A 57,671-nucleotide genomic window follows, 5' to 3' on the forward strand; every position below is an offset into this window, starting at 1 on the left:
TATCCGACTAAAACAGAAGCTTTAGTCAGAGAAAATTTTATCAAAAAACAAAAAAGCAAAATCTTCATCGAAAAGCTGATAAACGGTTCAGATGGATAGAATACCTGTCCCGATTCTCGGGAGGGTCGCGGCGGTGCGACGTTTCGTTTCGAGTCCCAACCAGGCGTTCCCAACCAGGCGTTCCCAACCAGGCGTCCCCAACTAGGCGTTCCCGTCCGGACCGCGAAAATCCTCAGAGAAATCCGGGGATTTGAGATCTCCAACGTCTTAAGGATGTAAAGGAGGGCGGAATGAGGGCTCTGACCTCAGGAAAACTTCTCAGCCTGATAAAATAATTAATAACATTTTTCAAGCCAACGGTCGGAGACCGCTTGTCGCCGTCCGGTACGCCTAAGACGTTGGACAGCGGGTATGCTTTCGTGAAATGATAAAACGCTGAAGACGAACCGTTCCTCAGCGTTTTATTTATTGAAATATTTTCTGGCAAGAATGCCCCTTACTTATCCATAACAATGTATGCAGGATATGACTCCTTATTAGGTAAATCAAATTCTTCGTCGTAGGGTTGTGTGCCTCCACCATTGTTGTATGACGCCACACGCTTCACCCCGGTTGCTGTGCTGCCCCCGATACCATTGATCACGTTTTGGATTTGTCCCGGACCGGCAAAACGGGTGGTGCACATTTTTTCGAGTTTCACATTCGGACTGTTAGGTATTTCAAAGCCGTTACTTTTATTCACCTTTCCGTCTGTTCCTGTCAAAACGGCGTAAGAGCCCATTCCTATACTATGGTGCTCTTTTACGGTATTAGCTACCTTGGATGCTGCATAACCTTCAACCCGGCCTCCCTGACTGCTCCAGCTTGCCTGATCCGGGGCGTCGTAGGGCGGTTCGTTTTGCAGGAAATAGGTTCTGCCGCGTTCTCCCAGCCACAGCACTTCATATTCCTGGTAGTGCTCGGCAAACAAGCCATAGAGCGTCACATCATCACCGGTAACGATAAGTCCGTTTTTACACCTGTCTCTTACCCAGCGTAAGCTTCCGCCACGTTGCGAACCATGGTCGGCACGCCACAACCAGAAGTGGTCGCCCACCACATGGTTGCTGTTTATCTGCATAGAAGCATGTATCTGAATGTTTTTGGACTTAACCCCGCCTACCCTGCAGGTGATGTCTGTGAGCAGGACAGGATTGGCAGCATGGTCTGCCTCCGCTCCTTCGTTGCCAACTCTCACCTGATAAGTGGTACTGTTAAATGAATCCATAAGAAGTCCGGCTATGATAATCCCTTCCTTGTCGTCAACATAGATACATCCCCAGGTGTTTTTTTCAGTAGGTTCCAGGGTTACTGAGGCGATACCTGCACCCAGAAGTATGGCATCTTTTCTGTTCACTTGTATAGGGGCATTCAATGCGTAGTGCCCCGGCGTGAAAAATACATTTTTGCCGGCTTTCAGGGCATTGTTGACTTCCACATCGGTGTCGCCTTCCCTGGCCACATACCAGCCGGTGAGCAAATCCTGAACCTGGCCTTCGCCCATTTCGGTTGACGACCAGGAAACCCCTACCCTTTCCTTTTGCCATGCAGGAACAAAGACTTTGTACTCGCCATCCTTATCTATAAAAAGGAAAGGTTTTTCCCTGATAACAGGGGTGGTAGCAACAGGAGAATTGACATCATTCGCCTGCGGGGGATTGACACAACCCTGCCAGACCATATTATAAGAACCGCCCATAGCTCCGGAGCCTGAAGGGAAAACAGTATTCCTGGTATACCATTGTTGTTGCCCTCCCCAGTTTGGTCTGGACGAAGTGTAACGCGAGTCGGCAATAAAACCGCCGCTACCCCAGAAGTTGGTATTTCCGACATCTGAGATATATTTTGAAGTGCTTTCAATCAGCATTCTCCGGGCACTGGTGGATTGAGAAACCGTCCAGGCAAAATCCCGCATCACCGACACATTTTCCATGGAACGCCAGAACGTACACGTGGCATTGGCTCCCCCGGAAAGGTGGGGTCTGGTGAATACAGAACCCAATTTAACATCTCCCGGCGTCTTGCCTAAGCCTCCTATGTGCGAGTAAAATCCTAATTCGATGGCGTTGGCCTCTGCCGATGAGGCGGAACCCGACCCGCCCGGGTCGTAAGACTGACCATCAACATTGGCCTTGAAATAATAGGCCTGACGTTTTACAGTCCACTCACCATTAGCCCCGCTGAGACCGGTAGTGGAAAAATGCGAATTAATTTCATTACGTGCAGTTTCTGCTTTTTCATGTTTCCTGTCGTAGAAATACATATTGTTACCAAAAATCTGGTTCTCCAGTGAAAGTGTTATGGTGATTGAGTTACGGCTAATTTTGTAATAGTTCTCGTACTTATCTGCATTGGGCTTTTTATCCGTAAATGTCAGCTTGGAAGTCGAGCCCGCCGGTACAAAATCCGATGCCAGACGGCTGCCGCCTCTTGTGATGACATAAGGCCCTGAAGAGCCAAATGCCGGCCATGATAAGGTCATGCTGTGTTTCTTCTTGTTGTAAACTACCTTCCCCTCTATCTTATTCCCCTGTTTTCTTTCATCAGATGAATAGGAGGTCACAAAACCGGACAGGGTCAGCGTCAACGCCAATACTGTAAACACAGAGATTACTTTTGTACTCATAAGAATATTCTTTTTTTAATGATTTCTATTGCTTGTTATACTACTAAATGTGGATTAAATACAAGGATTCCGGGGGAAATATTATAAAAAACAGCAGAGAGCACCATAATACAAAGCACTTATATTTAAGCATTTAACTAAATCTGCTATGATTTCAGACATTAAGATAGTTCAAATTTCCAGTTCCGCAGACGATTTCACAAAAGTTTTTAGAGCTGAATTTGAAAAATGAATCAACGGCTCCCTGGCCACCCTGAAAACTCACAGCTTATAGCCTGCAGCTCCTTCCGGGGACATTTTACCTTGCCCTTTGTTTGGAATCAATCTAAATATGAATTACCTTTGTCAAACCGGTAGTATTACGCAAACGCTCAAAATTCCGCTTTAAAACTGTCCCTGGCTTATAAAATCGATTTTAAAGCAACAGGAAACCAGCTCAGAGGACATGTTTTATACAAGACCCAAACTATCTGAGAAAATGCCCTGACAGTACCGGAATTTAAATAAATAAGGACTAAGTGTAAGTAAAACAACTAATCTGAGTAAAATGAAAAGACTAATTATCGCTGTTTTTACCATAATCGCCTGTTCAGCACAAGCACAGGACAACACCCTTCTCGATTCGAAGTTCTGGCAGACAAAGCCATCTGTAGAGATAGTTAAAGCCGAAATAGCCAAAGGCAACAACCCTTCGCAGTTTACCCCATCCAACCACGACCCTGTGGTGATGGCCATCAATAATGACGTACCTATCGAAACCATCAAATATTTAATGTCCCAGCCTGGCAATGACGTGGCGAAACTTACCCATGACGGCAGGATTTACATCCACTGGGCGGCTATGAGAGGCAATACAGACCTGATGGAATACCTCCTTAGCAAAGGGTCAAAAGCCACTCCGGTAGATAATCACGGGTATACCCCGCTAAATTTTGCGGCCAACGGCAGTCAGCAGAACACCAAAGTCTATGACCTGTGTCTTGCCAACGGTGCTGATCTGAAAAAAGACCTGAACCACGACGGAGCAAATGCCCTTCTGATGGCGGTTGCCAATGATAAGGATTTTGCGGTGACCAATTATTTCGTTTCTAAAGGACTAAGCCTGAACTCTACCGATGCCCAGGGCAACACAGCGTTTAACTACGCAGCCAGAAGTGGCAAAATCGACGTTATGAAAGCTTTACTGGCCAAAGGGGTGAAGTTTAACGACAACGCGATGATCATGGCAAGCCAGGGCGGCCGTGGCGGTGCCAACACCCTTGAATTGTACCAATACCTGGAAAGCCTGGGCATCAAACCGGCAGCTGTGGCAGCTAACGGACAAAATGCACTCCATAACATTGTACGCAGACCTAACCAGGATGAAATCATCAGATACTTCCTGTCTAAAGGTGTGGACGTAAACAAGGCTGATGCGGATGGAAATACGCCATTTATGAATGCCGCCGCCAGCAACAGGAGCATTGAAACACTCGGCCTGCTTTTGCCTAAAGTAAAAAACATTAACCAGGCCAATAAAAAAGGAGTTTCTGCCCTGGCATTCGCTATTCAGAGCAATTCTCCGGAAGTAGTTTCTTATCTTATCAAAAACGGGGCTGATGTAAAAATCAGCGATGCCGACGGCAACAACCTGGCTTATTACCTGATCCAGTCTTACAGACGAGGACCACAACAGGGTGAATTCGCCACCAAACTTCAGATTCTCCGTGACAACGGGTTGGATCTGGTTGCACCGCAGAAAGACGGCAGCACACTTTACCACCTGGCTGTTGCTAAAAACAGTATTGACCTGCTTAAACTTATCGAAAGCCTGAACATTGACATCAACAGCAAAAACAAGGAGGGCTTTACGCCTTTGCACAAAGCGGTGATGATCTCCAAAGACGATGTACTGATCAAGTACCTTTTGTCTGCCGGAGCCAGGAAAGATGTCAAGACCGGTTTTGATGAAAGTGCCTATGATCTGGCCAGCGAAAATGAGTCTTTCTCAAAAAATAAAGTATCCATTGATTTTCTTAAATAAGAATGAAATCTACTATAAATAAGCTGTTTTTTTTACTGTTATTCCTTGCATCAGGAAGTGAAGCATTTTCTCAAAAAACAGGTACGACAAAGTACAAATGCATGGTCCAGATGACCAATTACACGGGTGAGGGGGCTTATGTCGTCATTTCTATCATCAACAGCAAAGGTGAATATGACAAGACCCTGTATGTGATGGGCGATGAGAAGAAATGGCATCCTGATATGAAAGAATGGCATAAGTCTTACAAGAAGAAGCCTACCAACATCAGTGCGATAACCGGGGCTTCAGTTTCCGGCGGGGACCGCAGTGTCGCATTGGTGGAGATCGAGAATTCGAAGATCGATGCAGGCTATAAATTAAGGTTTGAAACCGCAGTGGAAGATAAAGAATACTACGTAAAAGACCTTGAAATTCCATTGACGAGTGAAGGCCTCAAGGCCCGCAGTGAAGGTACCGGCTATATCCGCTACGTTCGCTTTATGCCCAACTAGAACAGATTTTTATGACAGTATCTATATGGAGATACAGCCACCTGGCTTTGGCTGTATCTTCTTTTCTTTTTCTCACCTTAGCATCCGTTACAGGGGTCATCCTGGCGTTCCAGCCCGTCATTGAAAAATCGCAGCCGTACAGGGTCGATAATTTTAACGAAATAAAGCTGTCTGAAAGCCTTCCGGTGATCAGGGAGACGTACCCTGGTATCAGCGAACTTACGGTGGATGCCAACAGCTTTGTGTCCGTAAAAGGCAGCGACAATGAAGGCAATGAGCTTTCGGCATACATAGATCCGCATACCGGAAAAATATTGGGGAAGGTTGAAAAGCCGAATGAGTTCTTCCAATGGGTGACGGCCCTGCACCGCTCACTTTTTCTGCACCTTACCGGAAGGTTCTTTATCGGGCTTACGGCCTTTTTACTGATCCTGATTGCTTTATCCGGGATTATCCTGGTCATTCAGCGTCAGAGAGGGGTCCGCCGCTTTTTTACGCGTATTGTAAAGGAAAATTTTGCTCAATACTATCACGTAGTGCTGGGCAGGCTCATGCTTGTCCCTATCCTTATTATTGCTCTTACGGGCACGTACATTTCGCTGAACAGCTTCGAAATCGTGCCGGCCACGGTAACTCCTCCGGAAGTGGATTTCGACAACATAAAATCCGGCCCGGTAAAAGACCCGAAAACCTTTGAAATCTTTACCAATACCTTATTATCTGAGGTCAAGACCATTGAATTCCCTTTCTCTGAAGACCCTGAAGACTATTATACCCTCAAGCTTAATGACAGGGTGGTAACCGTAAACCAGGTAACAGGAGATATCCTCAGTGAGAAACAGTACCCGGTAACCGTGATCCTGTCGAAACTGAGCCTTGACCTCCACACCGGGAAAACCAACGCTTTCTGGGCCATTGTACTGGCTATTGCCTCCTGCAATATCCTCTTCTTTATTTACTCAGGTTTCCTGATGACTTTCAGACGGCGGGCCAATCTCATTAAAAATAAATTCGCGGCCAAAGATTCAAGGTTCATCATCCTGGTGGGCTCAGAAAACGGTTCTTCTTTTCTTTTTGCCAATGCCATCCACCATCAGCTGATTAAGCAGGGCGAAAAAAGTTTTATCGGCGAATTAAACAGTTACATGGTCTATCCTGAGGCAGAATACCTGCTGATATTTGCTTCCACCTATGGCCTGGGAGAAGCCCCGACCAACGCCTCTCGTTTTGTCAGCTTACTGGAGAAGCACCCTCAACCCCGCCCTGTTCATTATTCCGTGCTGGGATTCGGCTCACGGGCCTATAAAGATTTTTGCAAGTTCGCCTTTGACGTTGACCATTTACTTTCCGGTCATGAATGGGCTGTTCCATTGCTGGGGGTACATACCGTCGACGACAAGTCACCCGGAGAATTCAATCTCTGGGCAGAGGCCTGGTCTCAGAAAATCAACATGCCCGTGGTGACCATTCAGCCCGGATCACTCGCCAAAGACCCCAGCCGGCTTGAAACCTTTACGGTAACAGACAATGTGGAAGTCAATGATTCGGGTGGTACTTTCCTGATCCGTTTAAAGTTAAATAAACGCAAAAAAGTAACTTCAGGAGATCTTCTGGCCATTTATCCGGCCGGCGATCATCGCGAAAGATTATATTCCATAGGAAAAATCCGGGAGCATATCCAGTTAAGTGTGAGAATCCACACCGACGGCCTGGGCTCAGGCTATCTGCACCGGCTAAAACCGGGTGAAAAAATCCGTGCAAGGGTGGTTCGCAATCCCCACTTCTATTTCCCTGAGAAAAAAAAGGAAGTGATCATGATTTCGAACGGTACCGGCATAGCCCCTTTCCTGGGGATGATCGATCAGAATAAAACCAAAATAACCTGCCATCTCTATTGCGGTTTCCGAAACACCATATCTTTTGAAATGTACAAGGAATTCCTTGTTTCAAATCAGAATGAAGGTCAATTAGGACAGCTCCATGTGGCGTTTTCGCGGGAAGATGAAAAGCAATATGTCAGTGACCTGATCACGAGGGATGCCGACCTGGTATCGCGTGTACTTGAGAATCAGGGAATATTGATGATTTGCGGCTCTCTTGCCATGCAAAAAGACGTGCTTAACCTGATCGACACGATCTGCCGGGAGAAATCAGGTAAGGGTGTCAGCCATTATCAGTCGCATGACCAGATTCTGACGGATTGTTATTGATATAAGGAAAATGGAGGATGGAAAAGGGATGTCTTGTCCTGAGATAGCTTTATTCAAATCAAAGAGCTGTATCAGAGCGTTTTCCTTTTTCTCAAATAAGACTACAATTTGAATTTATCCGGGTCCAGGTTCGGGCTTAAGAAAACAGTGCCGTCATCAGCGATGATCACGCATTGATAAGCAGGATAATGTTTTATCAACTCCAGGCCTTTGTCTTTGCCCATCACCATAATGGAGGTGCTGAAACCGTTAGCAAGCTCTGCATCGGGGCCAAATACGGTCACACTGCATACCCCTGTAGCAGGATAGCCCGTAACCGGGTTAATGATGTGGGCATACCTGACGCCGTTAAACATCACATATTTTTCGTAACTGCCTGAGGTGACCACCGCACTTTGTGACAACGGTATCACAGCAAAAACGGTGTCATCTTTCATCGGGTTGGTGATTCCAACCATCCAATCGCTGCCGTCGGGTTGTTTTCCCCAGGTGCTGATGTCGCCGGAAGCATTGACGATCCCCGCCGGAACACCTTTGGACATCATCAGGTCACGGCAATAATCTGCCGCATAACCCTTGCCTATAGAGCCAAACCCTATTTTCATGCCTTTGTGTTTCAGAAAAATGGTGGTGTTTTCCTTATCCAGCACAACATTTTTATAGCCCACATTCCGCACTGAATTTTTAATCGCTTCGGGCGAAGGCATTTCTTTCATGCTGCCGTCAAACTTCCAGATCCTGTCCATGGCCGCGAAACTGATATCGAAAGCTCCGTTGGTCATTTCAGAGAGGTGAAGGCCACGCTTTGTCAGTTCGAATACTTCCGAAGCCACTTTAACCGGGCGGACCCCGGCGTTGTTATTGACTTCCGTTACCTGTGAATCTGATTTCCAGTCTGATATTAAGTTTTCTATTCTTGCCACTTCAGCAATGACGGTGTCAATATATTTTTCGGCAGAAAGGGAATCTTTGGCCACAATGGTAATGTCAAAACGGCTGCCCATCAGTCTTACGGTTCTTGTACCCAGCACCTGTGCCCGGGCAGTGAGTGCGGAGAAAAACAGGACGGCCAATGCGATTTTCTTCATTTAAAGTATTTTTACGGTCAAACCGATTTTTTAAGCATCGAAGTTAGCACAAGTTCGGCGTTAAAGGGTCAGGCATAAAGGTATTTTTGTAAATAAATCACAGGTTTATATGAAAGATACTATCTTTCACAGGCTTATTACAACCCCACCGGAATCATCCGTTTAAACAAAACTGGTCATCAGAAAACCGGGAATAAAACCATTACCCCCTCTTCAAAATTCAGGGATCATCCCGGAAAATAAATGGCCGGACCCGCAGAATCTCCCGCTTAAAATCTTCAAAAAAATGTGACTTTTTTGCCATTTGCGGCCTCAAAACCCTGTCTCAGATTTTAACTACCCATTAATCCCCTTTTCACAGCAATCCCATGTATTTTATTTACATTCTGCAGAGTCAGAAAGACCAGTCATATTACATCGGCTTCTCTGCCGACCCACAGGAAAGATTAAACCAGCATAACAAAGCCAGCACAGGATACACCTCCAAAAAGAAACCCTGGACGATTGTTTACCAGGAAGAATACCCAAGCAAGAAAGAGGCACTGGACAGGGAAAAGTTTATCAAACTGAAGAAAAGCAAGGTGTTTATTCAGAAACTGATCAATACCCGGTCCGCTGATTTTTCGCATTCAAATTGAAATCAAAGTTCTGTTACATCTGAATATTTTAATTAGATTTGAACACTGTGTTTTCAGGCAGAAACTTATAATGTGTCAAGAAACGGCCGGGCAGCTTTTCCGACGATGAAATTTACCATTAAACATTGGGCTGTAGTCATTATTTTCCTGATCAATGCCTGTCATTCGGCAAAGGACCAGGAAAGCACTTCGTCCGGGTCTGAAGAAGTGGCAGATCTGGGGAGAATTGATGCCTTACCTCTTCATTACCAATCACCGGAGGACAACCCTGCCACTCCTGAAAAAATTGAGCTGGGCAGGTTGCTTTTTTACGATCCTGTTTTATCCGGGCCAAAAGACGTGGCCTGTGCCACCTGCCACCACCCGGAATTTGGCTACGCTGAGAGCATCGACCTGTCCATTGGTGTGAATGGACAGGGACTGGGAGAAAAAAGGGCCTTTAACGAACCGAATGAGGTCCCGTTTGTAAAACGCAATTCACAATCCCTGCTCAATACGGCTTTCAATGGTATAGACATGAATGGCAACTATTCGCCTGAAAAAGCCCCGATGTTCTGGGATTTACGGGCTGACAACCTGGAGCACCAGGCCATGATGCCCGTCAAAACCATGGAAGAAATGAGAGGGGTGGTGTATCCGGAAGAACATATCTCAGCTGAAATTGTCAGCAGACTCAACAGAATTCCTGAATACAGAAAACTGTTTAAAAATGCATTCAAAGATGCTGACGCCATCACCGAAGCCAACATCAGCAAGTCGCTGGCGGCTTTTCAACGCTCGCTGATAGCCAATAACTTGCGTTTCGATCAATACATGCGGGGAGACAAATCAGCCCTGACAGACGGGGAAGTAAGGGGTATGGAGATATTCATTGAAACCGGCTGTGCCAGGTGTCATAACGGCCCGATGCTGTCCGACTTTAAAACGCATGTGCTGGGGGTAGCGGATAATGAAAAACGCTCCGAATCAGACTCAGGATATGAGAAAACCTATGCTTTCAGGACGCCCTCACTTCGTAACCTCCGCTTTACCCGGCCTTACATGCACAGCGGCAAAATAGCTAACCTGGAAAGCGTCATGTTCTTTTATGAAGACCTGCAGGGAAAGGAGCTTCCCAATAGCCACGTCAGCAAAGACCGCCTGGACCCTCATGCCAAAGCCTTAAAAGTGGAGTTCAAAAACATCAGCAGCATCATTGAATTTCTGAACACACTGAATGACGGCAAATACGACAAAAAGATGCCCAAATCTGTACCGAGCGGTTTGCCGGTTGGGGGGAGGATACAATAATGAAAGGCTGCTCAGATATTCTTCCGGGCAGCCCTTCTTTTCATCAGATAAATACAGACAGATCACGCATTCAAGCCACCATCAATCGTAATGGCGGTTCCTGTAATGAACTTACCCTCTTCGCTGGCCAGGTAGCTTACCAGCCCCGCGATGTCTTCGGTGGTGCCGTATTCACCGAGGGCCATACGTCCTCTCATAAAATCAGCCAGTTCAGAGTCTGAAGGGTTCATATCGGTGTTGACGGGGCCGGGCTGGATCAGGTTTACGGTGATTCCTTTTGCTCCCAGGTCCCTGGACAAACCTCTTGTGAAACCCTGCAAAGCCGACTTGCTCATGGTGTACAGAGTGGTCTGCGGACCAACGGCGTTGTCAGCCATGTTACTGCCTATCGTAATCACCCTGCCGCCTGCCGGGAAATGCGGGGCTGCAGCATGCGAAGCCAGGTACACGGCCCGGACGTTCACGTTCATGATCTCCTCATATTCCTCCAGCGTGTGCGATTCAAAGGGCTTGCCGTTGTATATGCCCGCATTATTCACCAGGATATCGATGTGCCCGTGTTCGGCAACCAGTTCATTAACGGCCTTTGTGAGATCATGGGCATCGTCGCTGTCTGCTTTGACGGCTTTTGCCAATCCCCCGGCCTCTGTTACTTCCTTAGCCAACAGCTCTGCTTTCTCTCCCGATTTGCTGTAGGTAAATACCACATGGGCTCCTTCTGAAGCCAGTCTTTTTACGATGGCAGCCCCCATTCCGCGGGATCCGCCGGTAACAAAGGCTATTTTGTTTTCGAAACGTTTCATACTTTTTTGTTTAATTTTTGTCAAAAGTAAAGTGCTTATTGTTAAATTTGCAGGTATACAATTAATTGTGAGGTACTAACAAAAAAGTAAGTAATGAGAAAAGACACTTCTACGAACACCCTGAATGAAAAGATGCTCAATGAAAGCTGCGGCATGGCCTATTCACTGAAAATCATCGGGGGAAGATGGAAGCCTGCCATCCTGTGCAGGCTGTCGCACCAGAAGATGCGTTACAGCGATCTGAAAAACTCTATCGAAGGGATATCGGAACGGATGCTGGTAGCACAGCTCAGGGAACTGGAGCTTGACCTGATCATCAAGCGGACGGTGTATGCGGTAGTACCGCCCAAAGTGGAGTACGAGCTGACGGAACTGGGTGAAACCATGCGGCCCATGCTTCAGTCCATTTCTGAATGGGGCAATATGCACAGAAGCACGGTTAACCCGGAAACTGACCTGATAAAATCTGATTTTATGGTCTGAAAATATGGTTTCAGGCTTTGAGGACCTGTTATAATTTCCCCGTAAACTCCATCCCTTTTTTAGGCCGGATGGTGGTAGAAAGGTAGCCATTTTCATGATTTCTCACATAATCGAGGTAATTCCGCATGGCGGGCTGGAAACCTTCGACTACATCTACCAGGATCACCAGGCCTTTACAATGAAATGCCTCTGAAAAAAAACCTGAAAAAATTTAGGGTAAAACCTTTGCGGGTTGTCTTTACTACAAATCAGGGCTCCGGCCATTATCTTTGCAAAGCGTGATAACAGAGGAACTAATGAATGACACTCAAACGGAAAGTTTGAACAAAGACTCGGAAGAAACATTTGAATATGTTTTCAAAACACATTTCAAAGGCCTTTATGCCTATGCCTGCACCCTCATCAGGGACAGCATCATGGCAGAGGAAATCGTGCAGAATATTTTCTACCGGCTGTGGGAGAAAAACGAGCAATTATCTATCCGGGAGTCAGTCAGCGGCTACCTCTACCGCTCTGTATACCATGAAAGCCTGAACTACCTGAAACATCTTAAAGTGCGGGAAGCTTACCATCAATATGCAATGAACCAGGAGCAATCAGGGAATAACACCCAACAGAATTTAGAGTTGAAAGAACTGGAAGAACGCCTGTCGGTGGCCCTGAGCGAGCTGCCTGAAAAGTGCCGGACGATCTTCCAGATGTGCCGCTTCGAGGAGTTGAAATACAAGGAAATCGCCGAAAGACTTGACCTTCCGGTCAAAACCGTCGAAAACCAGATGGGCAAGGCCCTCAAACTCCTGAGATTAAAACTCGTAGACTTTTTACCTGCTTCTTTTTTACTGTTTTTCTTAATGCCATCATGAACGAACTCACCCATATACCCGATGAACTTCTCGTTAAAATGATGTTGGGAGAAGCATCAGAAGACGAACAACTGGTGGTTAAGCACTGGCTGGCCGGAAAGCCGGAAAACCGCAGGTATTTCGAGCATTTCCAGACCATCTGGCAAACCAGCCGGACACTGGCTGACCACAGCACGGTGGATGAGGAAGCAGCCTGGCAAAGGTTTAAAAAGAGAACCGAAGCACAGGGGCGGGTTATCCCGCTGAATACTTCCCAGGGGATGTTCAAATGGTGGTCTGTTGCAGCAGCCATCCTGATTGTCGCGGGTGCCGCCTGGTTGTTTTATAAGCCCAATAAGCTCTCAGGAGCAGAACAGATCAGTATCAGAACGACCGGAGAAACCAGGAAAGACACCCTGCCTGACGGCTCGGTCGTTACCCTGAACAAAAACTCATCGATAGCTTATAATGAAGCATTTACCAACGCTGAGACCCGCGAAGTAACCCTGAACGGGGAAGCTTTTTTCGAAGTGGCTCCGGATAAGTCAAAGCCTTTCAAAATCCATGTGAATGAGGTGACGGTGACCGTTTTAGGGACTTCCTTCAACATCAAAAGCACGGATAAAAAGACAGAAGTGGTGGTAGAAACAGGCCTGGTGCAGGTGGAAAATACGGCTAAGACCATAAAGGCCCGTCCGCAGGAAATCGTGACGGTAACCAAAGGGCAGAACGACCTCGTAAAAGAGAAAGTTACGGACGAATTCTATAACTATTACCGCACCCATCAGCTGGTATGCCGTCAGACACCTCTGCATGAGCTTGTCGATGTGCTGAATGAAGTTTACCAGGCTGATATTGTGATCGAAAACCCGTCCATCCGTAACAAGGAAATCAATACGGTGTTTGACAACATGCCTCTAAACCAGGTGCTTAACATCATCAGCGAAACCCTGAATATCTCTGTAGTGCAGCAAAACCAACGCATTATTTTGAAATAGTGCTTATCTTTCGGAATGAATCGACTATTACCATTATATAAAATAACCGGCCTGTCCATCGCCTTTGTGTTTGTTTCTCTGACCCATGGATATGCCCAAAAGCCACTGCAGAAAATCGTGTCGGTGAACGTGGTCAGACAACCCTTGTCCTCTGTTCTGACCAGCATAGAAAAACAGGGCCGATTTTATTTTTCGTATGGCAGCAACCTCATTCCGGCCGACAGCCTGGTAACCCTCAGCCTCAGCAAAAAAACTACCAAAGAAGCACTGGATGCCTTGCTGCAGGGCCATTATCAATACAAAGAGATAGGCGATCACATCATCATACAGAAACCTCCGGCCGAAAAATATACTTACATCCAGGCCCGGCTGGTCGACAAGGAAACCGGGGAGGCGGTCGATTTCGCCTCTGTCTATTCCAAAACCCTGCTCATCTCTGCCCTCAGTGATGAGCAGGGCACTTTCAGGTTAAGGGTACGCGAAAAGATCCTCCCGCTTGACCTCACCATCAGTAAACTCGGCTATTCGGATACCTCAGTTACAGTATCCGCTCCCCTGCCCGATGACTTTAAGATCGGGGTCAAAGCCCGGATTTATAACCTCAACGAAGTGGTGGTCACCAATGGCGATGCAGACCGTAACTTTTTAAGCCGTTTGCTGGTCTCATCCAGACTCAGGACGCACAGCCGCAACATCACCCGTTTCTTTGTTTCCTTTCCTTACCAGGCTTCTTTGCTACCCGGCATCGGTACACACGGACGGATGGGCTCACAGGTGGTCAATAAGGCTTCGCTGAACCTTGTAGGAGGATACACCGGAGGTACCAACGGCGTCGAAGTGGCCGGAGTCTTTAACATTGCCCGCAAAGACGTCGGTTATTTCCAGGCGGCGGGAATGTTTAACTTCGTTTCCGGTGAACTCACGGGCTTTCAGGCGGCAGGGGTTTATAACAGTGTGCAGGATTCTGTGAGTGGCATGCAGGCCGCTGGCATGGGTAACCTTGCCGAAAAGACGTTATATGGCGTACAGGCAGCGGGTTTGTTTAACACCGCCCTGGCAGATGTCACGGGAGCTCAGCTGGCCGGAGCTTACAACAAAGCCCGACGCGACATGAGCGGTTTTCAGGCAGCGGGAATCCTGAACAGCACCAAAGGTACCCACAGGGGCGTACAGGTATCAGGTCTCATCAACCGTGCCGGTTATCTCAAAGGCATGCAGATCGGGATCATCAACATCGCCGACAGTTCTTCGGGGGTGAGCCTCGGAATCTTCAATTTTATCAAAAAAGGACAGGGAAATCTATCGGTCTTTACCAACGAAGTCACGCCACTTAACCTGGCCTGGAAAACCGGGACGAAAAAGTTTTACACCATCCTGACAGCCGGATCAATGCTGTCGCCGGATCAGAAACGGTACAGTCTGGGCATAGGTTTCGGGACAGAGTTTAATATCTACAAACGTCTGGGACTGATCACAGAACTGACCCAGAACAATCTTTTCCTGGGTTACTGGGAAAACAACCCGATGCTTATCAGGCTGCAGCCTGCTCTCAGGTTCAGACTGAGTCCGCATTTCTCAATCCATGGAGGCCCGGCATGGTCGGCTTATTTTCAGCAGGAAAGCGACGTTAAAGACGGCTACCAGGCCCTCAATCTCGACAGTTACAAGGCCCGGAAACTCTCTAAAGACTGGTCGATGTGGACCGGCTGGCAGGGAGGCATCAGCTGGAATTATCAAAGGTGATTCTTTTTGCTATCATCTGGAATTCTTCCGGAAGGCTTTTCCTGTCAGGAATATTTTGATAGTGATTTAACAAGTTCTTGACTCTGCCAGTACTAAACTAATTTTCAAAAGATTATTAACTCCCGTAGGGATGAAATACTGGTAACAACTGAAGAAACAAGAGTTCAAGAAAGTCCTGTAGGGATGATATGTTACCTAGCAGCCGCGATAAATATGCCATCCCGCCGGGATGTTGAACAAAGGTTAAGATGACTTTTTACAGATATTTTGTCCCGCCGGGACAATTCCATTTGACGCAATATCCAAATGCCTTCGATCCTCCAATAACTTCAGAAATACTAACCCTGCCTTAGTAGCTATCATTTGCCAATCTTTTTTGCCACGAGGACACAAAGGCACGGTTCGTTTGACACGATATACCAACTCATGCAACAGATTTTCAATAACTTCAGAGGTTTCAGCCGTGTGGCTATCATTTGCTAATCTTTTTTGCCACCAGGACACAAAGGCACGGTTCGATTGACACGACATACCAACTCATGCAACAGATTCTCAATAACTTCAGAAGTTTCAGCCGTGTGGCTATCATCTGCCAATCTTTTTTGCCACAAGGACACAAAGACACGGTTCGTTTGACACGACATACTAACTCATGCAACGGATTTTCAATAACTTCAGAGGTTTCAGCCGTGTGGCTATCATCTGCGAATCTGTTTTGCCACGAGGGCACTAAGGCACGGTTCGTTTGACACGACATACCGACCCATGCAACAGATTCCCAATAACTTCAGAAATGCCAGCCGTGCCTTGGTGGCTATCATCTCCAAAATCTTAAAAAAAACTCAGAAAAAATCTAGGGTATCAGCCTTACCGGTTGTCTTTAAAGTATAAGCAGCATCTGCCGGGAGGCCTACCGGATTTGAGCTCGAGAGATTTATTTAATTATATCAATTGCATCAGATTTTATGAAAAAGTATCCATTATTAATCATCACAGGCATCTGTTTCCTGATTTCCATTTCTTCTGTTTCTATATTTGCCCAGGCGGTCCGTTCGGCCCATGTGGGTCTGGTTTATCCTTTGAGCACCAACGGCGTCAGTGCACCGGAGATTTCCAACGCCTTCTCACTGCATGCCATATCGGGGGTATCTAAAAACGAGCAATCTGTGGCCATTGCCGGGGTGGCTAGTATCGTCAAAGAGCATGTCCGCGGGGTGCAGATCTCGGGGGTATATAACCACGCCGGGATTTCCGTACACGGAGCACAGATAGCAGGCTTCGGCAATTACGCCAAAACCCGCGTGGAAGGTGCCCAGATCGCCGGGTTTATGAACATGACCGGGCCCGTCAACTCACAGATCGGAGGTTTTCTGAATGTGGCTACCGACGTAAAAGGGGGACAAATCGCCGGCTTCATGAACAAATCAGGAGATGTCAACGCCCAGGTGGCTGGCTTTATCAACATCGCCAAAAAAGTAAAAGGCGTGCAGATCGCCGGTTTCATCAACATCGCCGACAGCAGCGATTACCCGATCGGCATCATCAACATCATCAAAAACGGAGAAAAATCCATCGGCGTCAGTTACGACGAATCCGGTACGGCCCTGGCCACGTTCCGTTCGGGTGGACGGGTACTCTACAGCGTACTGGGAGTGGGTTACAATCTGAAAGAAACGCACACCAATTACTACGCTCTGGAAGCGGGGATCGGGGCACGTCTCTACTCCGGAAAGATTTTCCGTCTGAATGCCGAACTGGCCACACAGGTACTGACCGATTTCAGGGAAGATCCATACTCTAAAAACACTTTGAGGATATTACCCACTTTGAGAATAGGCAACCGCGTAGAAGTATTTGCCGGGCCCTCCCTTAACTACGCTTACTACGACCGCGACGATCACCACGCATTCGTGAAGAAGTTTATCTGGAAAAATAAAAACAGCGACGACTTCCACGGGTTTCATGTAGGGTATAACCTGGGCGTACAGATTGTGTTGTAAATAGTTTTCATTTTGGATAAGGTCCCGGCCTCCGGGGCCTTTATTTTTTCATATTCTTCGTTGTTTTTTGTCATGAGGGCACGAAGCCGGACGGGGGATGCTTTGCTTCGGAGTTCCGATTACATCGAGACACAAATATGTCGCCCCGATGGGGCTTTGTCTGGGTCTTGATACATTCCCAGTTAACGATGTGTCGCCCCGATGGGGCTAGGGACGGGATTCCGCCTGACCCGAAATAAATCTCCCGATTTGATTTTCAACAGGCTCTTTTAACCGTGCCTTCGGGTCTTTGTGGCAAGAAATAAATGACACAATAATCGAAAAAAAAATATGCCGCCCCGAGGGGGCTGAGATGCAATAGGTCATCAGAGTCCGAACGGACAGATTAAAACGGCCTGAACCAACAGACAAAAACCAATCCGGCCGGTGCAGAGGTGCCGTTCAGAACGGGAAAGGGGCTGACCCTGGCACACAAGTTTGTACATTTAAATCCCTATTCTATTTATTTACAGGGCTTTCGGGTAAAAATAGTGAGATAATTGATTTAATTTGTGACTTTTATGGCTTGTGATAGTCAAAATATCAGATTAGATATGCAAAATATTCTCACAAACTACTATTCGAAATAATGAAGTCTATATTGATTGCCGACGACCACGTATTGGTCCGCAAAGGACTGGCCATGCTGGTTAAGGATGTTTTTTTCTCTAACTGCAAGATCGACTTCGCCGACAACGGCGAGGAAGTTCTCTCGAAACTAAAAACCGGGACTGTGGATATGCTCATCACAGACATCAACATGCCGGACACCAACAGCCTCGAAATGGTCACGCAAGCCATTGCCCTTGTTCCCAAGCTCAGAATCCTCATCGTTAGTGTTAACCCTGAAAATATATTCGGCCCGCGGTTTCTTAAGGCCGGTGCCCACGGGTACATCTGCAAAACCGCCAGCGACGAAGAAACCTCTGAAGCCATCCGATCGGTAGGCTCAGGTAAAAGATACATTACGGATGAGCTCTCCAGGCATTTCGCTGAAATATTCCTCAACGGCAGTCCCGACAACCCGTTTGACGCCCTCTCAAAACGCGAATTTGAAGTCACCACATTGCTGCTGAAAGGCTACGGAGCCCTGGAAATCGCCAATACACTTTCTATCAACCATTCCACGGCGAGTTCTTACAAGTTCAGGGTGTTTGAAAAACTGGGCATTAAGAATGTGCTGGAGCTGGACCGCCTGGCTAAGCAATTCTATATCATTGAGGGCTGATGAGCCTGACCGTAAATACGCTGCCCTGGTCCGGAACAGACTGAATGTCAAGCTCTGCCTGTATTTCTTTCAGCATCTGAAGCACAAGCAAGCTACCGGTCCCTTCCGTACCGATGTTACGGGTCTCGTCCAGAAAATTCCTGATGTTTTCTTCCGACATGCCTTTTCCGGTATCGGTAACAGAAAAGATCAGGCTTTCGCCTTCTGAGCGGGCCTTCAGGTGAATGAGCCCGTTCCGGGTATTTTTATTGGCATTGTCAATCAGGTTTCGCAGGATAAACCCGAGAATCTGGTAGTCGGAATAACAGTTCAGTCCGGCATCTTCCGTCATCATGTGGTTTTCGCGACTGTGGAGTATTTCCCCATACAGCTCTTCCAATTCCGAAAAGAGTTCTTTTACCGTAAACCGGGTCTTTTTCACCACAAAACTATCACTCTGGCTCAGTGCCCAGGTAAAGAAGTCTTTCGTGAATATCTCCAGGGCCTTGCTGCCCAGCCTGAGGTCTGAGAGGCCCGAAACGAGTTCTTCTCTTGTGATCGTGTCTGCCTTTTTGGCGATGGAATTGCTGATCGAATTGATAAAACGGATGGGCGACCGCAGGTCATGCAACACCATCGTGATGATCTTGTCTTTTGACTGGTTACTTTTCAGCAGGGCCATTTCTGATTGTTCGAGGTTCTCCACGGCCTTGTTGAGTTCACTGGTGCGTCGCTCCACCCTCTTTTCAAGTATCTTTGACCTTTCCTTTAAAGACTTTTCCCTGTACAATATGATCAGGTATCCCGCCAGGCCCAATAACAAAAGCGTGAGGCCGTAAAACCACCACGTGTTATAAAACCAGGGTTGTATACTGACGGGAACCCTCAGTATCTGCGAGTCCCGGTTATAAAGCCCCTGACCTTTTCTCACCTGCAGTTCGTATTGGCCCGATGGCAAACCATTGAAGGTGATCACGCCGTTTTCAGGTACGAGAATCCAACCCGGGGTGAGCCCTTCAAAGTGGTATTCGAGGCTCAGGTTTTCGGCATTCCCGAAGTAAGGACTCGACACCATAAAAGAAAGGGACCTGAAATCAGGCGGCACGATGAACTTCTCCGATTTACGGAGTTCACGGCCATTCATAGTGACCATGTCCAGGTAGATATTCCTGTCCGGATACCTGATGACTGTCCTACGCGGGTAAAACCATACGAGGCCGTTCATCGACGGCAACGACAGCAGGCTGTCTTTGAGCCAGACAAACGACGGATCACAGCCCCCGTTAAATTCATTGGTCCTCAGGCCGTTTTCCTTACTCATCCGGTAAAAATAAACGTCACTGATTTTACCGTGGGCATAATCAACGAGGTCCTGTTTCCTGACTTTAAAGAGGCCGCTGTTGGATGGCAGCCAGAAGTACCCCAGGCCATCGTCAATAAAAGCATGTACGGTTTTCAGGGCGTGCTTAGGACCGAACGGCATAGGATATACCTTATCCTTTTCGTACATATAAAACCCCTTGCCATAGCTGGCTATCCAGATCCTGTTGTCTTTGTCGGTCATGGTGGTCCTGACAAAACAGGAGTCGAGCACAGAGCGGTATATCTTGTTGGTGCTGAGGTTATACCACTTCAGCCCCGCTTCTGTGGACAGTAAAAAGTCATCTTCCCCGATCTTCCTGCCGCTTGCCAGGAAGACATTGGGCGGGAGGGTCTTCAAAACACTGACCGTATCTTTTCTCAGGATCCCCAAGACCCTCCTCGAACAAAAAACGACCGAAGAATCAGCCCCGCCCGAAAAAACCGACCTGAGACGGTTGGTCAGGTTCAAAATAACAGACGAACGTCCGGTTTTAAAATCATATTTTTTTAACTGATAATGTCGCTCATAATACATCTCCTGCCCGGGTGTGGCGTAAAAAGTCACGCCGTCGGTCGTTTCCAGGGGAATGTGCCTGGCAGGCCCGGTAGCAGACAAGAGGGCGTCTTTGATAAATACCTGGCTCTCCCCCACCCTGGCCTGGGCGTAAAAGTTCTGTCCTTTTACTTCCTGCGGAATGGAAGGGTAAGTGAAGATGGAGCGTTGAACCACATACAGCCCTTCTGTATAGGACCCGAAGAAATATTTGTCCTGCTGCGGTACATAGTAAATGGAGATCGGGGCGTCTATTTTCAGGTCCGTCAGCACCAGCACGCTGCTCAGCCTGCCTTTTGTGACAAAAATCCTGTAGAGGTTATTACCTGCATAAATAAAAGTGCCGTTTTCGCACCACAGGGTTTTCATCTTACCCTTCAGATAATCCGCATTCTTTTCAATATCCCCGGTAATCTTCGTGAGGCTATCCTGAAACACCGTCCCTTTCCAGACTTTGGTCTGATTGCCGGGCCTGAGCACCATAAAATATTCATCACCCAGCAGGCTTGTATGACTGTCAGGTCTTCTCTCATAACCCGCCAAAGGAACAGCCTTAAGCAGGTCACGGTTAAAATAGTAGAGTTCCTCGTCACTATATGTGTATATTCCCCCGCTTCTGGTCACACCGTACAACAGCGTTTTGGTGATCGGAAAACTACTCAAAAACTTGTCGAATGCCTTTATTTTTGTTCCTCCCATCACCGCATAACCGTCATGCCCGAGCCTGACGCCATAGTCATCGGACACGTGGGGGGCTAAAAAAGAGCCCTGGCCTTGTTCGGATACAGTAATAACCTGACCTCCCTCCGCCCTGGCATACACGCTTCCTTGTATCCCTTTGGCGACCACTTTCATCCTGTCTGAACTGAGTCCTTTGATTTGCCCTGTGCCGTAGACTTTAAACTGCCTGCCGTCAAAACGCACCAGGCCCATTTCTGTCATAAGCCAGCAATAGCCCGCTTTGTCAAATCCGATGTCTTTTACACTGCTCTGCGGCAGGCCGTTGTCGGTGGTATAATGGGCCACGGAATATTGCGGCTTCCCTGTCTGAGCATACAGGAAATCCGGATGAATAAAATTGAATATGATGGTTAAGAACCAAAAAATCCGTTTCATCATGTCTGCCAACCTTCTCTATAATTAATACACACCCTGTAGCCCCCTCCCTACTTTGATGTGAAACCTAACCCCTTTTTTTTCTTAAAGGTAATATTTACCTTTGAATTTGAAACTAAAGATGATCCTGTTTTCTATCCCCTTATTTTCAGGTTATTTACACCACTTCTGCAGGACCTGGCAAACCGCCTCCTGAAAGCCCTCAAAACCTCACTTAAACAAAAGATAATCAGCGACTTAAGACAGGTGGCGATTTTGCTACAACCGTGTGGCTTCATTGCTGTTTTTTATGTGGCACAGCCTTACCAACTTTGCATATCGAAAGGAGATAACAAACGCCTGACGTACAAGACAGTACTTTAACTAAAAACGATAAAAGTGAATTTAACCATCGGACCGGTAGAGCCCTGGGAATAAAACGACTCCTGCCCGGGCACCCCTGTCTGAATATTATCAAACCAAAAGACCCCATTAACATCATTACCCCGGATCATCCGGACTGAGAATTTCAGATTTCCAGTTTTAGCGTTGCAGGTTTAAATAATACCTGATGCAGACCCGGCCACACCACATCCCCTTTGGCCTATTGGGGTTATAAACGAGGTGTCGTCAGCTTTATTTACCTGCAACCTCAACTGGGCAATGAAAAAGAATCAAAAAGACCCATCCCTACTCATAAAACACTATCCACCGGTCAAAGAAGTCAGCATAATGCTTTTAAATCCAATCATGAAAGGCCTGAATCAGGCCTGACGGGTCCCCGGAGTAATCCGGGGGCTTTTTTATTTCGAAGGAGAATGGAGAAAGGTAGAACGGAGAAAGGGGCTTTGTTTTTGTCCGGCTATAGTCGAAGGAGGCAGTTTTTCTCTTTCTTCCCTTTTCTGTGATGTCCTTTCTCCCCTTCCGACGTCACCGCCAGGCCGGGCAGGCATTTTCCCTGTCCGACGTGGCCATCAGGACATGACAGGCTTTCTCCCCGTCCGGCGTCACCGCCAGGCCGGGCAGGCATTTTCCCCGTCCGACGTGGCCATCAGGCCGGGCGGGCTTTCTCCTTTCTCTCTTTTTACTTTTTCCTTTGTCCCTTTTCCTTTAAATTCACCAATTCTAATAATTAAAATATCATGACCTTCACCAAAACAATCATCATTAATGCCACGGCGTCGCGGGTCTGGAGGGTGCTTACGGAGCCGGAGCTGATGGTGCGGTGGATGTCTGATGCGGACATCAGTGTTGATTCTGACTGGCAGGTTGGGGGCCCGATCAGCGTCAGGAGTGCGGTCAACGGGGAGCATGAGTATAAGGGGTTTATCCTTCAATGGGTGCCTGAGCGGGTGTTTCAGTACAGTTCATGGAGCGAGATCATGCGGCTGCCGGACAGCCCGGAGCATTATGCGGTGATTACTTTTGAGCTCAGTGAGCAGGAAGGTCATACCTCGCTTACCATCACGCACAGTAACCTGGTGTCGGCGGCCTCCACAGAGCATGTACAGTTTTACTGGAACGGGGCGGCTCCTGTTTTGAAGCGGCTGGCGGAGGGGTAAGGATTCTTTGTACGCTTTTGGGACTCGTGGATCACCATGAAGGCATTAAGAGCATTAAGGAAGCCATGAAGGATAGAGAACCGGCCGGGCTTTTTCTGCTCCTTAATTTTTCCCCTCTCCGGTCAGAGACCGGGGGGCGTCGACCGGGCGTCTCCTCCTTACGTCCGGAGATGCTGGCAAGCGGGCGGCGGGTTTTCCATATTTATGCGTGCGGTCGCCATATTTGTCCGTGCGATTACTACATCTGTCCGTGCGGTTGCTATATCTGTGCGTGCGGTTACTATATCTATGCGTGCGGTTACTATATCTATGCGTGCGGTCGCTATATCTATGCGTGCGGTTACCATATCTGTCCGTGCGGTCGCTATAACTGTGCGTGCGGTTACCATATCTGTCCGTGCGGTTGCTATATCTGTCCGTGCGGTCGCTATATCTATGCGTGCGGTTGCTATATCTATGCGTGCGGTTACTATATCTATGCGTGCGGTCGCTATATCTATGCGTGCGGTCGCTATATCTATGCGTGCGGTTACTATATCTGTCCGTGCGGTTGCTATATCTGTGCGTGCGGTTACTATATCAGTCCGTGTGGTCGCTATATCTATGCGTGCGGTTACTATATCTGTCCGTGCGGTTGCTATAACTGTGCGTGCGGTTGCTGTATCTGTCCGTGCGGTCAACAGACCGGGGGTGAATGGAGGCTCAAAAGGGAAGTAAGGGGGAGTGTATAAAGAACTGTGTCAAATCCGGCTTTAGCGGGCCTTCGGGGCATAGGACACCTGACCCTGAAAAGTGAAAGGGAGGTTTCAGGCCGGGGGCCTGAAACCTCTGTTGATTAATCTGCGTTTCTGAATTTTAGTTTTTTAACCCGGAGATACTGCGAGGTGTCTGTTCCGAAAGCGGTCTTCAGATAATCTTTTACATCCAGTGCCACGGGCACCATCCCGGTGCCGGGTGCGTAAAGGATCCCGTCTCTGCGGGCCCGGCAGCTTTCCCATTCGGTGTAAGCCTGGTTGATGGCCCCATGGGAGGCTTTCAGCATGGCGAGGTGGGCTTCCAAACCCTCCGTTTTGAGATGAGGTTCATTGGGTTGGTAGGTCGGCTGGCTTTTGACGAGCTCCACAAGGCCCGCAAACTCGGCGATACGTTCGTCAAAACCCTGTTTAGAGCTTGATACTACTTTAGTTTCAGAAGTCGGGCGGGTGCCTTGCACGCGGTGGTTGATGGTCCGGGCGGCTTCGTTGATCTGGTTTGAAATTCCCTCCGATACTTTCAAGGCATTGACGACCTTCGTGCTGAGGCCTTTGAGACTCTTAAAGGCCTCGATGCGGCCATCCACGGCGTTGTCATAAGCGATTTCCTTTGCTTTGCAGTCGTTCATACAGCTTGTGGCGGATTCAAGTACGCTGCGGAGGTTGTCAAAGCTAAGGCTTTTCTTTGAGGGTTGGTAGGCAGAGCCGTAGTCTGCACAGAAAGTTACGAGGGATTCAAACGATGAAACGTTTTTGACATGACCGGAATTGGGTTCGTTTGCCATTTGTTTGTTTGTATTTAGTTGAGTAAAAAATATAAGAATTCTATTCAAGTGTGCAGGCTCACCCCTACTCCATTAAGTGAGGGAAGTGAATCTAGTGTGGATAAACGGGGGGAGGGGATTTGAAATTGTGGGGTGAAAGGAGAATAATTTCAGAAAAACTAAAAATCTATCAATGTCGTATATATATTTACACGATTATATTTACCTTACCATGAAACCTAGAACCGCTTACATAATAATTATAGTATCTTTATCTATCTGTGTAATCATACTAATTTCTTTGTTATTGTTTTCATCAAGAGATTGGGAAATTGCATTTAAGCAACCCATAAATTTTGAAGCAACTGGACAATTCGGTGACTATTTCGGTGGTGTCATCGGAACATTAATTTCATTAGCGGCTTTAATCTTTCTTTTTATTAATTTAATAGAACAGAGAGCATCTTTTAAAAAGGAACGTTTCGAAACTCGATATTTTGAAATGATAAAATTTCATAAAGAAAACGTATCGGATCTTGTCTTTACTACAAAAGACCGGAATCAAAAAGGAAAGGAAGAACTTATAATTCGAAATGAAGGTAAGAAAGTATTTAAAGTAATTGACTTCGATTTTATTGAGCTTTTTAAAGAACTATCTCCACTATTTAAAAAATACGAAGAAGAAGAAATATATGTTGTCAGCTATTTGAAAGACTTGAAGGAAAACAGTCAACTAAAAGAAAGAAAAATTAACTTCAAAAATTATGCAAAAATAGATATAGTATTTAGCATTTTACTTACTGGTTTAAGTAGTCAAGATAGAGATACACTTAGTAAAGTTTTTGATGGCAGATATAAACCTAATCTCTATGAAACTGCTATTGCCCTGGCAGCATTAAAGCCTAAAAAGGAGTCATTTTTTTGGAGAGATTGGAAAAGCAAATCGAAAGAGTTCCTTGATCACCTAACTAAAGAAAGTATAGATGAAGTAAATATTTATTCAGAAGAAGATTTCGAAGCCTTTACAGCAAAAATCTATCGTAAACTATTCGATTCAATTTACCAATCAACAATTAAATTCGACAAATATTATGGAGGTCATCAATTTAGACTTGGTCATTATTTCAGGAATATTTTTCAGACTTTAAACTATATAAACGATAACAGTGACCTAAGCCATGAAGAAAAGCAAGAAAACATTAACCTTCTCAAAGCTCAACTTTCAACATTTGAGCAAAAGTTAATTTTCTATTACAGCGTCTCGTTTTACGGTAGAAAGTGGGAACTAGAGATGCCTAAAGAGCCTTCAAAAGAAACTGAACCAAGCAAAAGACTAATTACTTTATATGATTTCCTTGAAAATATTCCCAATGATGTAATCTTCAAAGATGAAATTATTGTCTCACATTATTATCCTGAAATGAACTTAGAAAACAAAGCCGAAATTGAGGAAAATATTTCTGGCTCCAAAATTGCGTAGCCATAATATATCCAAATTGGTTATAGCTCCAATTTTATAGTTCTTCCACACTGAAAATAACATTATCAATACAGGTGAAAGATTTATAAATATGTTTGAAATTGGCCGTGAATATGATCGAAAGGAGTTACTGAATTTTGTCGGAAGTAAACAAATACAATCTGGTATTATTTGGGGAAATCGAGAGCCCAATTGTGTTATCATTACATCCGGGGGAGAACATGGAATAAACTCAGGATACGTCGACACGAAAAATGATGACGGATCATGGGATTATACAGGTCAAGGTTCTAAAGGAGATCAAAAAACTGATAAGGCAGCTAATGCCATAATAATCAACGGACAGAAAGATATTTTAATATTTGAAGCCCGAACACCAAAAAGTAAAGAGATCAAAGAAAGAGGCGGAAGAGGAAAACTATACCGATTTGAAGGTATATTCAGCCTTAGTTTTTATGAATTTTACGTTCCAAAAGATGGAATAAGAAAAAATGATAGGTTGTTGAGGTTTCATCTCACCCCTGCGAAAAATGTTTATGAAGATGGAATCATACCGTTAGTAGTAGCTGATAGGGTAACCTCTCTAGAGAGTCTTCAACAAAAGATTTTAACCGCCGTTAATGAACAAAAACAAGGGAAAAGATTAAGCGTAGTCGAATATAGGACGAGAATTAAGTATGTGAAGGATTATGCACTTGCTAGGGCCAAAGGATTTTGTGAATTATGTAAAAAAGAGGCTCCGTTTAAATCTAAAGAAGCCGTTCCTTTTTTAGAAGTGCATCATATCTTGCGTTTAGCTGACGACGGCGTTGATCTCCCTGAGAATGTTGCTGCTATTTGCCCAAATTGTCATCGAGAGGCACATTTCGGTCAAAGGAGGGAGGAAATCCAAATTGAACTAAAGGCTATTATTGGTAGAAAAGTAAGAATAAATGACCTTCCTTAAATGACTACAGAAACTTTTTCAAATATCAGTAAGATCATTGAGCGAGATAGTAAATTTACTACTTACAAATTTGCTTTGCTGAGGGGAGTAATAGACATTATACAAGACAACTCTCCTTACATAGTAGTAAAAGAAAATGAAGTTGAAATTCCTTTGGGATTGCTCATTGAAAAATGGTTGATTTACTATTACCCACTTTTTGAAAGTGAGCTTTATATCCCGCAAATCAATGGTAAAAACTCCCGAAATGCATTTCATGAACAGCTTAAGCAAATTATCGAATTTTATAAACTTCGTGGCGGTATTTCAGTTTTTTACAATGAAATCAGGACTAAGAACATCAGTTTTGAAATTAATCAGCATTTTTTCATTCTTACCAGAAAGATCAAAGACACGATCACTCAAATGCCGATGAGATATATCGGTGGGAGTATTTCAGAAGGTGAATATCCTATTTTTAAGTATCGTGCAGGTAAGCCCGTCAGAAATACGACACAACAAAATTTGCACTGGATGATAAAAAGCTTCGGATACTTCACTATTCCCAAAGAATACTATGAAGCGTTCAAAATATTGGGAGGCTTTCTCGCCGGAAGAGACAATATCTTATTTAAATGGGCGGAGTTCTCTGTCGGTGCTAGTAAAATTAGTGCCCGTAAACAAAAACTTTCAACAGAAAAGGCCCTTCATGAAATGCTAAAAGGTCCTATCACCGAAAGAGAAATATCAAACTCAAAAAGCCATTATAAAGACCTTATCAAAAGTAATGGACAGGTGCATTGTGTATGGACAGGGGAAACTATATCCAAATACGATATAGACCACATCATACCCTTTTCGATATTCAAAAACAACGATCTATGGAATCTATTACCGGCTAAACCAGCTATTAATAATAGAAAAAGGGACAAAATTCCTTCTCCAGAAGCTTTGAATAGAGCTAAAGACCTTATTATCCATTATTGGGAATTAATCTGTCTAAAACAGCAAGATACTTTCTTAGATCAGGTTCAGATTTCCTTGTTAGGCAACTTACCAAAAGACAATTGGCAGATTGATTCTTTTGAACAGTTAGTTAATACTTCTAAATATTTGATTGGGGTTAGGGGGTATGAGGGATGGAGAATTTAATAAAATATTAATATCATATATGCAATTAATTATAAAAATTGTATTATTGCAAAAGACTTTCTATGTATTTAAACAATAGATGCTACCTTTTAATATTAAATACCTTCCACAAGTATTATTTCGAAAGATATCCAAGAGTGAAGAGTAAATTTCTATAAGGTAAATCAACTCAAAAGTATGCTTATATAGCTTTCATACATCAATGGAAAAAATTGAACTAGAAAAAATCTATAAGACCTATGGTTTTGAGGTAGACAACTCAAACATTAACGTCCCGGTATTTTTGTATAAAAAAGGAAGATATTTTGGAGCAGATATTATTCCGTTAAAAAATGACCCTGAAACTATTTCCAATGCTGAAAACATAAAAAATATCTATTCAGAGGCTGGGTTTGCAACTACAATAAAAAACTTAACATGCCTTGAAGAAGCAGAAAATGAGTTATTCAAAAGCTTCTTTTCTTACGACGCTACCCTTGAAAGGTTGAGAAAAAAACACAAGGAATTTGAAAAAAAACAAACACATAACCTATTCGGTAATCAGTATAAGTACATCACATGTCCATATGAAATTTATGAAAATGAGCCCAGCGGAAATAGTTTTATATCCAATATCCTTTACAATATCCTAAATTTTCAAGGTCCTCATTTAACGATAATTGAAGCTGCAGCGGGGTACGGAAAAACAAGTACTGCTTTTGAATTATTGAGAGAGATGGTTAAAGATAATTCTATGAATAAAATTCCAATCATCACAGAATTATCAAGAAATCGCGATGCTAAAATATTTAGATATATTCTTCTAGATGAAATTGATAACGAATTTCAAACCTTAAATTCAAATCTTGTTATCAAGGAAATTAATGAAGGGAGGATACCTGTAATAATTGACGGATTCGATGAACTTCTTTCCAAAATTAGTCTAGATTCCGATATCTCTAACCTTGAAGAAGTAGAACCAATGCTAAACACTATTGGCAATCTTCTTCAAAAGAACGCCAAAATAATTCTAACAACCAGAAAAACGGCAATCTTTAATGGACCTGAATTTGACAAATGGAAAAGTCGATGGAAAAATTCCTTCGAGGTCTTAAGAATCTCAATTAAAGAACCCAGAATAATCGACTGGCTAGGCGAAGAGAGATGTGAACTTTTAGAAAAACATAACATACATTTAGACGCTATTTCTAATCCTGTAATACTTTCCTTCTTAAAAAATATCAGTCTAAAAGATTTCGAAAATGAAATATCTAGCAGTGAGAATTTAGTAAACAATTACTTCGAAAAAATGCTAGAAAGGGAAAGGGAACGTCAAAATTTATTAATGACTCCTCAAAATCAATTCGAAGTTTTCAAAAATGTAGTTAAGCTCCTAATTGAGCTCGATACAAAACTCGAAAGTAAGGAATTCTTCAAGGAAATGATTAAGGAACAAAATTCAAAACTACTTGAACAAATCAGACTCTTATATCTTGAAAAACCGACATTGGAAAGTTTAGTTGATACGCTGGCAACTCACGCTCTACTTGATAGAAAAGGAAGAGAAGGAAATGAAATTGGATTTATAAATGATTTTGTTTTCGGTATTTTCATAGGAGAAATAATTATAGAACAGGGGTTAATTAATGACTCTCTATGTCCATCAGTCTACATGATTGAGTTAGCCGTGACAGCATTCAAGGTTCACAGCCCACTTATGAAAAATGAACTGTGGAGTAGAATTCAAGAAGTTGAAGGCAAGTTTACGTTATATTCTCTTTTTAATTTTGATTTGATTCTTCAAAATTCTCTTAAAAGAGATTATAATAGTCTCGATGTAAAAGAAACAACATTCTACAACGTGCGATTCGAGGGCTTTAGGATCGAGGACACGGTTTTCATTAACTGTATTTTTAAAAAGTGTCTTTTCAACAATGAAATTTTTAAAAATGTGACTTTCATAAACTGCGAATTTAATGCGTGCAATACGTCGGAAGACTTTCTAGACCGATTTTATGTCAATGCTAATGTCATTGGTTGCCGAGAAATTAATAGTAATATCTTAATTGAAACTGTATATCAAGATGACTTTGTGCAAGATGATAACATAGAAACACAACTTATCATCTTACAATATATGTGGAACTTTGCTCAATTAAAGAAACATTTAATAAGTGGTTTGATAAGAATGATAGATGGAAAATCTGTCAAAGCTATCACCAATTCGATAAATGAGTTAGTTTTAAAGAACTTGATATCTGTTAGAGGCAATCACATTGAGTTTAATATGAATAAAATTAATGAAATTAGAAATCTTGTAAATGATTATGAGAGACAGTAGTAATATGGGGCTTGATCGTCTAGCAAAAAACGTTTGTGAAATTATAGAAGACGATCTATTAAAAATTGGGATTTTTCATCGGATCTTCCAAAGGTGTAAAACGAATTCCTCTGTTCGAAAGAAAATAAATTTTAAAAAATATGAAAGCACGGGAAAATTGCTGCAGGATATAATTGGAATCAGAATCGTCTTCTATTTTTCTGATGATTTAGATTTTTTTTATTCCTTTCTTAAAAATAAGCATGAGAGATACTATCTTGATGAAATGGTAGATGAAAAAACTACGACAGAATTTAAACCTCAGAGAACAAACTTAGTGTTTAGAATACCGGACGAGTTTATTTCAGAATTTAGAGAACTAATCCCAAACAAATTGATTGATTCAACTTTTGAAGTTCAGTTAAGAACAGTATTCTCTGAAGGATGGCATGAGATAGACCATGATCTGAGATATAAATTCCCCGGACACTGGGATAATCAAATCAATATGTCACGTACTTTCAACGGGATATTAGCTGCTTTAGAAACAAAGGATTGGTCGATAATTTCACTATTTAATCAATTGTCATATGATCACTATAAAAGTCAAAGTATTGATGCAATGATAAGGACAAAATTTAGACTGAGATTTTCGGGAGATGAAGATCTGAGACCTGAAATACGTCAAGTAATCAGTCAGAGTCCACAACTTTTTAAAAATATTTTCAAGCTCGAAAGAGAAGATTTTCTAAATAAAATAGCATATCAAGCTCAAAGATTTCCACTTACAATTAACAACTTGGTTCTTTTCTTAAATCATAAATTCTTAAAAGACGAGAGCTTAGATGTTCATACACCTAAAGTACTTTTCAAGTAATTGTATTAATCCATTTCCTATTATACTGAACTAAGAATTATGATCATCAATAAACGCATCAAAATATATTGTACATATTTAATTCACTATCTATTTCTAAAATGTAAAGTAATTAACAATTATTTATGGCAAATTATTGGAACAGAAATAGCATCCCCCACAAAGGGTGGACTTTGATAGATGTAATTGATATTCGCGAAGAAGGTCAAAAAGAATCGGAGACCGAATATGAAACCTGCATGATGTGCGGAAACGAAAAAATCCGGTACGTTCATATCGTAGAAAATGAAGAAGTTGGTGAAGTGTTTAGGGTTGGATTTAACTATAGCAGAAAAATGACCGAAGATTATGCAAACCTGGAAGGCGTGAGCAAGAGTTAAAAAATCGAGCAAGAAAATTATCCAATCGGAGTAAAAAGCAATAGAAAACAAGCCAAAATGACAACACTTTTTTAACTAAAAAAGGTTGTCTTTTACTAATTTATAGAGATAAGGAAACAAATAAAGATAAGAGATAAATTACTAAAAATGCCCTTTTGAAGATATAGAAGCAGCAAAAAATGGTATGTTCAAAAGAGCAGAAATTTCAAAGAGTAATGGAGAATGGTAAACTTCAAACAACAAAGTCATGCTAAAAGTAATCGAAATTAGAAATATTAAAGGAATTGATCTAAAAAGATTTGAGCTAGATATCCATCCCAACAAACCAAGTATTTTGGTAGCCCCTAACGGTTTTGGTAAAAGTTCATTAGCAACAGCTTTTAATTCGATGAATAATAACAGAATTATGTTAAATGAAGACGATTACTATAAAGAAGATCCGTTAAATGAACCAAAGATCAGCATAGAATATTTAAGGGCTGATGGTACAAGTTCTCAACTTGAAGCAACAAATTCGAGTAACACAATAAGTAGTGAAATTGATTACTTTGTAATCAATAATCAGACAAAACCAAAAGGAAACGCTTCAACTTTTGGTGGTTTTGCGAATGCTAAGGCTACATTAGTAATTGAAGATGTTGTATTGATTGACCGCATTCCTGCAAATACTTCATTTAGTTATTCTTTTAGAAATATTCAAACTCAATTCGGTCAAAATTCAAAAGTACTCCCAAACTTAAAGGCTCAATTAACAAACTTAAAGTTAATCGAAGGGTTAAGTCAACTATACTCTTCGTTAGAAAAAGCAAATAGAGTTAGAATTCAGGAAAAAATTAATACAATTATTGAAGACATTAACAATCAAAATGGAACAGAAACAGCATTAATTGATTGGATAACAGCAAATCGATTATCAGATTTAAAACAAATTGACCACTTAAAGGAAATTGGCAATTTTATTAGTCAACTTGACATTGGGTATAATTCAGAAACAAAAAGTTATTTAGCTGCTATTCAGCTCATTTGGCTTTACAATCAAGACGCTGGGAATTTCAAGAATGCGTGCATTTACCGAAACTACCTTCTAGATAAGGAGAGGTTTGATTCCACACTCACTACATTTAACTCTACTTGGAAAAATATCCGATCAAGTGAAACGGGAGGAAAACTTATAGTCAGATTCCCAAAAGCAATTCAAATTTCCAATGGACAGAGAGACATTTTAACTTTTATATCAATGCTTTTTAAGGCAAAAAGGAAATTACGAAAACCTACAAACATTCTTATAATAGATGAGGTTTTTGATTATTTAGATGATGCAAATTTAATAGCAGCACAATACTATATTACAACTTTCATTAAGGAATTCGATTCTTCAGGAAGAAAAATTTATCCCCTAATTCTAACCCATTTAAACCCTAACTACTTTAAGAATTTCGCATTTAGCAACCAAAAAGTATATTACCTTGATAAATCTATCATTCAAGTAAATAATAACATCGTAAGATTATTACGAAAACGTGAAGATCCAACAATTAAGGACGATGTTGCAAAATATTTGTTACACTATAACAATGAAAACATAAATAAAAGAGCCGAATTCAGGACCTTGGGAATTCCAGAATTATGGGGAGAGGGAGAAAATTTTAATATTTTTTTACAAACAGAGGTAAGAAATTATTTAGATGGTAGAGTATACTGCCCTTTTTCTGTTTGCGGAGCACTAAGAGTCAAAATTGAAGAAATAGCCTTTAATAAATTACAAAGTGCCGAATCAAAGACTACATTTCTTGAAACCAAGAAAACTAGAAACAAATTGGAAAAGGTAGAAGATATGGGATTTATTTCTCCAGAATCACATTATTTACTCGGAATTATTTACAATGAAGGAATGCATTGGAAAGAAAATCATGACAATGTTTCTCCAGTAGCATCCAAATTGGAAAACTTAACAATTAAGAAATTAATACAAGATATTTTCATTTAACAATAACTATCGAGTATCGATAAATTAGAAAAAAATCACCTCCCCCCCAACATCCTCTCCAACAAAGCAATCTGCTCATCTTTCACTTTAATCACTTCGGCGTTAAGACGTTTGATTTCTTCGAAGGCTTCTATTAGTTTGTCAAGAGGATTAAAGGTAGGTTGGTTATTGAAAAAGGCAGGTTGCTGACAGTTTTCGAAAGATGCGGTATTAGAAATAAAGTTAATCGCCTGCTCCTCATCAAAGTTCCTGAAGGCCTCTACCGGTATTTTGAGTACGTCGGCGACTTGCTTCATGACGCGGTCGTCTACGGTTTCGCGTTGCTCAAGGATGGATACTTTCTTTTGGTTCCACTCGTCGCCCAGTTCGAAAGCCAGGGCTTCCTGTTTAATGCCGAGCATCTCACGGAAACGTTTGATGTTACGGCCTTCATGAATGCGGGAGGGTTTTGTTTTAGATTGCATGTTTTTATGTTGTTTTTTTTTGAACAAGGTATGAAATTGAATGCAATTTAGCAATTATCGAATTGAAATGTAGCTAGGTATTTTAGCATTTTGCTTTTCTTTTACTTCGCTTTCTTTCTTCTCGCCTTACTTTTTTTTCGAAAAAAAAGTAACAAAAAAAACATTAAAAATTCTAACTCACAAATCTGTAAATTATATACTAAATTTTTAAAATAGGGAATTTACAGCTTTGCTCAAACAGAGAATTTTTGGTTTGGATGGTTCATACTTAAGACATTATTTCTTTTATCGTCGATTAGCTTTCTGGCTGCTAATAGTTTCTTTCAACGCAAATACTTTTTCTCTGCCTTACTTTTTTTGAAAAAAAGTTACTGAGCGGCACTCCGTCGGGCGGCGATCCGCAGGATGGTTCTTTTCTGTTATTCTTTTTGCGTCGATTGGCTTCATGGCTTCTTAATGGTCTGAATTTCTTCATGGTTTTAATTCTGAGTGAAAGAATTGTGCCTTAGAGTCCTCGTGGCTATTTTCTTTTATCGTTGATAGGCTCAATTGTTTCATGGCTGTTTTGGACAATTTTCGAGACGCTGTAATTTCATTTCAGCAGGATGTGCTAAGTTTATGGGAAGTGTGTTGGTAGCTTCCTTGGGGCGTGCGTCAGACCATAAAACAACTAATTATGAACATCTTATTCATTTCTGTTACAGAAACACAAGCAACGGCCTTTCTGTCATTTTGTACGGTCGCCTTTATTGTGGGCTTAATTCAGATATTTTACTTTAAGGGGGATATCATCAGGAAATTGATCTTATTAGCTTTGCTTTTGATTCCGGTTATTGGGGTATTTCTAATGAATTTGGTTTTGTTTTATGAGAAGAGGAGGGGATTAAAGGGTATTTAAGATGTATTTTTACTGAAAAGGTGCAGCGGGGGCTTGGACTTCGATATCTCTTCTTCTCTGTCTTACTTTTTTTTGGCGGAAAAAAAAGTAACAAAAAAAGCCGCAAAAATTCTAACTCGTAAATCTGAGAATTAGCTACTGAAAAGTTTGACGTTGGGAATTCTCAGCTTTACTCAGACAGAGAATTTTTAGTTTGGATGGTTCATTCGTTTCTATCCTTTTTCTCTGTCTTACTTTTTTTCGAAAAAAAAGTAACCGGGCGGCGTTCCGCAAAAAAACATTCAAAATTCTAATTCACAAATCCTAAAATTAAGTACTGAAAATCTTAACATTGGGAATTTTCGGCTTTGCTCAGACAGAGAATTTTTGGTTTGGATGGTTCATTTGTCTTTTATTCTTTTTCGTCGATTGATTTTATGCTTTCTTTGTGTCTTTCTGGCTATTCTTTTTTTATCGCCGATTGGCTTAATGTCTTCTTAATGAGCTTAATTCTTTAATGGTTTTGAGCTATAGAGAAGAGGTAATTTACTCAAAATCGTTCAGTATATTATCCTCCGGGGGGATGGTGCAGCAGGGGCGTGGGGGCGAGATTTGTGGAAATAAAACACAATGATTATGTCAAAACAAACACGTCAACTGAAAGTCTACAGCAAAGCTTTTCTTCATGCGACTTTGTATCACCGGAGGTATGTGCTGGTGCCGCAGATTATCCTGCAGGGGCAGTGGCTCCAGGAAATCGGCTTTTTGAAAGGGGGCACGGTCGATGTCGCTTTCGAGGAAGGGAGGATCGTGGTGACTCCCGCGGCAACGCCTCAATGATTCATCTACTCACCTAACGTAACGATAGTGCTGCTGTGTGCATCGCAGAAGCAAATAAGCCCGGGCCGAAACCCGGGCTTATATGGTTTACCGCTTCACATTCCTGCTCAACGGTATCTTTTATGGCATCCGCATCACGGGGGCGTTTACCTGGTATTCGGCAGGGGGCTCTGAGCCTGCGAGGTAACGGACGAAATAATCCCAGCGGCGACGCATCATGTAGGGCGAAAACTGCCCGAAACTGTGGGCACTGCCCGGAAACATGATGAGGTCAAAATCTTTATTGGCCTTGATGAGGGCGTCTACCACCAGCAGGGTGTTGTAAGGCGGCACGTTGTTGTCCATCATCCCGTGGGCGAGCATGAGCTTGCCCTTCAGGTTTTTGGCGTAGTTCTGGTTGGCCTGTGCCTCGTAGTCGGCGTTTTCGGCAAGGCCGTTGTAGCGTTCTCCCCAGTCGTCCTCATAGTTGCGGTTGTCGTGGTTGCCGGATTCTGATATGCCGACTTTATAGAAATCAGGATAACGGAACATGGCTGCTGCGGCGGCAAAACCTCCGCCTGAATGGCCCCAGACGCCGACTTTGTTGGTGTCTATCGGGAAGGTCTTAGCCAGCTGCCTGATGCCGGTGATCTGGTCAGGGAGGGTATTTTCGGCCATGTTGCCGTAGTTCATGTCATGGTAGCTCTTGGAGCGGTAGGGATTGCTGGTGCCTTCGATCAGCACGACGATAAAGCCCAGCTCTGCGAGGCCCTGGTGGTCGCTTCTGGCGGCGGCAAAGGACCAGTTGCGGACACTGCCGCCCTGTGGACCGGGATAGATGTAATTGACGACAGGGTATTTTTTGCCGGGTTCCATTTTAGAAGGGGTAAGCACGAGGCCGTAGATGTCGGTTTTGCCGTCGTGGGCTTTGAGCTTCACCGGGGCCGGGGCTTTCCAGCCTTTGGCCAGCAACCTGCTGATGTCGGTTTTCTCAAGCGGAGTGATGAGGTTACCGTTCATGTCGCGGTATTCCATCACAGGGGGTACATCGGGCTGTGAATAGGTATCGAGGAAATAGTTGCCTGAAGGGGCCAGGGTGATGGTATGGTTGCCTTCGGCGGGCGACAACAGGGTGAGGCCTTTGCCGTCAAAGCCGATCTTATAGAAATATCCGTAATAAGGCTGACCGGGCTCACGGCCGTGGCCCATGAAATAGAGGGTCCTGTTCTTTTCGTCGACTTTCAGCAGCCGGGCCACGAGCCAGTTGCCGGTGGTGATCTGGTTTTTCAGTTTACCTGTGGTGGCGTCATAGAGGTACATATGGCCCCAGTCGTCACGCTCAGAATACCAGAGGATTTCGTTGGAAGCGGCCAGGTAACGCCAGTTGATGGCTCCGCGGCCTGATTCGAACTGGGTCTTGACGGTTTCTTCAAAAACCTCTCTGACGGCCCCTGTGGTGGTGTTGGCAATGCGGAATTTCTCCTGCTTGTGGTCTCTGGAGGTAGAAAGGAAGGCCACCTCAGAGCCGTCGGCTTTCCAGTCGATATCGTCAAAAGTGCCGCTGCTGGCGATGTCGTCGCTCAAAGTGGCCCTGTGAGGGTCGGGGGCGATCTGCAGGGTGACGACTTTAGGATTTTCGACGTCGATGACGACCCGGTGAATCATGATGATTTCCTTGTCTCCGGGCAGCGGGTATTTCCAGGCTTTGAGCGTAGGCTTACCAACGTTAGTAGTCACGAGGTACATGTCGCTGGCGTTTCGCTGGTCTTGTTTAAAGGTAGCGATCTTCTTTGAATCCGGCGACCAACGCATGATGGGGCCGTCGCCTGATTTCCAGCCGGCGTTGTCGGTGGCATAGCCGAAGTCTTTGACGCCATCGGTGGTGAGCTGGGTCTGTTTGCCGGAGGCCACATCCTTCACCCAAAGGTTATGGTCTTTGAGGAAGGCCAGTTTTTTACCGTCGGGCGATAATATCTCCGCACTTCTGCGGCCTCTGGCGGGGGCGGCATTATCGGTTTCTCGGGCAGGGGTTTCAGGAGTGTTGTCTTCTGTCACCTGGCCGGACTTTAAATCATACTTCCACTTTTTGCCGGAAACAGGAAAGGTGACTGCTTTACCGTCTGCCGTGAAGCTGATGCTCTGAAACGGGAGTTTGTCGGCCGTGTAGGTTTTGCCGCTGGCTTTGGAGAGTGCCGCGGCGAGTTTCTGGTGATCAAAGGCCGGGGTCCGGGTTTTCTTTGCGGGGTCAACGAGGATAAACTCGGTGCCTTTGGCGTCAGAAACGGTGTACCAGAACCGGTCGTCAGCGAGCCAGTTGGGCCGGATGCTGCCGCGGTCAATGAACTGGTCGGTGTTGTAGACAAACTCCGAGGCCCGGTCGTAGTCTTTGGCCGTTAAAGTCTTAGCCTGCTGGGCAGAGGCAGTAAATGCCATCATCACAGCCGCCAGCAATGGTAAAGGTTTGTTCATGTAATGTTATCGTTTTTTTTAACAGGATGAAGAAATGATTTTAACACAATAATAATACTACAAAATAGCGGCAGTTCCAAACGTTATAAAGCGGGGATTTGCAGATAAGGGGCAAAATTCAGGGCGGGGTTTTGTAAACTCCGGAAATAATACAAACAGACCAGGCCGGCGGCAGAAGAAAGATGGTGTTTTTTGAGGGGATGTTCCAACCAAAACGGCCCTGAAATGCTCTATAAAGAAAAAATCAACCAAATTTACCTTATGAAAACTAGCTTTTATTTTACCTTTTTTGTTTTAGCCTTAGCGGTTTCGGGTTGTAAGACCGACGCCGTGGTGGACCCGGAAACGGATCCTCAGCGGACCTCGCCTGTCAACAACTATGCCGGGAGAGACAGTGTGTTTACGGGAGCCTACCTGGGCATCAGCATCGGAGAAGACGCCGCAAAAACGTATGACATCATCCAGTCGCTCCGCCCAAACAAAGGGGTGGATTATATCAATGTGGTGAGCAATTTTGTTCTGGATGTGACGAGCCTCCGCGGCAGGATTCCTTTGTACAGCTACCTTTTACTGGATGAATCCAGGGGCACAGATACGGGGGTGCAGATAACGCTGGAAAGCGGTAAAGTGAAGGTGATCTATCTGAACAGCGGCAAGAAACTGAACCAGTGGCCGACAGGAGCCAACAGCAAATCGTCTGTAAGGGTGGGTGATAAAGCAGAGGACCTTCAGGCCAAGTTGCTGACTATCAGCAGAACGGCCAAATATTCGAATAAATTTCAACGCATTTTCTTAATGACCAAAAACGTAGACAAGGCTTACGACCCGGGCATGGGGCTGTCGCCGCAATGGTATTTCGGCTATAAAACGGCCACGGGTATGGATGTGGTGAAGACGTTTTTCAAGAACGGCAAGGTGGATCATTTTGAGATTGAGCACTATAAGGACTTGTGAAATAAGGGGTTAAATTGTTTTACACGGAAGAGGGTATTTGCTGAATGGCGGATATCCTTTTTTTGTTGTTGGGGACAGGATTACGGATGTGCAGGATTTCGGATTGTCGCTCGAACTGACAAATTTCGGACAGGTCGAACGGAGGGTCAATATGTCTTAAAAACTATTTGCATTGATATTTCATCCCGCCGGGATGATTGAATCTTGAATCAGGCTATTTTACAGATATTTTGTCCCTCCGGGACATTTAAAGCAGCCAAAATTGATAATTAAATGTCAATTTATATTTTCCAATTTCGTAAAAAATGATACACATTGATGTGAGGCAAATTTAACTAAGCTTCTTTTGATCTTACTTGTCAAGTTTATAAATTAAAAAGAAATAATATCCAATATAAAAATTCTCTGTTTGAGCAAAGCTGAAAACTGCGTAATGTTATCTTCAAAAGGAAAAGTTTTCAGATTTGTGAGTTAGAATTTTTGCTGTTTTTTTTGTTACTTTTTTTTCAGCCAAAAAAAAGTAAAACCCTTTAGTAATTCATTTGCAAGGTAGATGATCAACCTTCTGGTATCTTGCTGATAAACAGAAATTTAAGCAAATACGTCAATGGTAGCGGATTCGAGAAGCGGGATGATGTCATAATTTTTAGCAGTAAGCTGCACTCCAACATACTAAACGTGAAGTAGCTGTTCTCGACAGCTACGCTGGCAAACTTCGAACTCCCGTTCTCATTTGGGCTCGAGCTGACAAATTGAAAAAGGAAGAACCAACAAGAACAGAAAGGACAAACCAACAAGAAGAAAAAGGCGAACCGACATGAGAAAAAGAGCTAACTACCAAAACGATTTACAATTTGTAAATTGTAAATCTGTCTCATTCTGTTAAAAGATCAGCCTTCTGCCCTACTCCGCAGGTATTCGGCGATGAGGGTGAATTTGTTCCTGGTGATTTCATCGAGGTTTTCGTCGGTGAGCATATATCCGGCCCAGCCGGGGGGTGTGCTGTGGTAGATTTTGTCTTTCAGGTCGAGCCGGGCTCCCGCTTCCACCAGCAGCCTTACGGCTTCGATTGAGCCCGAGAACACGGCCTGGTGCAGGGGCGTGGCGTGGTGATGGAATCCGCTTTGTGGTGAGGGGTATTCATTGGGGTCGACACCCATGCTGAGCAACAGGGATACCATGTCAGTGTTGCTATAAAAACCTGCGGTGGCAAGGGCCGCGGCCTGTTCTCCTTTGTCTGCCAGCGGTGTCATCCGGATGACGTCGTCTTTCCAGCCGAGTCCTACGGCGGTACTGAGGGTCAGCTCCCCTCCTCTCCTGATCAGGTGGGCGGCGGCTTCGGGGTTGCCATGGGCCAGTGCACCGGCACCTCCGCCCGGCACAGCCCCGGCGTCGATGAGGATATCAATCATCGCAATCTGGGTGCCGCATTCTTTCAATATACGCCCCGTGGACGCAAGCCCGAGGGTATAATTCAGCTGAAACTGGCAGGTATCGGGGGCCTGCTTTTTTACCTGCTCAATAAGAAAAGCGGTTACTTCGGTGACATTGGCAGGGGTTGCTTCTATCCTGATGGGGTTATCTGCCACAAACCAGAGCAGATACGGGTGCTGGAAATATCCGGGTTCGGGAGCATCAAGCCTGTCGGTAACGAGCCGGGGATGAAGCTCCACCAGTTCTTTCAATAAAGGAAGATTTCCCGAGTCGATGGCTTCCACGGCGGCAAGAAATACGGGGTCTTTGATGTCGGTGTTTTTCATCAGGCGTTCTTTTCTTCTATAAAGATATGCACGAGAAAGGAAAAAAGAAAAAGCCTGCCCGGCCTGGCAGTTATGTCGGACGGGGAAAAAGCCCGCCCGGCTTATGGGGAGGAAGAGAAAACGAGCTGATCACAAGAGGTTTGAAATTTTCATAGCTACTGAAACTAATAAAAATTCAACCCGGGTGTTATCCGCATAAAGCGTATTCTACAAGCACGTGCGACCCATTCAGGGTCGGAAATTCACCATGATGAACATTTTCTATAAACATGTGAATCCTTTGGATTCATTAGCAGTAAATTCATCTTCACATCCGACCGACCCCGAAGCGGGTCGAATGTTTATAGAAAAGTATGGGTTACAACGAGCTGCGACCCAAACAGGGTCGAATGTTCGCCGCGATAAATGCTTCATGTAAAGATGTGAATTCCCTTGGATTCATTCGCAGTAAATTCATTTTCACGTCCGACCGACCCAGAAGCGGGTCGTATGTTTATAGAAAAGTATGGGTTACAACGAGCTGCGACCCAAACAGGGTCGAATGTTCGCCGCGATAAATGCTTCATGTAAAGATGTGAATTCCCTTGGATTCATTCGCAGTAAATTCATTTTCACGTCCGACCGACCCCGAAGCGGGTCGTATGTTTATAGAAAAGTATGTATTACAACAATCTGCGACCCAAACAGGGTCGAATGTTCGCTGCGATAAATGTTTCATGTAAAGATGTGAATTCCTTAGATTCATTCGCAGAGATTTTTTCGGGTCAGCGGTATATCCATTGAGATTATACCTGTGCCAGGCAGCCTGGCCTTACGGGTGAGGCCGATGACGGCATCATCAATGTAGCCCATCAGTCCGAAATCGTTTGCGATGATCATGAGTTTACGGGCCATAGTCAGGTAAGCGTCAAAGAAGCTTAGCCTCAAAGTGTTATACCGGATTAAGTCAGGATGTCTTTTAAAAAACTGTAAGGCATTTTTATTGTCCAGTACGGGTATTTGTTTAAATTCGCTTTTAAAGGCCGGGAGGTGTTCCGGCTTTGTCTTAATTACATTACTCAGCCTGACCGTTATGCCTCAACCGAATACCAGATTGACCGGAAACCCGGGTTTAATAAGACTTTCTTTTGTTCTTCTGGGATGTTTCTGCCTGTTTGCAGGCTCAGAAGCACCCTCAGACACCAACTGGCCGGGTTATAACGGCGGGGATGATGCCAATCATTTTTCGGATCTGAGCCAGATCAATACCGGCAATGTAAGTCAGCTCAAGGTAGCCTGGGAGTATGCTTCCGGAGGTGCGGATACGGTGAAAAACACGACGCAGATGCAGTGTAATCCGGTCATTATTGATGGGGTGATGTACGGCGTTTCGGCGGGGTCGCAGGCGTTTGCGGTGGATGCCGCTACAGGTAAGGAAATCTGGAAAACAGACTTCAAAGACCAGACCTTCAGCATGACCAGCCGCGGCGTCACCTACTGGACGGATGGTAAAGTATCAAGGATTTTCTTTGCCTACGGAGCGTTTCTTTATGCCCTGGATGCCCGGACCGGTGAGCCGGTGACGACATTCGGTTCACAGGGTAAAATACACCTGATAGACGGCCTTCAACGACCGGGGGCGGATGAGTACGTGATTTCAAACACACCCGGTGTGATCTATAGAAACCTGCTGATCGTCGGCACGCGGGTTTCGGAAAGTGCCACGGCCCTGCTGGGCGATATCCGGGCTTATGATGTGCGGACAGGAAAGAAAATGTGGACTTTTCATACGATTCCCCGGCCGGGAGAATATGGCTATAACACCTGGGAGAAACAAAATTACCGGAACCTGGGCGGAGCCAACAACTGGATGGGGATGGCGATTGACCAGAAAAGAGGCATTGTGTATGCTCCGACAGGTTCGGCGGCCTTTGATTTTTATGGCGGCAACCGGAAGGGGGACAACCTGTTTGCGAACTGCCTGCTGGCCCTGGATGCCCGGACAGGCAAGCGACTGTGGCATTTCCAGACAGTGCATCACGACATCTGGGACCGGGACATCCCTGCACCGCCGAACCTGTTCACGATCGTGAAAGATGGCAGGAAAACAGATGTGGTGTCGGTGCTGAGCAAGCAGGGTTTTACTTTTGTGTTTGACCGGGTGAGCGGCAAACCTGTGTTTCCTATTGTAGAAAGGCCTTTTCCGGCCTCCACCATCCCGGGTGAAAAGGCCTCTCCTACCCAACCCATCCCGATGTTACCGGAACCGTTTACACGCCAGGGTTTTACGGCAGAGGATGTGAACAGCTTTGCCGAAAACCGGGACGCCCTGGTGGCTGAAGTAAAGAAGTCGGTCACAGGCACGCCTTTTACCCCGCTGGGGCATCAACGTACGGTGTTTTTTCCGGGCACAGACGGCGGGGCACAATGGGGCGGAGCAGCTGTGGATGAGAAAGGGATCATGTATGTTCCGGCCAAAGAAAACCCGGTGTACAGTTCACTGATAGAAGCTCCTAAAAAGGAAGAAAGTACGGTTTCGTCGGGCAAACAGTTGTATCTGCGGTATTGCGGTGCCTGCCACGGAGCGAACCGGGAGGGCAACGAAGACGGGACTTATCCGTCACTTCAAAAGGTCAAAGACAAATATGATGAAGCGGCCATGCTGCAGCTGCTGACCAAAGGCCGGGGGATGATGCCGGCATTTACGCAGCTTAAAGCCGCAGAGAGCAAGGCCATTGTTGCGTTTATTTCAGGCAGGAATACGAGTGTTCAGACAACCACCGGGAAGACCCTTTCACAATCTCCGTATCTGCATACCGGTTATAACCGCTGGTATGACAGCAAGGGCTACCCCATCAGCACGCCACCCTGGGGGACACTGACGGCCACCAACATCAACACCGGCAAACGCCTCTGGCAGATTCCCCTGGGTGAATACCCTGAACTGACGGCCAAAGGCATACCGCCGACCGGTACAGACAACTACGGCGGCCCGGCCGTGACGACAGGCGGGCTGATCTTCATCGCTGCCACCAAAGACCAGATGTTCAGGGCGATAGACCGTCAGACGGGCCGGATACTCTGGCAAACGGCCCTCCCGGCAGCAGGTTATGCCTCACCGAGTGTTTATTCGGTCCATGGCAAACAATATGTGGTGATTGCCTGCGGCGGCGGGAAATTAAAGACCAAGTCGGGGGACAGGTATGTGGCGTTTGGGCTGTGATAAAACGTACGTTCCGGTGCTGTCAGGTGGTCAGATATCAGTATATTTTGTACCGGAAGCAGCCGGGTCGTGATTCTCTTATTTTATCCATATCTTATACTATTTTATAAGTATTGATACAATTTGTGCAAATGTTTGCAGGTAAGTGTAAAACGCACTTTTGAAAGAAGGCAGGCAATTTCGCGGGAACGCTCAAGGATTTATAACTTTTCTGATAAATAAATTAATTTTATCAAGTCGAATAATTAAAATACTTTTGTATCAGGATAAAAGTATTATCGCTTTCCCCTGACCGGGAAAAGATGATAAGGAAATGAACACTCCCCCGGCCTCCGGGGTGAGTGTTTTTTTGTTAAAAGCCGGCATATTGATGATGTAAATACATTATTGGGAATTCGATATTTCTGCCGCAATATCGTCGCAGACAGGCGTTGCCTGCCACTTCCCTACTAATTCAATCCCAATCCAATCACTCACTCAATCATTCAATCATTCATTCATTTATTCCATCATTCTCCCTTACATTTGCCTTTTTCACCTCAATTTTTTATGGGCGTACTGCATTTCCGGTGGTTTGTCCGTTTGTATTATTTAACAAGCACTATGTAATTAATGATACCAATATGAATAGAAGAAGTTTATCAGCAGCCGGCCTTGTCCTGACGCTCATTTTAATTTTCCAATCCTGTAAGACGAACGACGTCGATTCAAAAACTCCTGTTGTTACGGCTATTAACTGTTCGGGTGTTACATTTTCAGCCACCGCCACCAGCGGGACTTCTTATACCGCCACTGCCAATGTGCCTTATACAGGTGGCAACGGCGTCACTTACGAAGCCGGAACAACCGTCGCTTCAATAGGTGTGACAGGTCTGACCGCCACCCTAGCTGCCGGAACACTGACCAGCGGAAACGGCGGTACAGCGGCTTTTACTATCGCAGGTACGCCAGCCTCTGCCGGAACAGCGAGTTTTCCCATTGAGCTGGGCGGACAATCCTGCACCCTGGATCTGACCGTAGTGGCCTCCACTGCCAGTATTTCGTCACTGACCAGTACAGCCACTCCGGCCGGAGGCACCAGCGGCTCGGCATATTCCGGTACGGTTACCTTAGCCTACACCGGCGGCAACGGTGGAAAATATGATGTTTCAACGGCTTCTTCAACAGGTGTGGAAGGTCTGACGGCCACTTTAGCGGCCGGGACTCTGAGCAACGGGGCTGGTAACCTGACCTATACCATTTCAGGCACGCCCACTTCCTCGGGGACAGCTACTTTTAACCTGAATTTCGGGGGACAAAGTTATACAATTGCGATCGCTGTAGCGGTGGGCACATCGGGAGCAGGCACAGCCAAAGATACCGTGGTGATCGCTTATTCAGGCACGAGTGCTTCGGTAAACAATGCTTTTGCGGGCGATGGAGTTATCGTTGCTGTCAGCGGGGCAGATGTGACGGTGACCTCTAAAAACACCACCAAAGAAATTGTGTACCTGTTGTCAGGCTCAGCCACGAAAGGCAGTTTCAAAATTTACAGTGAGTACAAATTCAATATTACGATGAAAGGCCTGACCCTGACAAACAGCTCCGGCCCTGCGATCAACATACAGTCGGGTAAAAAAGCGACCATCAATGTACTGGCCGGTACAACCAACAACCTGACAGACGGTGTCACTTACGCCACCAGCAGCGAGGATCAGAAAGGTACGTTCTTCAGTGAAGGACAACTCAGCTTTTTGGGCTCTGGTACCCTGAATGTGACCGGAAACAACAAACACGGGATTGTTTCTGACGATTATATTTATGTAAGTGAGTCCAATATTGTCGTTAAAGCGGCTGCGAAAGACGGGATCCATGCCAACGATTATTTTGCGATGGACAACGGAACACTTAACATTACCTCGTCTGGTGACGGCGTAGAAGCGGAAGAAGGCTACATCACCATCAACGGCGGCTCGGTGACGATCAACAGTGTAGACGACGGGCTTACGGCTACTTATGAAGGCACTGACGCTGCCATCACCCCATATGTTACCGTGAAAGGAGGTACCCTTAAAATAACCACTACAGGTGATAAAGGCAATGCCATCAAGAGTGAGAGTTATACCATGATAGGCACTTCTGAGGCAGTTACCCTGGCGGTCAGCGGAAAAGGAGCCAAAGGCATCAAAACATCCGGTGACTTTACCCTTACTGCGGGTACCGTTAAAATCACGGTGACGGGTGCGGCCTATTATGTGACAGCCGATGCGGATATTGCGGCTTCTGCCGGGATCAACTGCGATAAAAACCTGGCGATTAAAGGAGGCAACCTGACCATCACCAACACCGGGGCAGGTGGAAAAGGCATCACAGTAGACGGCACGGCGACCATCAGCGGAGCCACGACCAACATCACGGCTTCAGGTGCCAAATATACCTACACCAGTGCCATTACCAGCGAAGCCAAAGGTTTCAAAAGCGACGGGGCCTTCAGTATGACCAACGGCGACCTGAACATTGCGGCCACCGATGACGGCATCAAATCCGAGACCTCGGTAACCGTAAGCAACGGGAACATCAATATCACGAAATCGATAGAAGGTATAGAAGCACCGCTGATTACTTTTGCGGGAGGAGTGACCAACGTAACGGCATCAAACGACGGCATCAATGCCACCAAAGGTACGACCAACGGAGGCACGGAATCCAATGACGGCAGCCATCTGTATGTAACCGGAGGGGTATTGATTGTGTCGGGAAGTGATGCGATAGACAGCAACGGGAACTTCACCATCAGCGGTGGAACGACCATCATCTGCGGTCCGACCAATGCACCGGAAGAAGGCATCGACGTGAACGGTAACTTCCTGGTAAACGGCGGTATCCTGATTTCTGCAGGCTCCAACTCCAGTATGACCAAGGCCATGGGAACAGCCTCCACGCAGGTGTCGATGTACATCAAGTCAAGTGCCCAGCTGGCAAGCAGTTCGGTACTGCGGATTGAAAATGCCTCCGGCACCGAAATCGTCACATTTAAACCTAAAAACGGGGCCTATTTTTTCCATTTCTCTAATCCGGGCTTAGCCAGAAATACAGGCTATAAGATCTACTTCGGTGGTACTTACACAGGGGGAAGCTTTGTGGGAGGTTCATCAGGATGGGGGTTATACACAGGCGGTACTTATTCCAATTCGGGTGCAACGTTGAAAGCAAGTCCTACGACTTCAAACGCGACGACAGTTAACACGATAACCTTCTGATTTTGAGAAGGAGAACGGAGAACTGAAAAACGAACCAAGGCTGCCCGGAGTCATTGACTTCTACCCCTGGGAAATAAATTCTGAAACCGGCATGGGTGAGACTGTGCCGGTTTTTTTTGGCTTTTAGCGGTTAGCTATTAGCTTTATAAGAGAACAGTGTAGGACCAGCATTTGTGAAATACTCTGTTCGCGGATGGCAAACAAAGAACAGGAAAATTAAAATAAACCATCACAAATCAGCATTATTTTACGACTTTAAACAAATACCCCACCCCTTTCAGCGTCATGATTTCCACGCCGGGGTCTTGTCTGAAGTATTCCCTGAGGCGGGTGATGTAGACGTCGAGGTTACGGGAGTTGAAGAAGGAGTCGTCGCCCCAGACTTTCAGGAGGATGTCTTTGCGTAAGACTTTGAAATTGAGGTTTTCGGAGAGTATTTTGAGCAGTTCGGCCTCTCTGTAGGACAGCTTACGGATGGTTTCTCCGAAATGCAGCTCCTGTTGCTGTGGTAAAAAACGGTACTGACCCAAATCATAAGCCTCAGACATGAGCGGAGCCTGACCGGCCTTGCCGCCTACGAGCTGACGGAGGTTGTGGATCCTGACGATCAGTTCTTCCATGCTGAAGGGTTTCCTCAGGTAATCGTTACCGCCGGACTCAAATCCTTTCAATACATCTTCGGTCTGGGTTTTGGCCGTCAGGAAAAGGATGGGCATCTGCTGGTCGATGGCCCGGATCTCGCGGGCAAGTTCGAAGCCGTCTTTGTAAGGCAGCATCACATCCAGCACACAGACATCGGGCTGAAACTTACGGAACGCGGGCATTACCTCGCGGCCGTCAGACACCATACAAATCTCAAAATCACGGCTTTCCAGGCTCTCTTTGACGATCTTGCCCAGAAACACCTCGTCTTCCACATATAATAACCTGATCCTGCTCATAACTTACTTCTTTAACGTCACCGTAAACCGGCTTCCTGCATCGACTGTGCTTTCGAGGTGCACCTGCCCGCCGTGCAGTCTGACGATATTTTTCACATAATTAAGTCCCAGGCCATAGCCTTTTACATTGTGCCGGTCACCTGTCGGCACCCTGAAAAACTTCTCGAACACCTGGTTTCTGTATTCTTTCGGAATGCCGATGCCGTTATCACTGATGCTGATGCTTACCTGCTCTTCATTTTCGCTGAGCTGCAGCCTGACCACCGGCGATTCCCCGCCATATTTGAGGGCGTTATCGATGAGGTTGTTCAGGACGTTGGTCATGTGAGTACGGTCGGCGGCTACCGTAAAGTTTTGGCCGGTTGTCTTTAATGATATTTCCGCTTTCTCATTCTCAAAACGGGGTTTCCAGACCTGGTACACCTGGTCGGTGAGGGCTGCAAAATCCAGTTGCTCCAGGGCCAGCTCGACAGATTGTTGTTCAAGCACCGATGATTTCAGGATGTTATCGACCATCAGCGAAAGCCTGTCCAATTCATTCCGGGAAATCTCCAGGTACTCTTTCGACAATTCGGGATTGGCCGACCCTCCGAAATTCTGCAGGGCTTCAAGGGCCACGCTGACCGTAGCCAAAGGCGTTTTCAGCTCGTGGGTGACATTGCTGATGAGGTCGTTTTTGATGGCATTGAGCCTGTTTTGCTGTTGCAGGCTGCGGTAAATAAACCCGAACGCCAGACCTGTAAGGGCCAGCAAAAAGACAGAAAACAAGATCTGGGTGGTGATTTTTGAGAATATGTACTTCCTGTATTCCGGAAACTCCGCCACAAAATTAGAACCTCCGGGCTGGGCACTGCTGAGCAGCATACTTTTGGCGAGCAAACTGTCAGGTCTGACGATGCTGTCGCGGCTGAGGGTAAATTTCAGGGTTTTGCCGGATTTAGACAGCTGTTTTCTGAAGGCCCTGTAAACGGTATCGGTTTTCAGGCTGTCAAAGGCCAGGTTAAGATAAATCATCCGGTCTTCTTTCGTCTGTCTCCGGCCTTCCTCCAGTGTGCCGAGTTTTTTAGCCCACACGGCATTCTGAAAAGGTTTGACGATCCTCGCCAGATTAGCCAGGGTATCGGGCCTGTAGCCGGGAGAAGACATCGTCATGCTGATCACAAAACTGAAGTTTTTCGAAGAGTCGGGCCTTTTACGGACAATAATGCTTTTGATGGAATCAGGCGGGATATTGAGGGCAGTGTTGCTGCCCCTCGCAAAACCTTTCAGTTTCATTCCAGGCGGAATAGACACAGAGTCATTCCTGATCATGACCATGGTTCTGGGCGGCAGAGAATCCCTGAGTACCACTTTATGGTCCATCCTGTTAGTGAGGATCAAAGTATTCTTTTTTGAGGGTTTAGAGGCCCTTCCCTTTTTGAGTTCAGCCCTGTCACTCATTACTATGGCCTGATCCAGTTTTTGTTTCACAGCCGAATCTTCCAGGGTCCTTACGGTTTGTTTAAACAGCAGGTCCGACTCCTTATACAGGTTCGATTTCTGCTCCAGGTACTCTTTCCTGAGCCAGAAACCCTGAAAGGCCGTCAGCAATACCATGCTGACGACCATGAGGATCAATGCTGTTTTATTTCCTTTCATCAGGTGTAAATATACCGGTTTATCCTAAAATCCCGAAGCTTAATTTCTGATGACTCTCATGCCTCCGCCCTGGCTGCTTACTTCCTTCATGTAATCATCCCTGATCTTTTTGAATTCAGCTTCAGTCACTTTCTTGCCGCCGGAAGGCAGTTTCAGGTCGGTTACTTTCTTCAATTCCACTTTCGCAGCCGAAATGACCGTTTCGCCTTCATTGATGTCTACTTCCATCACCAATCCTGGAAGACCGCCGTAGCTGCCCGGCCCTGCCGGACTCGGAATGTCCTGGGTAAACCATGCCACTACCTTTACATCTTTAGGTTCAGGAGGCGTCGCCGGGCCATTACCGGCAGGACCGCCGTTGTTGATCCTGATGACCGCTCCGCCCGTTTCTTTCTGGGTGGTGGTGGCCTGAACGCACTCATAGCCGTTGATCTTACGGGTGACGGCAGGATTCAACTTCCAGGCCATTCTTTTCAAACTGTCCTGGATCAGGAATTTCTTACCGGCCAGTTCACGTAATTCCACCAGGGTTTTGTTGTCAAAATGACGGTAAACTTCACTCTGAGGGGCTCTGAATACCATTCTTACGGTACGGCCGTCATTTTCGGAAGTGGACTCATCATCTGCTTCCTCGAAACTTTTGTACAAAGACTCGGGTCCTTTAATGCTCAGTTGCATCTTCACCGTTCTGAACTCCGGCACCATGGCTTTCATGGCTTCGTCCTGGATGCGGCGGTGCATATTTATTTTTTGTTCATAGATAATGACGCCTTCCGCCGACTGGGCAAACATGTTCGCCGCCGGGGACAAGAGCAACATCAGGGCTAAAATTCTGTTTTTCATTTTATTTAATTGTTTGATTTTCAATATTCTTTTTCCATGTCCTCCGGCCTGAAGGCCGGGGGCAAAATAAGCAAGGTTTTGGGCCTGACGGCCCGGTGCTTAGGAGGGGGCTCCTCATCCTCCCTGGATAATCCTCACTCCACCTGCCGCAGGACCCTGCATACCCCTGATAGAATAGGTAAAGGTGAGCAGGAAATACCTTCCCAGCGACCTGATTCTCTCATCCTGTACAAAGTTGGCCTGGGCTACCCTGTTGATCACCACGTTGCGGTTCAGCAAATCCACGGCTGAGAGCTTCAGTTCCCCACGGTTGTTTTTCAGGAATGAGCGGCTGACGGAAGCATTCCACAAAGGTATTTTCTGACTGAAATCCGAACCTGGGAAATTGTATACCGCATAATCCAGCGATGAGTTCAGATTGAATACCTTTGCCAGCTGCCAGTTGGCTTCTGCGGTATAATTCTGGTTGATGTATTTCTGATTCAAGGCCGAATTGACAGAATAAGCGGTACGGTTCAGGGTCAGTCTGGCACTGGCCGACACGTCGAACGTAGTGCCGAGCCTGTATTCCGCTCTTAAAGTATTGCGGCTTTCGACTCTTTTAGTAACATTTTCCAGGCCGTTGACCGGTGTAAGTCCGCGGTTATACAACAGGAAAGTGCTCAACGTAAATCTTGTGGCAATGGCTTTGATCCTGAATCCTTTGGATATACTACCGTTGATGTTCAGGTCGTTGCTTACATTAATCGGCTGATAGGTTCTCACCAGTTGCTCATCAATGGTCTGGCTCTGGGCAATCTTATTGGTGGTATAAGTCAGGTTTACAAAACCGAAAAGACTGCTGAAATTCAGTTGATTGAAGTCTCTGAACTGTAAAGTCACGCGATTGTTAAACTCCGGTCTCAGCGAAGGGTTTCCCTTGTAAATATTCAAAGGATCCGAATTGTCTACCACAGGCGACAGCTGCTGCATGTCCGGTTCCCTGACGTCTGTTTCGTACGAGAGCTCGAAAGAACGGGAATTGCTGACATTGTACTGGAACCTGGCACTTGGCAAAGCATTCAGGAAAGTGCGGTCAATATCCGTATTCTGAAGAATCAGGTGGCCGTTAAGAGCGGAGTGCTGAAATCCTAAACCGATGGTTCCGTTCCATTTCTTCTCTGTGGCCCTGAAATTGGCTCCACCTCTCTGGTAAATAAAGTCGTTTTCAAACTGGTTGCTGAGCAAAGGATTAAAGACCTGTCCTTCATTGCCTTTGCCAAGGTCAAATACTTTCCTGTCCATGTCATTGCTGACTTTCTGCCAGGCATAGTTGAATTCAAGGTATTTGCCTTTACCGACAGGCTCGGTGTAAGACACTTTTGCTCCGAGGGTATATTTATCATTGTCCTGGGTATTGACCTGGCGAAGGGTGTCTACTCTATCAGGGGCAGACAGTCCTTTATAAAACTTGTTGATGGCCTGCAATCCGCCGGCTTTATCACTCTGGTCCAGTCCGTAAGTCAGAGTGGTGGCCATAGAACGGCCTTTTTTGCTGAATTTATGACGGAAAAGCAGTTCTGAATTCAGCCTGATGCCGTCTCCGGCAGAATAGCTTTTACGTTGTCCTTCATTCTGGAGTTCGCGGGCCCCATTGATGCCGTCTTCTCTGTATGAACTGCTCAGACTGCTGATTTCCGAGTCGTTTCTGCGGTAATCAAAGCGGTTGGTCCATTTCAGGACATTGGCCTCATTAAACTTTTTATCGGCTGTCAGGTTGAGCCTGTGCGACTCGTTGCCGGTGTGCTGATTGGCAGACTGATCGGTAAGGAAGGAAGAGTTCTGCAGCGAAGTTCTCTGGCTCGTTTCTCTCTCGATGTCCTGGTTGACTTTGTTGTAAAAGTAGCTTCCGTTAATTTCCGTTTTGTTGGCAAACTGGTTGTTAAAATTGACCCCTCCGGCCCAGTTGTTCAGAAAACCGTTGGTTCTGCCCCCAAAATTCAGGGGTATCTCACTGTCGTCGCTGGCATTGAACTGTATCCTGACACCGCCTCCACCAGCCATCATCTGCTGTCCCATACCTGTGAAGCTCATGTAGTCGTTGATTGAAAAACCTTGCTGGTTGACGTTATTCCCCATTCCTAAAACCGAAAACTGGCGGGTCTTGGAAAACCTGTTGAGGTTTCCTTTCAATGCCAGTCTTTCGTCGGGGCCGCCTCCTGCAGAAATGTTTCCGAAAGCGAGGTTTTTCTTTTCTTCTTTTAATGAGAGGTTGATGGTTTTTTCCCGCTGGCCGTCATCCACCCCGCTGAACTGGGCCTGGTCGGATTTGCGGTCAAATACCTGCACCTTATCTACGGCATCGGCAGGCAGGTTTTTAGTGGCAATTTTAGGGTCACGCCCGAAAAACTCCTTGCCTTCCACCGTTACCCGCTGAACGGTCTGCCCCTGGGCCCTCACGGTGCCGTCTTTGTCTACCTCCACACCAGGCAGACGTTTCAGAAGCTCTTCTACTGCCGCGTTGGGCTGCACTTTAAACGACCCGGCATTGTATTCTATGGTGTCCTGTTTGATGGTTACGGGCGACCGCTCCCCTTTTACCGAAACGCCGTTGAGTTCTTTCAGTTCTGGTTCAAGTTTGATGGCTCCCAGATCCACCACTTCAGAAGCGGGTTCTATCAGCTTTGTAAAACTCTGCATCCCCACATAAGTAATTTTAAGGATGAAGGCCTGCTTGTCCAGGTTCCGCAGCTCAAAAGCCCCGCTGGACAACACCCTGCCAAAAGTAACGAGCGATGAATCTTTTTTATCCAGGGCGAGTACCGTACCGCCTTCCATCGGCTTGCCTGCCAGGTCGGTCACAGAGCCTTTGACACTGAACTTGTTGCCGGACTGGGCCATGGCAGGTGAAAAGAAGTAGTAAAGAAGTAAGAGAGTAATTGTAAATAGCTTTTTCATAATTTTCATTAACTGTTGATGGGACAAAAGTATACGGACATTCTTCCACATCAAGTTAATGATCCTTGCAACAAGGTTAAATAAGGTTAATTCTGGAGAATGGAAAAAGGATGGAAGGAAAAGGGAGAATGCCTGCCCGGCCTGGCGGTGACGCCGGAAGGGGAGAAAGCTAACCTGGCGACGTCGGACGGGAGAAAGTTTTTCAGAGGATCAGCTGTAAGCTTTAATCAATAGGCTATTTAAAACCAAACCAGGGCCTTCAGGCCCAAAAACCTCAATATTGCCCCGTGCCTTCAGGCCGGGACTGCATTAAAAATTACAATATCCTCAAAACAGGCGACGCCCTCCAGGATCAGATCACAAACTTCTCAGTTCTGCCAGGACTTCCCTGACAGAAGTAACCGTTCTTTCCACATCCTTTTCTGTGGTCTGCCAGTTAGAGACAGATACCCTCATACAGCGGATGCCGTTCCAGGTGGTTCCTCCGAAAAAGGCTTCTCCCTTATTCAGAATGGCTGCGATGACCTGGTCTGTGAAAGCATCATGGTCTTTTGAGCCGGGATGGATAAAACGGACCAGACCCTGGTTGAGTTGCGGCACAAAAACGGCCTCTGCTCCTTCCAATTCGCCGATTCGGGTGACTATCTCGTGTGAAAACCGGCAGTTTCTTTCTATCAGGTCGGAGATGCCCTTTCTGCCCAGCTGGCGAATGGCCGCATAGGAGGCCACCGAGCGGCCTCTTCTTGAAAACTCCGGTGTCCAGTCTATCTGGTCCCTGGCTGTCTGGGAATGGACCAGGTAACTTTCCCGGTGCGACATGGCCGCAATGTGGGCCTCAGTATTTTTTACAAAAGCATAACCGCAGTCATAAGGCACATTGAGCCATTTATGTCCGTCCGAAGTCCAGGAATCTGCTTTTTCCACACCTTTGAGCAGGTGTTTGTAAGCCGGAGAAGCGTTGGCCCATAAGCCGAATGCCCCGTCAACATGCACCCAGGCCTTATACTGACGGGCTACGTCAATGAGTTCGTCAAAAGGGTCAAAGGCACCGATGTTGAGATCACCTGCCTGTAAAACAACAATCAGTGGCTGATGCTGATGCTCTTCCAAAGCCTGTTTGAGCACCTCCGGACTCAATGTTCCCTGCTCCGTAACAGGAAGATTCAGCATGGATTTTCTGCCCAGACCCAAAAACCTTACGGCCCGCTCGACGGATCCGTGCCTCTGGTTGCTGCAGATGATTTTAATTTCGGGAGCCCCGGATAATCCGTCGTTTTCGACGTTCCATCCGGCAGCAGCCAGCTGTGCATTTCTGGCAGCCGCCAGGCAGGTGACATGAGCCATCTGGCACCCCGTCACAAACGCAAAACTCGAACTTTGCGGCAATCCGAATAAATCTTTGAGCCATTCTCCGCAAATCTCTTCAATCACCGATTCTGCCGGCCCTGCTGCATAAAGAGCGGCGTTCTGGTCCCAGGTGGAAGTCAGCCAGTCTGCCGCCAGGGCTGCAGGGACTGCTCCCCCGATGACCCAGGCAAAAAAACGTCCTCCCGCAGAGCCGACGATCCCACCTTCCACATCCCTGACAAGGTCATCAATCACTTTTTCAGGATCAAGCCCTTCGTCAGACAGAGGATATTGCAGTTTATCCCGGAGTTGCTGCAGGCTTGCCGTAGCATTAACCGGAGCTTGATCCAGGTTGTCGAGATAAGCCAGGGCATGGTGAAGTGCCGATTGAAGCGTCTTTTGATACATATCCGTAAGATTGGGTTTTATGGGGTTCAATTTACTTATAAATTATGTTTGTCAAACGTCTACTTAAAAACTATTTAACTGACAGACAGGCAGTTCAGCTTCTTTTCGTCAAAACTAAAACAACGCTGACGACTCCAAAACCCGGAAGTTGCGTTTTTTAGTAAATCCGCTGATAACTCCGGTCAGAAAGGAAAGCAAACCCTGCCGGAATTAATGCTGAAATTTTAAGAAGAAATCATAACTTTATAGCCTCAACCTTAAATTTCATTTATACCGCCGTCATGAAAATCAAATTTCTCATTGCCTCTTTTTGTGTCTTTCTTATCTTTTCATTCAAAAAAGCCACTCCAACCCGTCAGCCCAACATTATCTATGTAATGGCCGATGACCTGGGTTACGGTGATTTGAGTTGCTACGGACAGAAAAGATACCAGACCCCGAACCTGGACAAAATGGCGAAAGAAGGCATCCGCTTCACGGATTTCCACTCAGGAAGCACCGTTTGTGCCCCTTCACGCTGTGCCCTGATGACGGGTAAAAGCATGGGAAATGCCTATATCCGTGGCAACGGAGAGATACCTTTGCGTGATGAAGATTTTACAATGGCAGAGTATTTCAAACAGAACGGTTACCGAACCGGGATGTTCGGAAAATGGGGCCTCGGACTGGCAGACAACGCCGGATCGCCTGAAAAACAAGGCTGGGATGAGTTCCTGGGCTATACCCATCATGTGCACGCCCATCATTATTTTACCAATAACCTGTGGACAATCAGGGACGGCAAAACCGTCAAATACCCGACAGATTCGCTTCGCCATTCGCACTTGTATGTGATGGATGCCGCGGTCGACTTTGTAAAAATCAATAAATCGAAACCTTTCTTTTTATACCTGGCCATGACCATGCCGCATGCCGAGGTGTTTGCCCCTACCCCCGGTTCAGTTTCGCCGTTTCTGAATGCCGACAACAGCAGCCGGTTCCAGGAAACACCCTACCTGCAGAAAGGGGGAAGTTACCGCTCCCAGGAAAAACCGAGGGCTAATTTTGCGGGAATGGTCACTCATTTTGACCGGGACATGGGCAACCTGATGCAATTGCTGAAAGAACTCGGGCTGGATGAAAATACCTATGTCTTTTTTACTTCCGACAACGGCCCTCATCAGGAAGGCGGGGCTGACCCGGTGTTTTTTGACAGCAACGGGCCGCTCAGAGGCATCAAACGTGATTTGTATGAAGGAGGAATCCGTGTGCCGTTTATCGCCTGGGGAGGGAAAGTCAAAAAGGGGCTGACCAACCAGGAAATACTGGCCAACTATGATGTATTTCCGACTTTCGAAGAACTGGTAGGTGGCAGCAAAACCAAAGGGCTGGACGGACTTTCGTTCTCCAACAGCCTCAAAGGCAAGCCTATGGCTAAAAAGCACGATGCTCTTTACTGGGAGTTTTATGAAAGAGGCTTTGACCAAGCCGTCAGAATGGGCGACTGGAAAGCCGTCAGACAAAGGACAAAGGGAGGAAAAATGGAACTTTACCATCTCAAAAATGACCTCGGCGAAGAAAAAGATGTGGCGGCTCAATACCCCGATATTGTCGCGAAGGCCGAAAAAGCCATTGCCCTGAACCGGACGGAATCGCCGATGTGGCCGCTGAAAAAATAATCTTCAATCAATCAGCACTTCAGATCCCCGGTCTTTCCGGGGATCTTTTTATATATTTTTCTGATGCCTGTTTTTTAAAAACATTTGCCTGAAAACCCCGAGGTGTGAATGTTACTCAGTATTTTTATGGTGATTTACCTTACTATGAAAAAACTCCTTTCATACCTCCGGATTCCTTTTGCCCTGGCAGTCATACTGCTGGTGGTTTCCGGCATTATTTACAGCAGAATCAGCTCTTCCTCAGCCCCTTACCTTACATCAGACCTTGACAAGGTGAGTCCTCAGAAGGCCGGCCTTTTACTGGGGACCAACAAATATTTTAAAGGCAAAAGACTCAATCTGTTCTTTTTACTCCGCATTGATGCCGCGGTGGGGCTTTACCGGGCAAAAAAGATAAAATACAT

General features: G+C 45.6%; 41 protein-coding genes (1 of these 41 running past the window's edge). 26 read left to right on the forward strand and 15 right to left on the reverse strand.

All coding sequences use genetic code 11. From position 1 onward, the window contains the following. Nucleotides 1-496 precede the first annotated feature (496 nt). A complete protein-coding gene (locus tag GVN16_RS24160; RefSeq protein WP_166566544.1) occupies nucleotides 497-2,665 on the reverse strand; it encodes a hypothetical protein in 2,169 nt (722 codons plus the stop codon). Nucleotides 2,666-3,212: 547 nt separating this feature from the next. Between GVN16_RS24160 and GVN16_RS24165 the strand changes: the two genes are divergently transcribed. From GVN16_RS24165 to GVN16_RS24175, 3 genes are read left to right on the forward strand one after another with little or no spacing between them, the layout of a single operon-like run. After that, nucleotides 3,213-4,688: an ankyrin repeat domain-containing protein gene (locus tag GVN16_RS24165; protein ID WP_166566545.1), complete on the forward strand. Its 1,476-nt coding sequence runs from the start codon at nucleotides 3,213-3,215 to the stop codon at nucleotides 4,686-4,688. Nucleotides 4,689-4,690: 2 nt separating this feature from the next. After that, on the forward strand, nucleotides 4,691-5,182 hold the full coding sequence (locus GVN16_RS24170; RefSeq protein WP_166566546.1) for a DUF2271 domain-containing protein: 492 nt from the start codon (nucleotides 4,691-4,693) through the stop codon (nucleotides 5,180-5,182). A gap of 11 nt (nucleotides 5,183-5,193) precedes the next feature. Further along, nucleotides 5,194-7,392: a PepSY domain-containing protein gene (locus GVN16_RS24175; protein WP_166566547.1), complete on the forward strand. Its 2,199-nt coding sequence runs from the start codon at nucleotides 5,194-5,196 to the stop codon at nucleotides 7,390-7,392. Between the two features lie 101 nt (nucleotides 7,393-7,493). Here GVN16_RS24175 and GVN16_RS24180 read toward each other — a convergent pair whose 3' ends face one another. Then, nucleotides 7,494-8,480, reverse strand: a complete 987-nt coding sequence (locus GVN16_RS24180) for an FAD:protein FMN transferase (RefSeq protein WP_229244342.1) — start codon at nucleotides 8,478-8,480, stop codon at nucleotides 7,494-7,496. 368 nt (nucleotides 8,481-8,848) lie between these two features. On the opposite strand from GVN16_RS24180, the gene GVN16_RS24185 reads away from it, so the two are divergent. Together GVN16_RS24185 and GVN16_RS24190 are read left to right on the forward strand one after the other, a co-directional pair. Then, complete coding sequence (locus tag GVN16_RS24185; protein WP_166566548.1) at nucleotides 8,849-9,118, forward strand: GIY-YIG nuclease family protein; 270 nt, start codon at nucleotides 8,849-8,851, stop codon at nucleotides 9,116-9,118. Between the two features lie 105 nt (nucleotides 9,119-9,223). After that, a complete protein-coding gene (locus GVN16_RS24190; protein ID WP_166566549.1) occupies nucleotides 9,224-10,408 on the forward strand; it encodes a cytochrome-c peroxidase in 1,185 nt (394 codons plus the stop codon). 62 nt (nucleotides 10,409-10,470) lie between these two features. Here the strand turns inward: GVN16_RS24190 and GVN16_RS24195 are convergent, their stop codons facing one another. Beyond that, entirely contained in the window at nucleotides 10,471-11,211 is a 741-nt protein-coding gene (locus tag GVN16_RS24195) for an SDR family NAD(P)-dependent oxidoreductase (RefSeq protein WP_166566550.1), read from the reverse strand. A gap of 93 nt (nucleotides 11,212-11,304) precedes the next feature. On the opposite strand from GVN16_RS24195, the gene GVN16_RS24200 reads away from it, so the two are divergent. Next, a complete protein-coding gene (locus GVN16_RS24200) occupies nucleotides 11,305-11,694 on the forward strand; it encodes a helix-turn-helix domain-containing protein (protein ID WP_166566551.1) in 390 nt (129 codons plus the stop codon). Nucleotides 11,695-11,722: 28 nt separating this feature from the next. Here GVN16_RS24200 and GVN16_RS24205 read toward each other — a convergent pair whose 3' ends face one another. Next, entirely contained in the window at nucleotides 11,723-11,860 is a 138-nt protein-coding gene (locus GVN16_RS24205) for a hypothetical protein (protein WP_205748980.1), read from the reverse strand. 154 nt (nucleotides 11,861-12,014) lie between these two features. Here GVN16_RS24205 and GVN16_RS24210 point away from each other — a divergent pair, with 154 nt between their 5' ends. The 5 genes from GVN16_RS24210 (at nucleotide 12,015) to GVN16_RS24230 (ending at nucleotide 18,544) form a co-directional block, all read left to right on the forward strand. After that, nucleotides 12,015-12,557, forward strand: coding sequence for an RNA polymerase sigma-70 factor (locus GVN16_RS24210; RefSeq protein WP_229244344.1), 543 nt, complete (start codon nucleotides 12,015-12,017; stop codon nucleotides 12,555-12,557). Continuing rightward, on the forward strand, nucleotides 12,554-13,534 hold the full coding sequence (locus GVN16_RS24215; protein ID WP_166566553.1) for a FecR domain-containing protein: 981 nt from the start codon (nucleotides 12,554-12,556) through the stop codon (nucleotides 13,532-13,534). Before GVN16_RS24210 ends, GVN16_RS24215 begins: the two co-directional genes overlap by 4 nt. A 15-nt stretch (nucleotides 13,535-13,549) precedes the next feature. Continuing rightward, nucleotides 13,550-15,277, forward strand: coding sequence for an STN and carboxypeptidase regulatory-like domain-containing protein (locus GVN16_RS24220; protein WP_166566554.1), 1,728 nt, complete (start codon nucleotides 13,550-13,552; stop codon nucleotides 15,275-15,277). A 965-nt stretch (nucleotides 15,278-16,242) separates the two neighbouring features. Continuing rightward, the gene (locus GVN16_RS24225; protein ID WP_166566555.1) at nucleotides 16,243-17,277 is read left to right on the forward strand and encodes a hypothetical protein; all 1,035 of its coding nucleotides are present in this window, start codon (nucleotides 16,243-16,245) and stop codon (nucleotides 17,275-17,277) included. 628 nt (nucleotides 17,278-17,905) lie between these two features. Continuing rightward, a complete protein-coding gene (locus GVN16_RS24230; RefSeq protein WP_205748981.1) occupies nucleotides 17,906-18,544 on the forward strand; it encodes a response regulator transcription factor in 639 nt (212 codons plus the stop codon). Here the strand turns inward: GVN16_RS24230 and GVN16_RS24235 are convergent. Continuing rightward, nucleotides 18,531-21,557: an ATP-binding protein gene (locus GVN16_RS24235; protein ID WP_166566556.1), complete on the reverse strand. Its 3,027-nt coding sequence runs from the start codon at nucleotides 21,555-21,557 to the stop codon at nucleotides 18,531-18,533. The genes GVN16_RS24230 and GVN16_RS24235 overlap by 14 nt on opposite strands. Nucleotides 21,558-22,675: 1,118 nt before the next feature. On the opposite strand from GVN16_RS24235, the gene GVN16_RS24240 reads away from it, so the two are divergent. Beyond that, on the forward strand, nucleotides 22,676-23,095 hold the full coding sequence (locus GVN16_RS24240; RefSeq protein ID WP_166566557.1) for an SRPBCC domain-containing protein: 420 nt from the start codon (nucleotides 22,676-22,678) through the stop codon (nucleotides 23,093-23,095). A gap of 835 nt (nucleotides 23,096-23,930) precedes the next feature. Here GVN16_RS24240 and GVN16_RS24245 read toward each other — a convergent pair. Then, nucleotides 23,931-24,632, reverse strand: a complete 702-nt coding sequence (locus GVN16_RS24245) for a hypothetical protein (protein WP_166566558.1) — start codon at nucleotides 24,630-24,632, stop codon at nucleotides 23,931-23,933. A 286-nt stretch (nucleotides 24,633-24,918) separates the two neighbouring features. On the opposite strand from GVN16_RS24245, the gene GVN16_RS24250 reads away from it, so the two are divergent. The 7 genes from GVN16_RS24250 (at nucleotide 24,919) to GVN16_RS24280 (ending at nucleotide 33,711) form a co-directional block, all read left to right on the forward strand. Next, nucleotides 24,919-26,091, forward strand: a complete 1,173-nt coding sequence (locus tag GVN16_RS24250) for a putative phage abortive infection protein (protein WP_166566559.1) — start codon at nucleotides 24,919-24,921, stop codon at nucleotides 26,089-26,091. A 91-nt stretch (nucleotides 26,092-26,182) separates the two neighbouring features. Next, entirely contained in the window at nucleotides 26,183-27,037 is an 855-nt protein-coding gene (locus GVN16_RS24255) for an HNH endonuclease signature motif containing protein (protein ID WP_166566560.1), read from the forward strand. Then, the gene (locus GVN16_RS24260) at nucleotides 27,038-28,168 is read left to right on the forward strand and encodes an HNH endonuclease domain-containing protein (protein WP_166566561.1); all 1,131 of its coding nucleotides are present in this window, start codon (nucleotides 27,038-27,040) and stop codon (nucleotides 28,166-28,168) included. Between the two features lie 202 nt (nucleotides 28,169-28,370). Beyond that, nucleotides 28,371-30,488: an NACHT domain-containing NTPase gene (locus GVN16_RS24265; protein ID WP_166566562.1), complete on the forward strand. Its 2,118-nt coding sequence runs from the start codon at nucleotides 28,371-28,373 to the stop codon at nucleotides 30,486-30,488. After that, nucleotides 30,475-31,344, forward strand: coding sequence for a RelA/SpoT domain-containing protein (locus GVN16_RS24270; protein ID WP_166566563.1), 870 nt, complete (start codon nucleotides 30,475-30,477; stop codon nucleotides 31,342-31,344). The genes GVN16_RS24265 and GVN16_RS24270 overlap by 14 nt, the downstream gene beginning before the upstream one ends. 125 nt (nucleotides 31,345-31,469) lie before the next feature. Continuing rightward, on the forward strand, nucleotides 31,470-31,724 hold the full coding sequence (locus GVN16_RS24275; protein WP_166566564.1) for a hypothetical protein: 255 nt from the start codon (nucleotides 31,470-31,472) through the stop codon (nucleotides 31,722-31,724). A 247-nt stretch (nucleotides 31,725-31,971) separates the two neighbouring features. Beyond that, nucleotides 31,972-33,711, forward strand: coding sequence for a hypothetical protein (locus GVN16_RS24280; protein ID WP_166566565.1), 1,740 nt, complete (start codon nucleotides 31,972-31,974; stop codon nucleotides 33,709-33,711). A 35-nt stretch (nucleotides 33,712-33,746) separates the two neighbouring features. Here the strand turns inward: GVN16_RS24280 and GVN16_RS24285 are convergent, their stop codons facing one another. Beyond that, complete coding sequence (locus GVN16_RS24285) at nucleotides 33,747-34,175, reverse strand: helix-turn-helix transcriptional regulator (protein WP_166566566.1); 429 nt, start codon at nucleotides 34,173-34,175, stop codon at nucleotides 33,747-33,749. A gap of 1,513 nt (nucleotides 34,176-35,688) precedes the next feature. Here GVN16_RS24285 and GVN16_RS24290 point away from each other — a divergent pair. After that, a complete protein-coding gene (locus GVN16_RS24290) occupies nucleotides 35,689-35,892 on the forward strand; it encodes a SymE family type I addiction module toxin (protein ID WP_166566567.1) in 204 nt (67 codons plus the stop codon). Nucleotides 35,893-36,012: 120 nt separating this feature from the next. On the opposite strand, the gene GVN16_RS24295 is transcribed toward GVN16_RS24290, so the two are convergent. Beyond that, complete coding sequence (locus GVN16_RS24295) at nucleotides 36,013-38,340, reverse strand: DPP IV N-terminal domain-containing protein (protein ID WP_166566568.1); 2,328 nt, start codon at nucleotides 38,338-38,340, stop codon at nucleotides 36,013-36,015. Between the two features lie 261 nt (nucleotides 38,341-38,601). Between GVN16_RS24295 and GVN16_RS24300 the strand changes: the two genes are divergently transcribed. Beyond that, complete coding sequence (locus GVN16_RS24300) at nucleotides 38,602-39,294, forward strand: hypothetical protein (RefSeq protein ID WP_166566569.1); 693 nt, start codon at nucleotides 38,602-38,604, stop codon at nucleotides 39,292-39,294. Between the two features lie 890 nt (nucleotides 39,295-40,184). Here GVN16_RS24300 and GVN16_RS24305 read toward each other — a convergent pair. Beyond that, entirely contained in the window at nucleotides 40,185-41,054 is an 870-nt protein-coding gene (locus GVN16_RS24305) for an ankyrin repeat domain-containing protein (protein WP_166566570.1), read from the reverse strand. A 741-nt stretch (nucleotides 41,055-41,795) separates the two neighbouring features. Further along, nucleotides 41,796-41,981, reverse strand: a complete 186-nt coding sequence (locus GVN16_RS24310; protein ID WP_166566571.1) for a hypothetical protein — start codon at nucleotides 41,979-41,981, stop codon at nucleotides 41,796-41,798. Between the two features lie 145 nt (nucleotides 41,982-42,126). On the opposite strand from GVN16_RS24310, the gene GVN16_RS24315 reads away from it, so the two are divergent. Next, nucleotides 42,127-44,256 carry a PQQ-binding-like beta-propeller repeat protein gene (locus GVN16_RS24315; protein ID WP_166566572.1) on the forward strand — a complete coding sequence of 710 codons (2,130 nt, stop codon included), beginning with the start codon at nucleotides 42,127-42,129 and terminating at the stop codon, nucleotides 44,254-44,256. Nucleotides 44,257-44,879: 623 nt separating this feature from the next. Further along, nucleotides 44,880-47,495 (forward strand): carbohydrate-binding domain-containing protein, encoded by a 2,616-nt coding sequence (locus GVN16_RS24320; RefSeq protein ID WP_166566573.1) that lies wholly within the window; start codon nucleotides 44,880-44,882, stop codon nucleotides 47,493-47,495. A 242-nt stretch (nucleotides 47,496-47,737) separates the two neighbouring features. Here GVN16_RS24320 and GVN16_RS24325 read toward each other — a convergent pair whose 3' ends face one another. The 4 genes from GVN16_RS24325 to GVN16_RS24340 all read right to left on the reverse strand — a co-directional run bounded on the left by GVN16_RS24325 (nucleotide 47,738) and on the right by GVN16_RS24340 (nucleotide 53,854). Next, on the reverse strand, nucleotides 47,738-48,436 hold the full coding sequence (locus GVN16_RS24325; RefSeq protein ID WP_166566574.1) for a response regulator transcription factor: 699 nt from the start codon (nucleotides 48,434-48,436) through the stop codon (nucleotides 47,738-47,740). Nucleotides 48,437-48,439: 3 nt separating this feature from the next. Beyond that, nucleotides 48,440-50,074 carry a sensor histidine kinase KdpD gene (locus GVN16_RS24330; protein ID WP_166566575.1) on the reverse strand — a complete coding sequence of 545 codons (1,635 nt, stop codon included), beginning with the start codon at nucleotides 50,072-50,074 and terminating at the stop codon, nucleotides 48,440-48,442. Between the two features lie 39 nt (nucleotides 50,075-50,113). Then, a complete protein-coding gene (locus GVN16_RS24335) occupies nucleotides 50,114-50,917 on the reverse strand; it encodes a GLPGLI family protein (RefSeq protein WP_166566576.1) in 804 nt (267 codons plus the stop codon). 114 nt (nucleotides 50,918-51,031) lie between these two features. Continuing rightward, nucleotides 51,032-53,854 (reverse strand): outer membrane beta-barrel family protein, encoded by a 2,823-nt coding sequence (locus tag GVN16_RS24340; RefSeq protein ID WP_166566577.1) that lies wholly within the window; start codon nucleotides 53,852-53,854, stop codon nucleotides 51,032-51,034. A 99-nt stretch (nucleotides 53,855-53,953) separates the two neighbouring features. Between GVN16_RS24340 and GVN16_RS26240 the strand changes: the two genes are divergently transcribed. After that, nucleotides 53,954-54,088: a hypothetical protein gene (locus tag GVN16_RS26240; protein ID WP_255490332.1), complete on the forward strand. Its 135-nt coding sequence runs from the start codon at nucleotides 53,954-53,956 to the stop codon at nucleotides 54,086-54,088. A gap of 123 nt (nucleotides 54,089-54,211) precedes the next feature. On the opposite strand, the gene GVN16_RS24345 is transcribed toward GVN16_RS26240, so the two are convergent. Beyond that, nucleotides 54,212-55,609, reverse strand: coding sequence for an aminotransferase class V-fold PLP-dependent enzyme (locus tag GVN16_RS24345; protein WP_166566578.1), 1,398 nt, complete (start codon nucleotides 55,607-55,609; stop codon nucleotides 54,212-54,214). Nucleotides 55,610-55,890: 281 nt separating this feature from the next. Between GVN16_RS24345 and GVN16_RS24350 the strand changes: the two genes are divergently transcribed. Further along, nucleotides 55,891-57,267, forward strand: a complete 1,377-nt coding sequence (locus tag GVN16_RS24350; RefSeq protein WP_166566579.1) for an arylsulfatase — start codon at nucleotides 55,891-55,893, stop codon at nucleotides 57,265-57,267. A 108-nt stretch (nucleotides 57,268-57,375) separates the two neighbouring features. Further along, nucleotides 57,376-57,671, forward strand: the 5' end (the start) of a protein-coding gene (locus GVN16_RS24355) for a vancomycin high temperature exclusion protein (protein ID WP_205748982.1). It continues 370 nt past the right edge of the window; 296 of the gene's 666 nt are visible here — the first part of the coding sequence; its start codon is at nucleotides 57,376-57,378; its stop codon lies off the right edge, out of view.

It is taken from the genome of Emticicia sp. CRIBPO (assembly GCF_009905725.1).
Taxonomy (GTDB): Bacteria; Bacteroidota; Bacteroidia; order Cytophagales; family Spirosomataceae; genus Leadbetterella.

Coding starts and splice junctions, on each gene's coding strand:
- GVN16_RS24160 (WP_166566544.1), bottom strand. CDS start 2,665: ATGAGTACAAAAGTAATCTCTGTGTTTACAGTATTGGCGTTGACGCTG.
- GVN16_RS24165 (WP_166566545.1), top strand. CDS start 3,213: ATGAAAAGACTAATTATCGCTGTTTTTACCATAATCGCCTGTTCAGCA.
- GVN16_RS24170 (WP_166566546.1), top strand. CDS start 4,691: ATGAAATCTACTATAAATAAGCTGTTTTTTTTACTGTTATTCCTTGCA.
- GVN16_RS24175 (WP_166566547.1), top strand. CDS start 5,194: ATGACAGTATCTATATGGAGATACAGCCACCTGGCTTTGGCTGTATCT.
- GVN16_RS24180 (WP_229244342.1), bottom strand. CDS start 8,480: ATGAAGAAAATCGCATTGGCCGTCCTGTTTTTCTCCGCACTCACTGCC.
- GVN16_RS24185 (WP_166566548.1), top strand. CDS start 8,849: ATGTATTTTATTTACATTCTGCAGAGTCAGAAAGACCAGTCATATTAC.
- GVN16_RS24190 (WP_166566549.1), top strand. CDS start 9,224: ATGAAATTTACCATTAAACATTGGGCTGTAGTCATTATTTTCCTGATC.
- GVN16_RS24195 (WP_166566550.1), bottom strand. CDS start 11,211: ATGAAACGTTTCGAAAACAAAATAGCCTTTGTTACCGGCGGATCCCGC.
- GVN16_RS24200 (WP_166566551.1), top strand. CDS start 11,305: ATGAGAAAAGACACTTCTACGAACACCCTGAATGAAAAGATGCTCAAT.
- GVN16_RS24215 (WP_166566553.1), top strand. CDS start 12,554: ATGAACGAACTCACCCATATACCCGATGAACTTCTCGTTAAAATGATG.
- GVN16_RS24220 (WP_166566554.1), top strand. CDS start 13,550: ATGAATCGACTATTACCATTATATAAAATAACCGGCCTGTCCATCGCC.
- GVN16_RS24225 (WP_166566555.1), top strand. CDS start 16,243: ATGAAAAAGTATCCATTATTAATCATCACAGGCATCTGTTTCCTGATT.
- GVN16_RS24230 (WP_205748981.1), top strand. CDS start 17,906: ATGAAGTCTATATTGATTGCCGACGACCACGTATTGGTCCGCAAAGGA.
- GVN16_RS24235 (WP_166566556.1), bottom strand. CDS start 21,557: ATGATGAAACGGATTTTTTGGTTCTTAACCATCATATTCAATTTTATT.
- GVN16_RS24240 (WP_166566557.1), top strand. CDS start 22,676: ATGACCTTCACCAAAACAATCATCATTAATGCCACGGCGTCGCGGGTC.
- GVN16_RS24245 (WP_166566558.1), bottom strand. CDS start 24,632: ATGGCAAACGAACCCAATTCCGGTCATGTCAAAAACGTTTCATCGTTT.
- GVN16_RS24255 (WP_166566560.1), top strand. CDS start 26,183: ATGTTTGAAATTGGCCGTGAATATGATCGAAAGGAGTTACTGAATTTT.
- GVN16_RS24260 (WP_166566561.1), top strand. CDS start 27,038: ATGACTACAGAAACTTTTTCAAATATCAGTAAGATCATTGAGCGAGAT.
- GVN16_RS24265 (WP_166566562.1), top strand. CDS start 28,371: ATGGAAAAAATTGAACTAGAAAAAATCTATAAGACCTATGGTTTTGAG.
- GVN16_RS24270 (WP_166566563.1), top strand. CDS start 30,475: ATGAGAGACAGTAGTAATATGGGGCTTGATCGTCTAGCAAAAAACGTT.
- GVN16_RS24275 (WP_166566564.1), top strand. CDS start 31,470: ATGGCAAATTATTGGAACAGAAATAGCATCCCCCACAAAGGGTGGACT.
- GVN16_RS24280 (WP_166566565.1), top strand. CDS start 31,972: ATGCTAAAAGTAATCGAAATTAGAAATATTAAAGGAATTGATCTAAAA.
- GVN16_RS24285 (WP_166566566.1), bottom strand. CDS start 34,175: ATGCAATCTAAAACAAAACCCTCCCGCATTCATGAAGGCCGTAACATC.
- GVN16_RS24290 (WP_166566567.1), top strand. CDS start 35,689: ATGTCAAAACAAACACGTCAACTGAAAGTCTACAGCAAAGCTTTTCTT.
- GVN16_RS24295 (WP_166566568.1), bottom strand. CDS start 38,340: ATGAACAAACCTTTACCATTGCTGGCGGCTGTGATGATGGCATTTACT.
- GVN16_RS24300 (WP_166566569.1), top strand. CDS start 38,602: ATGAAAACTAGCTTTTATTTTACCTTTTTTGTTTTAGCCTTAGCGGTT.
- GVN16_RS24305 (WP_166566570.1), bottom strand. CDS start 41,054: ATGAAAAACACCGACATCAAAGACCCCGTATTTCTTGCCGCCGTGGAA.
- GVN16_RS24315 (WP_166566572.1), top strand. CDS start 42,127: ATGCCTCAACCGAATACCAGATTGACCGGAAACCCGGGTTTAATAAGA.
- GVN16_RS24320 (WP_166566573.1), top strand. CDS start 44,880: ATGAATAGAAGAAGTTTATCAGCAGCCGGCCTTGTCCTGACGCTCATT.
- GVN16_RS24325 (WP_166566574.1), bottom strand. CDS start 48,436: ATGAGCAGGATCAGGTTATTATATGTGGAAGACGAGGTGTTTCTGGGC.
- GVN16_RS24330 (WP_166566575.1), bottom strand. CDS start 50,074: ATGAAAGGAAATAAAACAGCATTGATCCTCATGGTCGTCAGCATGGTA.
- GVN16_RS24335 (WP_166566576.1), bottom strand. CDS start 50,917: ATGAAAAACAGAATTTTAGCCCTGATGTTGCTCTTGTCCCCGGCGGCG.
- GVN16_RS24340 (WP_166566577.1), bottom strand. CDS start 53,854: ATGAAAAAGCTATTTACAATTACTCTCTTACTTCTTTACTACTTCTTT.
- GVN16_RS26240 (WP_255490332.1), top strand. CDS start 53,954: ATGGAAAAAGGATGGAAGGAAAAGGGAGAATGCCTGCCCGGCCTGGCG.
- GVN16_RS24345 (WP_166566578.1), bottom strand. CDS start 55,609: ATGTATCAAAAGACGCTTCAATCGGCACTTCACCATGCCCTGGCTTAT.
- GVN16_RS24350 (WP_166566579.1), top strand. CDS start 55,891: ATGAAAATCAAATTTCTCATTGCCTCTTTTTGTGTCTTTCTTATCTTT.